The sequence below is a fragment of the Pseudomonas sp. NY15372 genome, from assembly GCF_048068215.1.
GTDB lineage: Bacteria > Pseudomonadota > Gammaproteobacteria > Pseudomonadales > Pseudomonadaceae > Aquipseudomonas > Aquipseudomonas guariconensis_A.
This window is the reverse complement of record NZ_JBLUPY010000027.1, coordinates 1-55,414: the sequence shown is the minus strand read 5'-3', so window position 1 is coordinate 55,414 and position 55,414 is coordinate 1. Positions and strand designations below refer to the sequence as shown.

Genomic DNA, 55,414 nt, shown 5'->3' with positions numbered 1-55,414 from the left:
TGGGCTGTGGCCCACCCCCCGCGCCACACGGCCCACCCACCGGGGGCCGGGGCCCGGCGTGTCGGAGCGGCCTTGTGCCGCGAAAGGGGCCGCACAGCGGCCCCCACAACCTACGAGCGCTTACAGTTCGACGCAGTCGAACTTCACGTCGGTGGCCACGTCTTCGTCATAGTTGACGTCAGCGCGCTCGAAGCCGAACAGGTTGAGGAACTGCTTCTTGTAACCGGCATAGTCGGTCAGCTGGAACAGGTTCTCGGTGGTTACCTGCGGCCACAGGGCCTTGCAGGCGTCCTGCACGTCGTCGCGCAGTTCCCAATCGTCCAGGCGCAGGCGGGCCTTTTCGTCCACCGGCATCGCAGCGCCATCGGCGCGGTACATGCGGTCACGGAACATGCGGTCCAGCTGGTCCTGGGTCCCTTCGTGCACGCCCTTCTCCTGCATGATCTTGAAGACCATCGACAGGTACAGCGGCATGACCGGGATGGCCGAGCTGGCCTGGGTGACGACCGACTTGAGCACCGCCACGTTGGCGCCACCCTTGACCTCGGCGGCCAGCTTCTTGTCCAGGCGCAGGGCGGTTTCGTCCAGGTCCTGCTTGGCCTGGCCCAGAGCACCGTGCCAGTAGATCGGCCAGGTGATTTCCGTGCCGATGTAGCTGAAGGCCACGGTACGCGCACCTTCGGCCAACACGCCGGCGCCCGCCAGGGCGTCGATCCACAACTGCCAGTCCTGGCCGCCCATGACGGTGACGGTGTCCTGGATTTCCTGCTCGGTGGCCGGCTCGATGCTGGCCTCGATGATGGTGTCCTTGTTGGTGTCGATGGCGGTCGACTTGTACGGCTGGCCGATCGGCTTGAGCGCCGAGCGTACCAGTTCGCCGGTCTGCGGCAGCTTGCGCACCGGCGAGGCCAGCGAGTAGACCACCAGGTCGACCTTGCCGCCCATTTCGTTCTTGATCAGCTCGATGACCTTGGCGCGGGCTTCGTCGGAGAAGGCGTCACCATTGATCGACTTGCTGTACAGGCCTTCGGCCTTGGCGAACTTGTCGAAGGCGGCAGCGTTGTACCAACCGGCGGTACCGGCCTTGGTCTCGGTGCCCGGCTTTTCGAAGAACACACCCAGGGTGTCGGCCTTGAAGCCGAAGGCTGCGGTGATGCGCGCCGCCAGGCCGTAGCCGCTGGATGCACCGATCACCAGGACTTTCTTCGGACCATCTTCGCGCACACCCTGCTTGCGGGTGGCTTCGATCTGGTCACGAACGTTGAGCTCGCAGCCCTTCGGGTGAGTCGTGGTGCAGATGAAACCGCGAACCTTGGGATGAATGATGGCCAATGTCTGTACCTCTTCAGGTTTGTGCCGAGGAAGCGCGCCGCAGGGGACGATTCCGTTTGATCAGAGGGTGAGACTACCCCCGCAGGTTATCCGACACATATTACGGAGGTGATTGGCGTGATTCAAAACAACCTGGCTCAACCCTGGTCGTCCGGCAGGCGACGGCGGCCGGTGAGCATCGACAGCGGCAGGTTTTCCCGCAGGCGCACGCTCTCCACCACCGCAGCCAGCAGGTGCACGCAGACCAGCGCCAGCAAGGCGTTGGCCAGGACGCTGTGCACATCCGTGGGCCAGTCGACGCCCCACAGGGCATCCACTTCCTGGGACAGCCAGCCGGTCACGCCCAACCCGACGACGCAGGCAAGCATCAGCAGCATCACCAGCGCGCCGATCGGCGAATGGCCAAGGCGATGATAGGGCGCGCCCTTCACCAGGGCCCTGGCGTGTGCCGCCAGCCGCGACGGCGTGGGCCAGAAGTCCGCCCAGCGCGCGCTGGGCGGCCCCACGAAGCCCCAGACCAGGCGCACGGCCACGCAGGCCAAGGCGTAGTAGCCCAGCCATTGGTGCCAGTCGTCACCCTCTTCGTTGAAGAAGGAATTGGCGAAGAACACCAAGGCCAGGGACCAGTGGCAGCACCTGAGCAACGGGTCCCAGAGCCGCACGCTGGCCATCAGTCATGGATCTCGCTCTTGACCGCCTTGCCGGTCACCGGGTCGTGGTAGATCTCGACCTTGCGGCCGTCCTTGTCGAAGCCGTAGATCTCGTAGCAGTTACCCTTGGTGACCTTGAACTTGTTGATGCGATAGCCCTGCTCCTTGAGTTGGGCCTGGAATTTATCCTGGTCTTGCCAGGTGCTTTTGTCGGCAGTGGTGCATTCGGTGGTGGCGAAGGCGGCGCTGCTTGCGAGCAGCACGCCGACGGCGATCAGGGTCCGCATGGTGATGGCTCCAATGGGAGAAGTGGACAGAACAAGCTTAGCCAGCCGCGGCGCATTTGCCCGAGGGCCCTCTTCACGCCTGCCGGCCATTCATTTACTTTTCGGATCAATCGCAAAGAAAAACAAACTTAACAAATGAACCCAACCCGCCGATGCTGGTGCAATCCGCCGACCCGGCGCCCACCCCTTGCACGGAGAACAACAAGATGAACGACGTGGTCATCGTCGCCGCAACCCGTACCGCCATCGGCAGCTTCCAGGGTGCGCTGGCCAATGTGCCGGCCGTGGACCTCGGCGCCGCAGTCATCAAGCGCCTGCTGGAGCAGACCCAGCTGGCCCCGTCCCAGGTCGACGAAGTGATCCTCGGCCAAGTGCTGACCGCAGGTGCCGGCCAGAACCCGGCGCGCCAGGCCGCGATCAAGGCCGGCCTGCCCTACAGCGTGCCCGCCCTGACCCTGAACAAGGTGTGCGGCTCGGGCCTGAAGGCCCTGCACCTGGCGGCCCAGGCGATCCGCTGCGGCGACGCCGAGGTGGTGATCGCCGGCGGCCAGGAGAACATGAGCCTGGCGCCCTACGTGCTGCCCTCGGCCCGCACCGGCCAGCGCATGGGCCATGGCCAGATGGTCGACACCATGATCAGCGATGGCCTGTGGGACGCCTTCAACGACTACCACATGGGCATCACCGCCGAGAACCTGGTGGAAAAATACGGCCTCACCCGCGAGCAGCAGGATGCCTTCGCCGCCGAATCCCAGCGCAAGGCCGTGGCCGCCATCGAAGCCGGCCGCTTCAAGGATGAAATCACCCCGATCGTGATGCCGCAGAAAAAAGGCGAGCCGCGGGTGTTCGACACCGATGAACAGCCACGCCCCGGCACCACGGCCGAGACCTTGGGCAAGCTGCGCGCGGCCTTCAAGAAAGACGGCAGCGTCACCGCCGGCAACGCCTCGAGCCTGAACGACGGCGCCGCCGCCGTGCTGCTGATGAGCGCCACCAAGGCCAAGGCCCTGGGCCTGCCGGTGCTGGCGAAGATCGCATCCTATGCCAGCGCAGGCGTCGACCCGGCGATCATGGGCATCGGCCCGGTGTCCGCCACCCAGCGCTGCTTGGATAAAGCCGGTTGGCAGCTGGGCGATGTGGACCTGATCGAAGCCAACGAAGCCTTCGCCGCCCAGGCCCTGGCGGTGGGCAAGTCGCTGGAGTGGGACGCTGCGCGCGTCAACGTCAACGGCGGCGCCATCGCCCTTGGCCACCCCATCGGCGCCTCCGGCTGCCGCGTGTTGGTGACCTTGCTGCACGAGATGATCAAGCGCGATGCCAAGAAAGGGCTGGCGACGCTGTGCATTGGTGGCGGGCAGGGTGTAGCGCTGGCGATCGAGCGCTGATCTTAAGGCCCAATCGCGGGACAAGCCCGCTCCCACAGGCCTGCGCTGTTTTCAGAGACACCGCCGTACCTGTGGGAGCTCAAGACAGTTGGCTCCACAGGCCCCGTGTACGCTTGTTGCCATGGGATCCCTGTGGGGGCTTGTCCCGCGATTGGGCCAGTACAGGCAACACCGGCCCCCGCCGCCCTACCCCTTCGAACCCACAACCAAGCCATCACCCCGCAGCTCCCGAGCCGCAGCCACCATGTTCACCAATGCCGCCTCGGTCTCCGGCCAGCCACGGGTCTTCAAGCCACAGTCCGGGTTGACCCACAGCCGCTCGGCCGGAATACGCAGGGCCGCCTTGCGCAACAACTCAACCATCGCCTCCTTGCTCGGCACCCGTGGCGAGTGGATGTCGTACACCCCAGGGCCGATCTCGTTGGGGTAGTTGAAACGCTCGAAGGCCGCCAACAGCTCCATGTCCGAACGCGAAGTCTCGATGGTGATCACATCGGCGTCCATCGCAGCGATCGACTCGATCACATCGTTGAACTCGCTGTAGCACATGTGGGTGTGGATCTGGGTCTCGTCACGCACGCCCGAGGCGCACAGGCGGAAGGCTTCGGTCGCCCAGTCCAGGTAATGCGGCCAGGCATTGCGACGCAGTGGCAGACCCTCGCGGAAGGCGGCTTCGTCGATCTGCACGATGCGGATGCCCGCCGCCTCGAGGTCCAGCACTTCGTCACGAATGGCCAGCGCCAGCTGCCGGGCCTGGGTCTCACGGCTCACGTCCTCACGCGGGAAGGACCACATCAGCATGGTCACCGGGCCTGTCAGCATGCCCTTCATCGGCTTGTCGGTCAGGCCCTGGGCATAGGTACTCCAGCCTACGGTCATGGCTTTCGGGCGGCTCAGGTCGCCGACGATCACCGCCGGCTTCACGCAGCGTGAACCGTAGCTCTGCACCCAACCGAAACGCGTGAAGGCGAAGCCGTCGAGCTGCTCGGCGAAGTACTCGACCATGTCGTTGCGCTCGGCCTCGCCGTGCACCAGCACATCCAGGCCCAGTTGCTCCTGGATCTGCACCGCCTGGCGGATTTCGTTCTGCATCGCCTCGATGTAGTCGGCCTCGGCCAGCTGGCCTTGTTTGTATGCTCGGCGCGCCAGACGGATCGACGCAGTTTGTGGGAAGGAGCCAATCGTTGTGGTCGGAAACGCCGGCAGATCCAATACGGCACGCTGCTTGACGATGCGCTGGGCGAAGACCGACTGGCGCTGACTGTCCGCCGGCTCGATCGCCGCTACCCGAGCCTGCACGACCGGCTTGTGGATACGCGGCGAGGCGGCGCGGCTGGCCTGCACGGCGCGGCTTTGCTCCAGGGCCACGAGCACCTCGGGGGCCTGCGGCGCGTCGATGGCCTTGGCCAGCACGGCCACTTCCTGGCACTTCTGCACGGCGAAGGCCAGCCAGCTTTGCAGCTCGGCATCGAGCTGGTCTTCACGGGCCACATCCACCGGGCTGTGCAGCAACGAGCAGGACGGCGCGACCCACAGCCGCTCGCCCAGGCGCTCGGCGGCGTGGCGCAGCACACCCAGGGCCTTTTCCAGATCGCAGCGCCACACGTTGCGGCCATTGACCACGCCCAGGGACAGGACCTTGTAGGCCGGCAGGCGATCGAGAATGGTCGGGAACTGCTCCGGCGCGCGTACCAGGTCGATGTGCAGGCCATCGACCGGCAGGTTGGCAGCCAGGCCCAGGTTGTCTTCCAGGCCGCCGAAATAGGTGGCGACCAATTTCTTCAGCGGCGCGCGCTGCAGGATGTTGTAGACGCGCTCGTAGGCATTCTTCCAGTCTTGGGGCAGGTCCAGCGCCAGGATCGGCTCGTCGATCTGCACCCATTCCACGCCTTGGCCGGCCAGGCGGTTGAAGATGGTGTCGTAGAGCGGCAGCAGGCGATCGACCAGCTCCAGCTTGTCGAAGTCACCGCCCTTGGCCTTGCCCAGCCACAGGTAGGTCAGCGGGCCGATCACCACCGGCTTGACCGCATGGCCCAGGGCCTTGGCCTCATCCACTTCCTCGAACAGCTGTTCCCAACTCAGGGTGAAGGCTTGGTCGGCGGTGAATTCCGGGACCAGGTAGTGGTAGTTGGTGTCGAACCACTTGGTCATTTCCTGGGCATGAGCGCCACAGCAATTGTCGCTGACGCCCCGGGCCATGGCGAAGAGGGTGTGCAGGGTCGGCTTGGCACCGTCTTGGGCGCCAAAGCGCGCCGGGATCACGCCGAAGGTCAACGAATGGGTGAGTACCTGGTCGTACCAGGCGAAGTCGCCGACCGGCAGCAGCTCGATACCCGCGTCCTTCTGCACTTGCCAGTGCGTGGCACGCAGCTCGCGGCCCACCGCGCGCAGGCCGGCTTCGTCGAGCTCGCCCTTCCAGAAGGCCTCCTGGGCCTTCTTCAGCTCGCGGTCGCGCCCAATACGCGGAAAGCCCAGGTTGTGCGCCAGTGCCATGTCTTGTCCCTCAGAAACGTGAAAATGAATGAGGGGATTTTCCTGGGCACAGCAGCGTGAGACAAACTCATTTAATTTGAGCACAACTCAAGATTTGCTCATGATGCGCCCTCAGCTCGCATCCTCCCTGCGGGAGCGGGCTTGTCCCGCGATCAGGGCCCTCAAGGCCACCCCCCATGTCTCATTCAAAGCAATTCCCTACGCATCCGGACATCCCCCACTTCCCGCCCTGCCCCACAATGCCACTGTGCCCAAACCAGATACCCGACCGCCCATGAGCCAGCTGAAAACGGCGCTGCACGACAACACCTTCGTCTGCGTCATGGAGTTCGTCCCCAAGTCTTCCAGCGAGCGCTTCGCCAGCATCGAAGCTCTCATGGCGCGCAAGCACCTGTGCGGCTGGCCCATGACCGTGGCCATCGCCGACCGCGTCGGCAGCCCGTTCGAAATGTCGCCGCTCGACGCCTATAGCAGCTTCCAGCAGCCCCACCCCACCCTGCTGCACTTTTCCGGCAAGGACCGCGAGCGCCACCACCTGCTCGACCAACTGCAACGGATGGACGCCGCCGGCCTCGACCAGCTCCTGCTGCTGACCGGCGACCGCCTGCCCGGCCACGTGCCCGGCCAGCGCCCGGTGCGCTACCTCGAGTCCGTCGCCGCCCTGCAGATCGTTCGCCAGGCCCGCCCCGACTGGCTGCTGGGCGCTGGCATGCACCCGTTCAAGTACCGCGAGGAAGAAGGCGGTGCCCAGTACTTCAAGGCCGAAAAGAAACTCGCTGCCGGCGCGGATTTTCTCGCCCTGCAACTGGGCTTCGACGCCAGCAAGCACCTCGAAGCCATCCAGTGGATGCACCGCCAGCCTAACCCCAAGCCGCTGATGGCCTGCGTGATGGGCCTGACCCTGGGCCGCGCGAAGATCTTCGAGCACGTCGCCGGCATCGTCGTCACCCCCTCCATGCACGACCTGCTCGCCGCCGAGGTCGCCGTGTCCAAGGCCCACGCCCAGGCCCGCAGCCTCGAGCGCCTGGCCCTGCAGATCATCGGCCTGCGCCTGATGGGCTATGCCGGCATCCACCTCTCCGGCATCCACGACCTGGAACAACTGCAGGCACTGGAAAACACCCTCAACGACTGGCAGGCCCGCATTCATTCGCTCGAACAATGGGCCCCCGCCTGGCGAGCCTGCTGGCAGATGCCCGGCCTACCCGCCGTCACCTTCCACCCACCCGGCGCCAACTGGCGCCTGGGTGAGTCCCAGGTCAGCGCCTCGCCGAAGGAAACAGCGCGTTACCACCTGCTGCACGGCGCGCATTCATTGCTGTTCAGCCGCACCAACTGGCTGAGCCAGGCCTTCGGCTGGGCCGTGCAACGCCCCCTCTGGGCAACGCCCACCGGCGCCCGCGTGCTTCATCGCCTGGAACGCAGCGTGAAAAGGCCATTGCTCGGTTGCGACACCTGCGGCTGCTGCCGACTGGAAGACACGCTCTATATCTGCCCCGAAAGCTGCCCCAAAGGCCTGGCGAACGGCCCCTGCGGCGGGACCACGCTCAACCGCTGCGAGTTTGGCGACCGGGAATGCGTGCACAGCGTGAAATACCGCACCGCCAAGGCCGTGCAGCAAACCGCCGTGCTGACCGAACGGCTCATCCCCTGCATCGAAGAAGACACCCGCCACCGCAGCTCCTGGCCCACCTGGTTCGAAGCCCCGGCCGCAGCGCCCCTGACCATTGCAACGCCCTGTGGGAGCGGGCTTGCCGCGCGATTAGGCCATCAAGCCGAGCCCAAATCGCCAAGCCAGCTACCTACTCCAGAGACCGAACTGGAAAATTAATCCACAACGAGGTTTATCCACAGGCAGGCATGGCGCGTGCATTCGAGGCGAAGCTGCTCGGTGCTATGGAAACAGATCATCCAAACGCTGATAAGCCATCGCCCAGGGCAGCCGACGTGCATTGGCTCTCATCCGCTCGTAAGCCTCACGCGCTTGGTCAAGTGTGATGACCTGCGACAATTCTCCCAGCGACAACCCTCTGCGTAACAAGTGGCCATGCTGGGCTTCAAGCTCTTCGAAAAACAGGATATCGGGCACAGTGAATTGGTAGGGAAGCCTGAAGAGCTCGTCCAGCAGCTCTCCTTCTTCGAGGTCTATCAGGATGTTGGCATCACTGATGAGCAACTGCATCCAATAACTCCAGCTTACGTGCCTGATGGAACTGGAAAACCGTCATGCCCAACAGCTCAGCGGCCTTGGACTCGCTCAAGATGCCCTCGCCCAACGCGCGATAGACCAATTGCTGGAACAAACGCGTGGACTCCTGCCGATAAGGCTGCCCGGGCTCCTGCTTGCGCCATCCTTGCTTGACGAAGACCATGAACAAACGCTCCCGCACATTCTGCGGGATGATGCCCAGGTCCGCGGCACGATAAAGACAACCCTGCATGCTCAGTCCGTATTCAGTCTTGAGCAGATAGAGCTCGCGCATCTCCAGCATGTGCCGCTTTTCACCCAACTGCTGGCGTATCGCGCTGGCAGGCACCAGGAGGGAAGAGGCAAAGCGGTTGCAGGCCTTTTCTTCATCCAGCGTTCCGGCCAAGCGGTCATGCAGCAACAAGTATCCCAACTCATGAGCCAGCGTGAAACGCTGCCGATCACCCGGCCAGTTGGCAGACACCACCACAACCGGCTGCCCTGCTACCGTTGCCTGCAAGCCATCGAATTTTGCCTGAGCATCGACATCCGTGATGATCACCAGGATGCCACGAGACTCCAGCACATCGATAAGGTCCGGAATCGGGCTTAGACCCAAGTCCCACTCGGCACGAACCTGGTCCGCCAATGCGTCGATCTGCTCCAGCGCATCCACCTGTGGCGCCAAGCCTCCAGGTACGGTAAATGCCTGCACCGGGTACTCTGGCCAAAGATTGATCAACTCCTGCCAGCGCTCCGCCTGGTCCAGCACATCGGCCTCGATGCGCTTGAGGGTCGCCTTCGGGGTGCTGGAACGCTTGCGATACTCGATGCCGGAAAGCTCGACCTTCGTGGGGCGGAAGAAATATTCGGCACGTACAGACAGGGCCTTGCTCAGACGGATCAGAACGCCGGAACTGGGCATGCTCTGATCGTGCTCGTATTTCTTGATCATGTTGGAGCTGACGCCAACCTGGTCTCCGAGCGCCTGCATCGACAAGCCAGCAGCAGCGCGGGCACGTTTCAGGCGTTCGCCGATCATTGCTGACCTCCCAACAAGGTTTATGAAATTTATTAAAGATTAAAAAATATAAACCCACAAAGGATTCAGGTCGAGCAGGTTTTTGCTGCGGTCCGGGCAAGCTATCGCTGTGGACGGCGCAGTACAAGGCTCGAACCCGCCTTAAAGCATCGCAAATCTTTGCAGGAGAACGACTGAGCATCTGTGCCCATCTGCGCAGCCCATCGCGAATAACCTCTGGCTAACGCCAACCCTGGACTGCCCCCAAGAAGTTGGACACCAATCCAGCCCTGTGGGAGCGGGCTTGTTCCGCGATGGGCCGCACAGCGGCCCTTGTGCCCGATGTCTACACCTATTCTTACTCTCCCGCCCCAGCCCGCCCCTCACCAAGCAGCTTCCCGCACTGCTCACCAGCCAAACGGCTGATGATCTTGATCGCCTGGTGAATCCCCGCCGTGGCGCGGAAACTCAGCTGCGGCTGGTGATCACATTCCAGTTGCTCGTCATGATGCACCAGAGACTCGCCGAGCAATTCGAGGGTCCAGACATAGCTCTGGAGGCTGGCAATGCGTTCGTGATCAGTCATGGGGCACCTGCCTTTGTGCAGGCGTTGGGTTGCCCTGGGTATGGATGGGGTAGAAACGGTGGGGTTCAGGCGCCGGCGAGGTTAGGCGGCGGAGAGCGGATGCGAGGATCCTTAATGGACTTCCAGTGGTCATGCATGAGTTCCTTTCGTTATGGAACTGCCACCGCTCGCGGCCAAGCAAGTTGAGGTGGCAGCAGTACGCGGGTTGGCCGACCGGGACGAAAGGGGCCCGGCACACCCGAAGGTGTCCCGCGCACCACCGCCATGACGCAACATCGCGGGCACAAAAAAAGCGCCTGCGATGAAGACTGGGCGCTGTTGCGCCTTTCGATTCCGACCGGCCAAGGTCGCATCGCCGATGTGTCGGCGACATGGGCAATTTATCCCTGTGTACTGTCCAGCGCAAGACTCGCAAGCCTTCAATATGGCGCGGCCTTTTGTAGGAAAAGGGCGCGCAGAACGAATCGCCTCTCTTAAGCAGCCATCAAACACATCAAAGCGGCATCCGTTTGCAAAATCATGTACCGGCTTGCTCGGTGAGCCACTTTAGGTCACCGTAAAGACAAATGTCATTACAAAGGACCGATATCATGGCATCCATCAATGTTCGTATCGACGACGATCTCAAAATCCGCGCCTATCGTGAGCTCGAAAAATTGGGCGTCACGCCATCCGAGCTGATGCGCCAAGCGTTGCAATACGTGGCAGAGCGCGGGCAACTGCCTTTCAAACCGGTACTCCTGACGGAAGAGGATGAAGCCCTGCTCGCCACGGTTCGCGAACGCATCGCCTCCCCTCAACGGGTAAAGGTTTCGCTGGATGACCTATAACCTCGAATTCGATGCCCGGGCGCTGCCGATGGCTTGCCTTATCACACAGAAAACATCTGGCTAGCGCCAACCTGTAGGAACACCTTGTGCCGCCGCCCCAATCCTCACCAAGCTCACCACTCCAGCGCCCAACGCATACAGCGAACCTCTACTCCCCCTCCTCAGCCCGCCCCTCACCAAGCAGTTTCCCGCACTGCTCACCCGCCAAACGGCTAATGATCTTGATCGCCTGATGAATCCCCGCCGTGGCGCGGAAACTCAGTTGCGGCTGGTGATCACATTCCAGTTGCTCGTCATGATGCACCAGAGACTCGCCGAGCAATTCGAGGGTCCAGACATAGCGCTGGAGGCTGGCAATGCGTTCGTGATCAGTCATGGGGTACCTGCCTTTGCGCAGGCGTTGGGTTGCCCTGGGTATGGATGGGGTAGAAACGGTGGGGTTTAGGCGCCGACGAGGTTGGACGGCGGAGAACGGATGCGAGGATCCTGAGTGGGCTCAACGTAAGCATGCATGAGACTCCAAGTTAGGTTGGAGCTGCCACGCACCGTCGCCAAACAATGGGTGGCAGCTGTACGCAGGTTGGCGAACCGGGAACTTGGAACCCGGCAGACCCGAGGGTCTCCCACGCACAGCCGCCATAGCACGAGGCCGCAAGCATAAAAAAAGCGCCTGCAGTCGTGTGGGGCGCTGATGCGCCAAGTTTATCCGGGTCGCCAAACCCGGTCGCGGAATTTGCCGCGACTGAGGGCAATTTATCCCTGCAGGTCCGCTAGTGCAAGGTCAAGGCTGCATGAAAAGGCCGTGACTTGCCGTAGGAAAAGGCTTGATATCGCTTAGTTCGGCGGCCATCACCCAAATGACGCCGCGCCTCTTCCGGTAAAAGGTGAACCGCCTATTGCACTTGTATAACAAGGATCAACAGGGTTGGTTGCTGTGTAAGCATTGCCGGTGAGAGTGCCACAGACAGCACCAAGTCGCAGATGAATCCACCAACGATGGCCACCGTCAGGTCATGAAGAAATTTACGCATTTGGGAGAGTCCCGTTTCGTTAAGGGACTCCCATTAAATTGTCACCGCTCGCGTGCCAGAACCACCCTGGCACATTTTTTTTGCCGCTCTGAAAGCCGCTCATGCAGGTGTATTCGCGTGCCACCAGCGGGTTGTTCTAGGAAGCTTGTCACCACTCATGACCAAACAAGTCAGGGTGGCAGCAATACGCGGGTTGGCCGACCGGGACGAAAGGGGCCCGGCACACCCGTCAATCTCACTTTTCCTGACCGCTTTTCCGTGCCCGTGGCGATGCCGGCCTCGACACTGCCTTCTTCGCTTTGGCTGCCGCAGGGCTTTTCCCTCGTTTCGGTCCGGCCACCACGTTGGAACTGGCCAGCGGCGCGGCCACAGCGATTGGCCCACCAGCCTTCAACTGGCCAACATTGTTGCCGACGACCGTTCCAGTGGGCTTATCTTTGGCAGTCATCACCATACCCATCCGCACGCCAAAGAGACGCAGCACGGCCTCCAAAGTGCTGAGCTTCGGATTCGACTTCCCGCTTTCCAGTTCGTACAGGCTTTTCGTGGACATCTTGCACATGACCGCGAAGGTCTCTTGGTCAAGCCCGGTGACTTCGAGCCGCAGACGGCGGATGGATGTCCCAATTGGATCGAGCCCCGCCGCGTTGCGCTTGACGATATCCTCTACGAGCTGAGCGCGCTCTTCAGGCTGTAGTTTTTTCATCGCAGTCCCCACTCCACGAGTCGCTTATCCAGGTTATTCACGGGTAGAGAGGCTGCATTGCGCATCGATTCAGGAGCATCGGTCAACAGATCGGGCAACGCCCGGAATTCCTCAGCCGCATTCATCAACCGTTGCAGCAGAACATCGGGATCAGTGTAACCAACAAGCTCAGCGCAGTTGTCGCTCCAATTAGAAGACCCCTTACGCTCCGCCGCCCACTTCGTCGTCCGTGTGATGCCTTCTTCATCCAGGATCATTGGCGCGAGGTCATAGATTGGCGCTAAACGAAACCTCCCACCCTCACGCATGATGGAGGTGTTGCGGCCGTGGTTATCGGTGTTCCCTAGAATGCGGTTCAGCAGATCGCGCCGCACGTACTCGAACACCAGGTCGTCCACCTCATCCTGCTGGCCGTTCTCGATCCATAGACCTACCAGTCGGTGAACCACTTCGGCGTGTGCCATCGGATGCCCGTAGCCGGTAATGCCGCAGATCGAGTACACCGACTCCAGCGGTATCCGCTCCACCACGCCATCCACTACTCGGCGATCAAATCGTGGCATCCAGAGGCTTGGCTTCACCGCCTCTTCAAGTGCCAAACCATCAGTGGGAACCGTATCAAGGCCGAGGGCAGCAACCGCCTTGTAGTAATGAAACTCTGTTCGCAGGATGTCTTTGTCGCGCTCGCCACCTCGATTACGCGCGAACTTGATCAGCCAGTGACGGCACGCCTGGTCATCGGGGAGCATCGCATCAGCGTACAAAGCACCGTCGCGGGCTTCGGTCATGACCAGCTTGGGGGCTTGCCCGTTGGCACCGGTAGCACCGCCCAACGCCGCACCGGCTTCATAGGCGTACTCAAGAAATTCGTTCGTCCTGTCCACGACCTCAGCGGGCGCGAAAGCCTCGTTCCGATCTGGCTGAAGGCCTTCCACCGACTCCTTGATGCGCACATGCCCAATAGGGGCCGGCGTGAAACGTTCTAGAAGGTACAGCCCCATTTCCACGCCTTCGGGTTTAAGACGCCCGTAGCGGGATTCAAGAGAATCCTTGGCAGCACCAGAGGGAATGATGTCGTAGAGGAATGCTGGATACCCTTTGACGTCATGGTGGTCCCAGTTCAACGGAAGGTTAACGCTTAGGGCTAGTTCGCAACGATCTTCCATGCGGTCAACGTTCGCGATGATGTATTCGTCGTCGTATGCGACAAGACACCTTCCATCAGCAACACGCTCGGGGTTCTCAACCGTGAGTGTTGCTGCATCGCTCCATGCACCATCGGAGAAAGCCTGGATCGTGAGTCTGAGCGGCATCGCAACACCATTAATCAGCATTTGAATGCTGATTATCATAGTGCGCACGGGAGAAACCGGCAATACTTTGCTGATTAGAAGCGTCAGCACGGGTAAAACCGGCACCACACTACCGATTATGCATTCACAGCGCATGGGAGGGTGCTAGAGGTAGTTGCTGCGCCTGGGAAGCAGAACTGCCTGTGATTCGGCTTTTGGGTTATAGGGCCATGTTTATTTGCGTGGTCAGGTGGTGGATGGCTACCAAGAGGCGCAGCATGCCGGCACACCTTCAGAAGAAGTCGAGCAGCTACGGCAGCACGCGGAGTTCCTGTTTCAGTCAGTGACGGATTACCAGCTTCATGCGTTGAGGGGGCAGCCGTTCGATAGTCACTGAACTGACTCGATAAGATCTGCCCTCAGGTTCCGCACCTTGCCAACGCGTTACCACGCGAAAACGGTGATTTTTTGATCTTTGCTGCTACGCCAGCTAACTGCAGGTCGTGGATGCTGCTTTTGCCTGTCAGGCATGCGTGCGACTAGTCGTGTTGAATGCAAACGTATGGTCACACGGGTGCAATTACGCACACAATCGCGCCGGCCCCGCAGAAACACAGGTTGAGATCGATAGATCCGCCGAGCTTTATAGCCTGGCGCATTGGACTCGATGGTCAGTTATAAACCAAAAAAAGGCCCCACTCAGACTATTCTGGCGGGGCCGTTTGCTGGCGTCCTGCTGTCACGAACACTTACGCTGTGACATAAAAATCGCTGGATGCCCTTGTTTTACTGGTGCGGAGACAGGAGTCGAATCAGGCACCAATAGACCCGTATTTATTGACATCTAGCCTCTAGATTCCCAAACCGTATACCTAACCGTATACCTAAAACCCAATTCACCCTCCCCTGCCTTGGCGGCATCGCAAGACACAACCCCCCGAGCAGCACCTCTGCCTGCCTGTCTTCTGACCGCTTAGCTGGCCGACCGGCTGACGGCTGACGGCTGACGGCTGACGGCTGACGGCTGACGGCTGACATGCAGCCGCGCCCTGGCAACAAGCGTCAAGTCAAACTTTCGGGATCGTTGGGGCCTCAGCCGAATGAAACAGAAGACGGACATCCCAAGGAAAATCTCAGCTGCAGGGAAACCGCGAGTCCCCGTACCCGTGTAGGGAGGGGGGGTTGGGGAGGACCCAAAAACTGCAAATGTAGACGCTTAACCCGAGCACCTAAGCCAGTGAACTGACGCTAAAAAGGAGCTGTGCTGTTCTCGGTCCGAACCTCCGCAAAGCGACCAGAGTCCCCAGCCAGTTTGGGCAGTCCAGGGGCCTACAGCGCTGGTGGCTGAGCCGTTTTCGGGGCGTGGGGAGATTCAACGCTTAAAGTCGGTGTTCCTGGTGTTCTTGGTGTTCCAAAACCGCTGAAAGCTACAGACCACCGGACCTGTAGCCGAGGAACACAATTGAGCAAAGCGTGGAACACGAAGGTGCAGGAACACGAAATGTGTTCCGTGAATTGGCCTAGACCAATCAAACATAAACGTTTGCGGAGAGGAGACGATCTGAGCTAACGGAAGCTAAGAAATGGGTACCGCCCAGCGGCTTGAAACTAATCAAGGCAATGTGCCACTCTCGAATGTGCCCTATGGTGGGCTTGGCGTAGACCCTTTCGCAGTGCGCACCACCTGGTTGGCAGCCCTCACTCTCACTATGGTATTTTTCTCATGGATCGAAAAATAGCCGTGGCGCGTTGCCACGAAATCCAGTTGGCGATGAAGGATCGAGAAGCAGCTCGACTTGAGCGTATTCCTGAGATCGGCATGGCGGTTCAGCTAGCCCTCCATATCAGAGGGCTTCCTTTGTTGGATTATGAACTTGTTAAGTTGGTAGCCACGACGCTTATCGGAATCCCTCGGCTTGCGGTAGATAGAATCACAAGACTGTTAGCCGAAATCGAGTTCGTTCGTCTGGGCCAAGAAGGCAAGGCCATCAAGTCAGTGCTTCCCACAGTCCCTTATTTTGAAGAGCTCTACGACGGGCTCGGCGAGTATTTTGAAACTGAGTCTTGTCCCGACGAGTTTGAAACCTTAACCTTGCAAATTGTCGATCGGCTCGCTGGATCCCCTCATAACATCGACTCTCTAGCATCATCACTGGGCGCAGACCGTAAAGCATTCGACCATAGTGTAGAGATAGGAACAAAAAGTAGCTTCCTCATCCTTCAACGGCACCGCAGCCGCGATATTCTTATGAATCCAACTTACTTCACGGAGAACGCTGATATTTTCGCGGACCAGGTAGCTAAGGTTGGCGCAAAAACAGTTCAACGGACACTTGACCTCCTCAAACGCGCCCAAGGGTGGCCGCTTTCTCTCATAGAAAAAACTCAAGAGATTGGGGGCAAAAAAGTCAGCCCAGATGAAGTTGCATTACTTAAGCGTCTCGCACAAGACGGCATGGTTAAGCCTCCCTCCATCCTCACCTCTCATGCTGGTCAGGCGATATTCATGTTTACGCCCACGCCAGGACAAGTGAAAGTTAGCCCGCTTAAACGAGAGCAATATGAAAGAGCGCTTGCCATTGTTTCGGCGGTCAGACAGGGCGAATTGCTCCCTAACAAATACAGCATCCGGAACCCAGGTGCCCTGCTGTATAGATTGATGACTGACCTCCAGCTCAAACCAACAAGCGACTATGCAGAGCAATATAAAAATCTCGTAGTGTTACGCATCGCCAAACTTGAGAAGTTAAGTAACGGATGGCATCAACTTAAAATAATCGATACGCCGGAAAACAGAGAATCTCTAAAAATTGCGTACAAACTTGTCCAAGGTGAAAAAATCGCTGACCTAGACATCGACAAGGATGCGGTAGCAGCGATGACAGGGAACCAAGAATATGTGGAGTCGCTGGTAAGCTCCAAGTTGTTACGAGAGCGGGAAAAGATCACCCTTTCTGAAGAAACCCAGAATGAGGTGACTCAGCTACTCTTGGAGGGAATTTAAATGCTAAAAGACAGGGCTCAGAAGGCCACAGCACTAAAATTTTGTGTCTCTAAGCGTTGGCTCCCTCAACTTGAAGTTGAGATCGAATCGAACAATCGCCTGGGACAATCTAGATACTTACTGACGGATCTAGATGTCTTATCGATAAGCTCATCACCAGTTGGAATGCATAGCAAAATTGTCTTTGACTGTAAAAGTGGTATGCGCGAATCTGCCATTGGTAGAGCTTTTTGGCTAAAGGGTGTTATGACTAAAGTCGGCGCAGATCACGGATTCGTCGTTCTGAACTCAAAGTTGAAGCTGAGTCGTGACCATCGAATCAGTGCTTCTGAGCTTGGTGTATCTCTTTTGCATGACTCTGAGTTTGGAGATTTAGCCCAAGGTCTGGAAGGCTCCATTGATCTCCCCTATGACTATTCACTTATGGCAGATATCGAGGCGTGGGAGGAGTTTTTAGCGCTACGCTCCAGATCACCTGCTTTTGCTGAATACATGGGATATGCAACCAGCACCTTTTGGACGATCAAGGATTATGGTGAACAGTGCCGCAAAACCGTGGCCAGATTACGAAAATTACGACCCGAGTTAGATCCCTCCAAGAAAGAGCATTTAGCCATATTTGGCGACGCACTCTGTTTGTTCCTGATCTCCTTATCGAGCCTCGCAAATAGGTTATTCCTACTATTAATGCGACCGTCAGCGGCAGACGAGTTCTCTTCTGCGTTACTCGCGTCCGTGTACGGCGGCTATGAGAATCTGCAATCCGCAAAGAAAATTAGACAGCTAGCAACTGGGCAGTCTGACGATGCTGTAAGCATATTCCCTGATGTAGAGCGGTTCGAACAACTAGTGAGAGAAGTAGTTCAGGCTCCGCAGCAAGCCCTACCTGCGGCTCTCTTGGCTAGAGAGCTGGCTTTCAACTTCTTAAAAGACGTGCCAGAAACCGGTCTCCAAGTCGACATCTCTAACGAGTCACCTTATGCATCGAAATTTGTTCTCTTGGCAGCAGAATATCTTCAAAGAGCAACAAAGTTGCCGCCAGAATTTGCGAGCGCATATGTAGAGCGCTCGTTCTCCTTAATGAATAGGGCAATTATCAAAACTTCGCCGTGAAAATTGAACCAGCATATTGACTCAGACTTGCCGCTTATAGTAGGGCGAACAAGATCAAATAGCCATAACACTGGTTCAACTAGACACCGCTAGGGGGAAATTAGCCTCATCCCCCTAGGTTTCCCACGTTCACCACTCATAACGGTACCGATCGTGCCTAACAGCGGGCCATCCGGCTATGAAACTTATTAAGCAGATGAATTTTCACGCAACACCAGAATAAAGCTTTATCGACACCAACAATGACATCGCAAACTAAAAGCACTATAACTATCCAAGGGCGTTGCTGCATTACAACTTCATAAGCAGGCGAAAGCCACAATGCAACAGCTGGAGTTTTAATCCAAAAAACATAAATTGTAACCAACGTCAACACTGTCGACAAAGCAATCAGCGACCTTGCCATATTCAAGTTCAAATTACAATCAGAAGTTAGACTACTGAATATCAACCTAACCTCCTCGAATAACTTAGGCAACTCAAGCCGGAAGCGTCTTTCTTTCTGATTAACCTCTAATTTAATCGAGTTGATAGCAATCATTTGACTTCTAATCAACCAAATTATAATAACGAAAAATATCAAAGAAGAAGCCAGAACCGCTAAGTTAATAGTAACATAGCTTGGATCACTCGAGTCTTTCAGCTGCGTAGTTGCCAAAATGGTCGACACTGGAATAGCAAGGAGCTTTCCTTGAATCCCAATCAATAGCCCATTTAACTTAACACTGAACTCTCTCTTCTGCTCGTGTAGCTTATCCAAATCATTATTAAAAGAGAAATTCGATATAAACAACTCATAATTGTGTTGAGCATTTTCGAAAATCTCATCGCAATGACTGAGTAGGTGAGACAGACGATTAGCTTCATCGCAAGACTTTAGACTTGCGATTATTGCATTACGAATAATTCGCTTTTTCTCAGCAGTATGTATTGTATCAGCAAGTATCTGATTCAATATATTCAGACCACGGCGAACGACCTGCGCGCTGCGCTCCACAGTCTCCGAATGGACGCCATGCGTTATGTAAATTTTCTGATCATACGTTAAAAGTGCGAAGCGATTGCCAGCTGTCTCTATGATCGCTTCACCTTCCAGCCTTTTAAGAAGATCTGATGCCTCCACCACAGCTGGTACTACAACGTCGCCAGAGGGCGCCCAGGTCCGGAATCCAGAGTCCATAAGCGCGTAGTTTTCTGGCAGACAATGCAGTCGAAAGAGCGCTAGCAAGTCATTCTGGTCCCTTGCCAAGCAGACGGCAGCGCCCCGCGGAGGGACAATTCTGACCTCAATATTCTGACCTATAGCTACAGACGCTAAAGTGGTCAACTTACCGCCTTGGCGAACTTCCACTTCAGTGGTGTCGCTATTATTTAAGCGACACAGAATATCAAGTTGAGGTGTTTGTGCTAGGAAGCTCGTGCATAGCGCATAACCCGACCAGACCAGATCGCAGATATGGCTTAAACCTAGAAGCTCTTCCACCTCATCGATCGCAGTCACAGTCTGCCCCTACGCTTTGGGAATATTAGGCTTAATACTATCTGGCACACGTGTAATTACCAAATGATCATCCGCATTTAGATAGATAGTTTTATTCTCCAAAGCGACCTGCTCAAAAGACAAAGTATATTCTTTGTTTGGACCCGAAACTCGATACTTAAGTAAAGCCTTTAGAAATTTTGGAACTGCCTCAAATTCAGCAGGAATTTCAACCTTACTTTTTGCGACAAAGTCTATAAAGTTATCCGGATCCCCCGGCTCCAACTGATTTGCAACCTCACGTAGGGTTATAGGCTCGCCCTTTTCCGCCTTGCCATCCGCCCACTCTTGAATCGCACGACGACAATTCAGAGCTTCATCTTCTGTTTTAAACTCTTCACAATAATTCTTAATCAAAGCAACGAGCTGCTGGGTGTGTTTTGACGGATCGAGATACGCTTCTTCATCGATACCCAGCAGAGATTTGAAATAGCCCACCACGGTGTCTTTACGATTTTTTCCTTTTAGAAAAGACACATGAGGTGCTTGAGGGTCAAGATCTGCTTCCTTCCAACGCTGAATATCGACATTAGCTGCGAAGTGGAGTTTGTCGATATCAAGCGTATCAATCTCCTCCAAGTCCATCTGTTCATTAATGCCGATACCTTTTGCGTTTTTAATCAGAACAATCATAAGATTAGGCTGACCATCCAATAGATAATCTATGATAGTTAAGAAACCGCCTGTTGCAAGCGGTGCCTTTTCAAGTTCTATCTTAAGCTGGGAAAGAGCATCACGAGAAAACTGATAAAAACTCAGTTCATTACTGAAGTAGCGCTTCGTTTTCGTGTCAAACCAACTATCATTAAGAATTCGAGCATACGCCATGTTTCCCTCACCACGATAACTTGTGAGGATGGTTTTAACTAGGCTATCTGCTTTGGGGTCAGGTAGATCGATCTGTCGCTCCCTAGGCATCAACTCAACCAATTTATCGCGTTGATTCGTCACAACCTTGTGAAATACAAAACCTTGCAGCTGGAATTCCATGGTTATCCCTTTCTAAGACAAAGCGCCCGGCCGAGCGAGGCGGTAGCAAGCTATAGTGGCATGAAGCCACATATCTCTCCTAGGGTCCAGCTGCAAGGAAACCTGGACCTGTGCGCCTCTCAATTCTGTATATGCATACAGTACATTGCTAGCAGAGACGTCGCAAGCCCAGCTAAGACCTTGCTCGCAGGGCGGGGAAATGCCTTAGAGCACCGGCCTATCCTTGATCCTCCAGCCGAATAGCTTGCTTCGTATGGGGCGATGCCAGCCAAGCACAGGCTGACCGATAAAATCTAGGCCTTGGATTTACTAACCCCAAGACGTGAACAGCCACATTCACGTCATTCGGGCCTCTGCTATGCTGTGTGTAAAAAATAAGTACGGATCAAAACACCACAACAAATTAATTCTGAAGTGGTGTTTTAAGCCGTTGTGAGTATGACACTACAGATATCAAAGTCAGATGTTAATTAGCTGATCAAACTTAATTTTGCTACGTTGCTCCATGATTCGTCGGTGGGATATGAAATTAGACTTCGTTGGAGAAACGGTCGGAATATAGAAATCGGCCAAACCATCACTACGCCCCAGCAATTTCTCAACTGCTGAAAGATGAGCAGCTAGAGTTCCCAACTCAAGTGCGGCCCTCTCAAACCTATCAGCCCAATAGAACCGAGCAGCTTGAAGGAGCTGCGAATCCAGAGAGTCAATTTCGGACTGTTTCTCTTCAATTGCATTATCCAATTCCGAGAGTTGAGTAATGAGTGCAGACGAAACCGTACTAGCACCTTGAACCGCCTGCCTCATCACTGCCAGTGCATGGGAGGCTTTGTGCAGCAACCCTTCTGCTTTACGCTCAGTCGAGCCATCACTTTCCACCATCGCCCGAGCGTATGCTTGCGCGGCTTCATGCTCGCCGTCCTCAGCAGCTTTTAACTCGTGATCATGCTTTTTAATGACAGCTTCTCTTTTCAACTCAAGCGTCTCACGCTTGTCACGCAAAATTCTCATTTCGCTCTGAGCTTTGGCTATGCTCTTCTTTGCACGCCGCACATCATCAGAGGCGGACTGCACACCTTCATCCCAATTTACCAATCCTTGGAGCCGTGCAATTTCTCGGACAAGCTCGTCTATTCTGACTTTGGCATTCGAATAAGGGCTTATCTGATCCCGAGGATAGACAGGTCTTCCCTGACGGCTGTTGGCGAATATATTTTCTGCCTCGTCAGCGACGGCCTTTAATCTAGGAAGATCTTTCTTCAAGCTTGCTAGTTCAGCTTGATATTCTTTCAGCATGGACGAATTTGTGCTCATTATGAACTCCAATAATTAAATTTAGGTAAGCGCAGGCGTAGGCAGGCCGAGCCTATAAGTGGCCACGAATCTCCCCAATAGCTGAATGCTATTATTTAATCGCTAAGCAATGCGTTTGAATTTACAACATAAACCCGTCCTTTCGGCATACCGGGTAGTGTCACGGATTGGGCTGCTTTTCCGTCTCCGCTCGGCTCAAGTATTCCGCGCGCGACCAGCTCTCTATTTACATTTCGCAAGTTCATTCCTTTAAAAACCTCATCACGCCAAGTTGTGCCGAGGAAGTAATAGGTCACCGGCGTATATAGAGAGTCACCGATGCCATGATCCATAGTCCTGCGAAAGCCAAGCCGGTCTGCTGTACGTGGCGCATGGTCATCGGTCTTTGCCGCGATAGAATCCCATCGCGTAAAGCGACTTTCTCCGTAGCGCTCCACCATGCCGCGCAGTCTGGCCACGATAGCGTCACCTTCCAGGTTTCCAGCACCGCCACGTTCAGCCAACCAAGCATCCAAGCACACGCGCGCGGATTGCAGCGCTAGACCGTCTGGCCATCCTGTAACGCCCAAGGCTGTGGCCAACTCACCCGCCGCCGCTGCCAGTCCGAAGCGAGTTGCGGCACGCTGTGCCTGGCCGCTGGCGCTGGCAGGTAATGCCTCAGTGGTAAACCGCTCCAGAGTGCTGCGCACCATGGCCGCATATGCCCGCAACTTACCGGGCTCACAGAGGGCCGACAGGAAAGCCAGGGCAGGCGTGCCATAGCATCGGCTAACCCGGGCCTTGAGCGCATCCGACAGCGCGGCGGCATCGTCGAAGCCATGCAGCTCTTCGAAAAGCCCTAGCCCTTTGCTCGCGTCAGCCGGTACAGCAAGCAGTCGCACCTCCATAAAGGGCAAAGCCAATTCCGTATGTGTCGAAGAAGGGACCCGTAAAGGGCGTACGAGCGGGTCTCATGCAGTGATCCCCCGCGCTTCAATACGTGCACGCGCCCAGCGCTGCACCTCTGCAAGAACGAAACCCACTGGCGCTCCCCGTGACGTGCTGTTGCTCAACGGCACGGGGCGAGGAAAGGTCGGATCGTCCTTGAGCCGCTTGTAAATAGTTGCGCGAGCTAAGCCGGTCATAGCCACCACATCGGGGAAGCGAATAAGCGTGGCAGCAGGGTCAAAGCCTGGAGCTTGATCGATACTCTGGCGCAGATTGCGCCCCGATATGCCGTCGCCAAGCAATCGGGCAGTGCTCGAGCGGGCGGGATTTTTGCCCATGGTTTGATGCGCGGACATTAGATTTCCCCCCGAGGCGCGGAGGGGGTGTGGTGCCGGTCTGCTAGCCAGGCGAACAGCTCGGTGCGCTGATAACGGATACGCGCGCCGCAGCGGATGAAGGGGAGAGAGTGGCGACCAGTGCTGCGCCAGGTGGCCAGGGTCTTGACCGATAGGCCCAACAATTGGGCCGCCTGGTCAGGCGTGAGAAGGTCAGCAGGTGAGACAGTTGTTACAGTTCGATTGAGTTGCATGGGATGCCCCGGAGATGATGAAATCAACGGAGGCGAAGATAAGAAGGTGGCGGGAAGTGAACTAGGTTCACTTCCCTGTAATTTAGGCAGGAGGCAAAACACCCCCCTGGCGTAGCACTGACCGTATGCTCTTTGAACCAAGGGTTTCCGCAACGGCCATGCCCGAGATGATCCCTGTGATTTCACCGGGCGACCTACCAGACGCGAGTAGCTCCCGGCCTGCATCACAAATGGCCCTGTCGCGCTCGGCATTCTTCTCCTGCCTGGCTGCCCCGCTTCGCTCTCCAGCTTTTCTGCCTACAGCTGCGCGTGAAGTCTTTAAAGCTCGCTCGCTAATCCGTTTCAGTGCAGCAGGTGGGATACTTGAGTCCCGATAAAGCTCAGCGATGACAATGGAATTGCGTGCGCGTCCCAGCAGATCGGCAGCCGATTCCCGTGCCTCGATCTCGGCGATCGAATCTTTAATGCGGTAATCATTAACAATGGTGGCGTAAACCTCAGGGTAATTAATTCTTGTATCGTCAATAAGCGCACGCCCACTCGCTTCGAACATATCGTCAGCCAGTTGCGCTTGCCATTCGCGAAGAACATTTATCGCCCGACAGCCATAAGCCATAGCGAGGGCTGCCGCAAGTTGGGAGTCAGTTATGCGGCTATCGGACGAAGCGACAAGGCGCGCAGCAGAAGGTACATCTAGCGATAGCGATGCAACAAAACCCCACTCCGTCCGCTGCTCAATGGTATACAGCCTTCGACTTATCTCTGCAGCCGCCTCAATCGCCCATTCTTCGCGCTCATGAGGGCGCCACATTTCGACACCAGTCGCCACTAGATCAAGCGCTTCATTGAAGCGCTCGGCGAATTCGCCATAAAGCGGCAACCACTCCAACTCCAACTCAAGCTCGTCGAGGTCGAGGTTCAGAGGACTCATTAATTTGCCAAGAGTCATAGCAATGAGCCGTTAGCTATTTGACGATCCCCACGCCCCAATTGGCGCAGACAAAGCCGCGCCGGGCCGTGCTTGAATGCGTGGGCGCATCGGAAGAGCGGCCAGCAGGACGGGGAGGAAGCTTGCGTTGGCGTAGACGGGCGCACGGGCCGAGCCGCCTCGTTCAGAGAACACCTTGGGTGCTCCGGCGTCTTCGTGTTCCGCCGTTCAGGCAAAGGTGTTCCTTGGCTACAGACCTCGTGTTTTTTGGCTTCCAGCGTTCTTGGAACACCAAGAACACCAAGAACACCTGCTTTTAATCGAATACTTGTTTTCATTGCCGTCCATTCATGCCAAATGCCCCACGCACCACATTGCTTACTCCCTCCCCGATGCGAGCAAAGTCATAAGGCGTGATGTGCTTCTCTCGATTGGCATCCAGATAGTCGGCCCACCACTGAACCATGAGCCGGCGTTCTTCAATGTACTCAGCTTTGTGAATGTATGCCGCCCGCACGCTGTTACGCTCTTGGTGGCTCATCTGACGCTCTACTGCGTCCTTGCTCCACAGTCCCGACTCGACGAGCGCGGAACAGGCCATCGCCCGGAACCCATGGCCACACACCTCAGTTTTGGTGTCGTAGCCCATGCGTCGAAGCGCCTTGTTCACCGTGTTTTCACTCATGGGCTTCCAGTGGTTGCTGTCACCAGCGAACACCAGGTCGAAGCGTCCGGTGAGCTGCCGCACCTGCTCGAGCGTGGCCAAGGCCTGGTGACTGAGAGGTACCAGGTGGGGCGTGCTCATCTTGGAGCCGCGATGCGAGTTCTTCACACCCTCGATCTCCTGGCGCTCCCCGGGGATCTCCCACATGGAGCGACCGGCGTCGATCTCTGGCCAGCGCGCAAACCGCAACTCGCTGGATCGAATAAAAACCAGCAGGGTGAGCTGGGTGGCCAGCCGTGTCAGCGGCCGACCAGTGTCGCTGTCGATTCGTTGCAGCAGCTCAGGCAGCCGATCCAGCGCCAGCGCAGGTCGGTGGATGGTCTTGCGTGTAGCAGTTGCGCCCTGTAGGTCGACTGCAGGGTTCGTGTCGATGTGCCCGTGCTGGACAGCCATGCGCATGATCCCAGTCATGTACTGCCGTAGCCGACCGGCAGTGTCCAGAACTTCACGCTTCTCCACAGCCTTGAGCGGCGCCAGCAGGTCGCGGGTCTTGAGGCCGGCCACCGGTCGCCGGCCCAGGGCCGGGAGTAGGTAAGTTTCGATCCGCCGCCACACCGTCGCGGCATGACCTGGGGACCACTTCTTAGAGCAGGCGTCGTGCCAGTCCTTGGCCAGCACGCCGAAGGTGTTGGCCCTCGCGTTCGCCGCTTCGACCCTCCCCTGCCTGGCGCTCTCAATCGGGTCTTTACCATGCGCCAACAACTCCAGCGCTTCGGCTCGGCGCGCACGAGCGGCTTTGAGTGTTAGCGCTGGATAGTTGCCGAAGGTGGCCAGCCCCTCTCTGCCATCCGGCCGCTTGAACTTCATGCGCCAGATCTTGCTGCCGTTCTTCTTGACCAGCAGGAACAGGCCCTGACCGTCAAACAGGGTGTAATCCTTGTCCCGCGGCTTCGCGGCCTCGCATTTTGGGTCTGAGAGGGGCGTAACGGTGCGTGCCATAGGTATACGTTTTCTCGTCGAACCGATGTATACCCTAACGTATACCTAAAATCGGTATATGCCTAGAGACAGAACGAGACAGCCAGAGACAAGAAAGCCCGCATTTGGCGGGCTTTTCAGGGGGTTCCGTGTACAAGAAGAGACGTATCGGAACAGTTGACTGGTGCCGGAGACAGGAATCGAACCTGCGACCTTCGCGTTACGAGTGCGCTGCTCTACCGACTGAGCTACACCGGCGTGAGCGCAACGCTACCACTGCCGCGGGCGTTACGCAAACCTCTGTTTCCCTTCGCTTATTCCCGCGCCCCTGGCGCCCGCATCAGGCGCCCTTGCAGCCATTCGGGGCGAGGTCTTCTTCCACCGTGGTGGTGCAGCGCCAGCCAGTGGTGGTGCGGGTCAAGGTGAGGGTCTTGCCGAGCACGTTGGCCGGTGCATCGGCGAGGGTGCAGGTGATTGCCGCGGTGCCGTCGGCTGCGGTACCACGGGCGGTGATGGCGCAGTGGGCGGTGGTGGGCTGGCCGCCGAGGGCGTTGACGTCGGCAACGTCCTTGCCTTCGTTCAGGCGCAGTTCCATCGCGGTCTTGAGTGCGGAGATTTCCGCAAGGCCAGCGCTGGCTTTGGCGCGGGCTTGCTGGTTGGTGTACATGGGAATGGCGATGGTCGCCACGATGCCGATGATCGCCACGACGATCATCAGCTCGATCAGGGTGATGCCCCGTTGCCCTTTCATGAACGCTTTTCCTTGTTGATACGGCTATGCCTTGGATCCAATCTCGGACACCTAGGACAGACAGGCGCGCAGTAGAGCCGAACCGACACCTTTTGTCACCCCTGCCCGCCTGGATGCCGGGCTCGCTGGACTACTCTAGTGACCAACAGGGAAACCCGCCCGGCCATGGGCACGGCAAGCTGTTACGGGGCTTGTCGGCATTGCAACATAGGACGTTTGCATGAGCCATTCGACACGCTTGTACGCCTGGGAAGGCACCACCATCAACGGCAACAGAATCAACGGCCGCACCGAGGGGCGCAGCTTGGCGTTCGTGCGGGCCGACCTGCAGCGCCAGGGCATTCGCGTGGGGCGGGTGCGGCCGGCGGGCCGCCTGCAATGGCGCTGGCCAGCTGGCCGTGGCAAGGCAGATGCGGCGGGGTTCAGCCGGCAGTTGGCGACCTTGCTCAAGGCCGGCGTGCCGCTGCTGCAGGCGTTCGAGGTGATGGGGCGCAGCGGGGGCGACGAACACTTGGGGCGGTTGCTGGCGCAATTGCAACAGGATGTTGGCGCGGGGCTGGGGCTGGCCGAGGCGCTGCAACGTCACCCGGCGTGGTTCGACCGGCTGTACTGCAACCTGGTGCGCATGGGTGAGCAGTCCGGCACGCTGGACGGGCAGCTCGAGCAGTTGGCGGGCATGCTGGAACAGCGCCAGGCGCTGCAGCGTCGGGTGCGCAAGGCGATGCTCTACCCGTTGCTGCTGTTGCTGACCGGGCTGGGGGTGTCGGCGCTGTTGCTGCTGGAGGTGGTGCCGCGGTTCCAGGGGTTGTTCGCCAGCTTCGATTCATCGCTGCCGGCGTTTACGCAATGGGTGATCGACTTATCAACAGGGCTTGGGCGGTATGCGCCCTGGGTAGCGGCGACGGTTGTGTTGTTGGCAGCGGGCGTGCGCGAGCTTCATCGGCGTCATGCGCCGGCACGCTTGTGGATAGCACGCCAGGCGTTGCGGGTGCCGGTGCTGGGCAAGCTGCTGGGGCAAGCGGCGTTGGCGCGCTTTGCGCGGGGCCTGGCCACGGCCTATGGGGCTGGGGTGCCATTGCTCGATGCACTGGGCACGGTGGCGACGGTGTGTGGTGGGCCGGTGCATGAGCAGGCGGTCTTGCGCTTGCGGCTGGCCATGGGCAATGGCCAGGGGTTGCATCAGGCGATGGCGGCGGACCCGCTGTTCCCGCCCTTGCTGGTGCAGCTGGCGGCGATCGGTGAATCCAGCGGCACGCTCGACCAGATGCTGAAAAAAGCCGCCACACATTACGAAGAACAGGTCAGCCAGGCCCTCGACCAGTTGACCAGCCTGCTGGAGCCCGCCATCGTGCTGGTCCTCGGCGTGGTGGTGGGTGGCCTGGTGGTCGCCATGTACTTGCCGATCTTCCAGTTGGGTAACTTGGTCTGACATGAATCTCTGGACTTTTTTCGCCGGGCAGCCGGCACTGTTTCTGGCCTTCGCAGGCTTGTTGGGGTTGCTGGTCGGGAGCTTCATCAATGTGGTGGCGTATCGGCTGCCGATCATGCTCGAGCGCCAATGGCAGCGGGAGGCGCAGGAGGTGCTTGGCCTGCCCGTGCAGGAACACGAGCGCTTCGACCTGTGCCTGCCGGCGTCGCGCTGTTCCCATTGCGGGCATCGTATTCGTGCCTGGGAGAATATCCCGGTGCTCAGTTACCTCGCCCTGCGTGGGCGTTGCTCGGCGTGCAAGGCCGCCATCGGCATCCGCTACCCGCTGGTGGAACTGGGGTGCGCGGTGCTTTCGGTGGTGGTGGCGTGGCAGTTCGGGCCGACGCTCCAGACGCTGCTTGGGTTGGTGCTGACCTGGAGCCTGTTGAGCCTGAGCCTGATCGACAGCGATCACCAGTTATTGCCCGATGCGCTGGTCAAGCCGGTGCTGTGGCTGGGGCTGGCCTGCAACGCCTTTGGCTTGTTCGTGCCTCTGTCAGCGGCCGTGTGGGGGGCAATAATCGGCTACCTGAGCCTTTGGGCAGTGTATTGGCTGTTCAAGCTGGTCACTGGCAAGGAGGGGCTGGGCTATGGCGATTTCAAACTGCTGGCATTGATCGGTGCCTGGGGTGGCTGGCATGTGCTGCCGCTGACGCTGTTGTTGTCGTCGGTGGTGGGGGCGGTGATCGGCGTGTGCTTGCTGCGCCTGCGCAAGGCGTCGATGGGCTCGACCATGCCTTTTGGGCCGTATCTGGCCATTGCGGGCTGGATCGCGATGCTCTGGGGTGATGAAATATACATCTCTTACATGCAACTGCTTGGAAACTGATGACCACTGCGGCATTTACCCCTTGGATTCTCGGGCTCACCGGCGGCATCGGCAGCGGCAAGAGCGCCGCGGCAGCGCGTTTCGTGGAGCTGGGTGTGCACCTGGTCGATGCCGACCAGGCGGCGCGTTGGGTCGTGGAGCCTGGCCGGCCGGCATTGGCGAGCATCGTCGAGCGCTTCGGGCCCGGCGTGCTGCAGGGCGATGGGCAACTTGACCGCGCGGCGTTGCGCCAGCTGATCTTTGCCGACCCCACTCAGCGCCGCTGGCTGGAGGAACTGCTGCACCCATTGATCGGGCAGGAGATCTTCAGCTACTTGGCCAAAGCCGAGTCGCCCTATGCGATCTATGTCTCGCCGCTGTTGGTGGAGTCTGGCCAGATCGAGAAAACCCAGCGGGTGTTGGTGATCGATGCGCCGCAAGAGCTGCAGGTCCAGCGCACCCTGGCGCGAGACAACACCAGCCCCGAGCAGGTGCAGGCGATCCTCAAGGCCCAGGCGGCCCGCGAGGAGCGGTTGCGCCATGCCGATGACGTGGTGGTCAATGACCGGGACCTTGGCTGGTTGCATGAGCAGATCGACCGTCTGCACCACTTTTACCTGACGTTACGAGGAGGCCAGCCATGAGCCAGCCGATGACTGTGGACTGCCCGACCTGCGGTGCACCTGTGGAATGGAGCGAGAAGAGCCCGTTCCGGCCGTTTTGTTCCGATCGTTGCAAGTTGATCGACCTAGGGGCCTGGGCGGCTGAGGAGCATAAGATTCCGGGAGCGGATGAGTCGGAGGATGAGCTTTATTCTGGGGATCTTGAGCCTCGGCATTGAGGAAGTCCCGATCATTCGTGTAGTTGGGGCCGCTACGCGGCCCATCGCGGGCTCGCGGTTGTGGGTGCTTGGCGTCAGCGATCTTCGTCGTTCCAGGGCGCCTGCAAATATCGAGTGCGGTTGAATGTTTCCAGCCATTCCGGGCAGAACACTACCAGTGCGCTGATCACCGTGCCGTTGATGAAAGCCTCGGGGAAAATGATCAGCCATAGATAACCGATGAAGTCCGCCAGCCACTCCGGCATGGCGAAACGCCCATCGAGCCACAGCAGGCCAAGCGCGGCGAGCAGGCAGAGCAAAGCCGACAGCGCTGCGGCGAAGAACCCCGAGAAGATATAGACGAACAGGTTTCGTGGCTGCGCGCGTTCGACCAAGATGGCGCACACCTCCGTTACCAACACCGGCAGGCCGATGATCAACAGGCCGTTGACGCCCAGCGCGGCCAGATCCAGGCGCCCGAGGGCCAGCAGGCCGAGCTGGGCCAGGGCGCCGCCGACAATTGCCAATGGCCAGTCGAGCAAAAGGGTCACGGCGGTCATGCCGATGAAATGGTAAGACACGCCTGTGTCGAAATCGCGCCGCACCAACCACAGAATGAACAAGCCGAACACGGTGCCGAACAATAGGTGCTGGCGGCGGCTATCGCTGAACAGTTCCACCCAGCGTGTGCGGCCCAGGGCCCAGATGAGCAGAGGCACGTAGCCGAGCCAACCCAGAGTGAGGCTGGTGGTGGACAGGACCTGCGCACTGATCACCGGTTCGCTCCTTCTGCCGTGCCGAATAGGCCGAGTCTACACCCTATCGTCGCCAGCGCCGGCCGGGTCGGCTGGCCGAAGGGCGATTCTTGCGCACAAACAGCATCTTACCGTCATGGATAGCGACTAAGCTTGTTCCCATGGATGACTCAGACTACCTGCGCCTGCTCACCATCCAGGCCGAACAAGCGAATGCGTTTCTGTCCAATGCCCGCAAATGGGAACGCGAGCGTTGGGTGTGCCAACGCCTGCTGCAAGGGCTGAACATTCCTTACCGCAGCGAAGATTTCACCCCGGCCGGCCAGGAGCCGCCAGACGTACTGTTTCGCGATGCGGCGTTCGAGGTGTTCTTCGTGCTCGATGAAGGGCGCCGGCTCAATGATGAGTGGCGCGAGGAGCTGCAGCGCCGGCGCAGCGCGTTTTCCCTGAGCCAGCTGGTGCGCCGCGAGGCCCGGCCACGGCGGATCAGCGCCCAGGAACTGCTTGGGCGCCTGGCGCCGACGCTGCGCAAGAAGGCGCACAACTACCAGGAGCGCGGGCTGGATTTGGGCGAGCTGGACATCATCGCCTTCGCCAGCCTCAAGCGCGAGGTGCTGGACCTCAACAGCCATTTCCCACCGCCCACCGAATACCTGCGCCAAGGTTGGCGGTCGTTGTCGCTGGTGGGGCCGACGTTCGCCAGGGTGCTGTTCGCCCACCCCGATGCGCCGGATTTCCTACGCGGCAACCTGGGGCGCAGCATCGTCTTCGACGTGGGCATCAGTCTTTGATCCAGTGCCGAGAGTCTTTGCGATGACGTACACTCGGCGCCAGGGATAGAACGCATTATCATTTGTTTCAAGCGCTTGCGTGAACGCTGTGGCGTACGCGCAGTCACAAACGTCTATCTGACGAGGCCCACCATGACCAGCCGCCTGAATCCTGAAGATCAGCGTCGCGTCGATGAGTATCTGCGTGCCCCCCAGCATCGAGTCGAGCGCAGGCCCTTCCGGCCTTTGCTGCTCCTTGTGCTGGTGGTCGCGGTGACCATCGGTCTGGGCCTGTTGAGCCGCCTGCTGAGTGGACTGGTGCTATGAGCTGCCTTGCGCTCGCCCTCCTCTCCCGCATGCCGCGGCCGGCCGACACGGCCACGAATTCCGTAAAACTTGTGAGATATCCCAATGACTCATCGCATCGTGATTGTCGGCGGCGGCGCCGGCGGCCTGGAACTGGCGACCCGCCTGGGTAAAAGCCTGGGCAAGCGCAAGCAGGCCGAGATTACCCTGGTCGACGCCAACCTGACGCACATCTGGAAACCTTTGCTGCACGAAGTGGCTGCAGGCTCGCTGAACTCCTCGGAAGATGAACTGAACTACGTGGCCCAGGCCAAGTGGAACCACTTCAACTTCCAGCTGGGGCGCATGAGCGGGCTCGACCGGGAAACCAAGCAGATCCAGCTGGCCGCGACCCTCGACGAAGAGGGCCGCGAGCTACTGCCTGCGCGCACCCTGGGCTATGACACGCTGGTGATCGCCGTCGGCAGCAACACCAACGACTTCGGTACCTTGGGCGCGGCGCAGCATTGCCTGTTCCTCGACACCCGCAAGCAAGCCGAGCGTTTCCACCAGCAGTTGCTCAACCATTATCTGCGTGCCCACGCCGGTGATGTGGCCAGCGAGAAGATCAGCGTGGCCATCGTCGGCGCAGGCGCCACGGGCGTGGAACTGGCAGCCGAGCTGCACCACGCGGCCCATGAACTGGCGGCCTATGGCCTGGACCGCATCCAGCCGAAGGACATGCACATCACCCTGATCGAGGCCGGCCCACGCGTATTGCCCGCCCTGCCGGAGCGCATCAGCGTGCCGGTGCACAAGACCCTGGAAAAGCTCGGGGTGACGGTGATGACCAATGCGGCGGTCAGCGAAGTGACCGAGGATGGACTCAAGACGGCCTCCGGCGAAGTGATTCAGGCCAGCCTGAAGGTGTGGGCGGCCGGTATCCGTGCGCCGGGCTTCCTCAAGGACATCGATGGGCTGGAAACCAACCGTATCAACCAGTTGGTGGTGCGCCCTACCCTGCAGACGACCCGCGACGATGACATCTTCGCCTTCGGCGACTGCGCCGCCTGCCCGCAACCGGGTAGCGACCGCAACGTGCCGCCACGGGCACAGGCGGCGCACCAGCAGGCTTCGATGCTGGCCAAGAGCCTGAAGGCGCGCCTGGAGAACAAGCCGCTGCCGAGCTATGAGTACAAGGACTATGGCTCGCTGGTGTCACTGTCGCGGTTCTCGGCGGTGGGCAACCTGATGGGTAACCTGATGGGCAGCGTTAAGCTGGAGGGCTGGCTGGCGCGGATGTTCTATGTGTCGCTGTACCGGATGCACCAGATGGCGCTGTACGGGTTCTTCCGCACGGCGATGATGATGCTCGGAAGCAAGATTGGCCGGGGCACCGAGCCGCGCTTGAAGTTGCACTGAAGATCGCCGGGGGCGCTTTGCGCCCCTTTCGCGGCGCAAGGCCGCTCCTACAACGGGGGCGACTGCAGCGTGGGCGTATTAATTCGAGGCAAAAGAAAAAGGGCATCTCATTCGAGATGCCCTTTTTACATGGTGGGTCGTGTAGGATTCGAACCTACGACCAATTGGTTAAAAGCCAACTGCTCTACCAACTGAGCTAACGACCCGGAAAATGGTCGGGGTGAGGGGATTCGAACTCCTGACATCCTGCTCCCAAAGCAGGCGCGCTACCGGACTGCGCTACACCCCGAAATTGGCTCCGCGACCTGGACTCGAACCAGGGACCCAATGATTAACAGTCATTTGCTCTACCGACTGAGCTATCGCGGAACTGAACTTCGTACAACTTCGAAGTCTGTGTTAGCTTCGAACTCTTCAGCGTTGTCGCTGCTGAGGCCGGCTATTCTACATTCTTCGTTTTGCTTGTCAACCCCCAATTTGCTTTCAAGTTACTGATTTGCAAATTGTTTTCAGATCCCTTGTACCGCCGGTGATCTGTGTAGTGCCTGACAGCGGGGCGTATATTAGGTGCACTCGATTCAGGATGCAAGCAAAAAATTCAACTTTCTCAAATAGTTATCCCAGAGGGCCTGCAACGGCCCCTCCTGCCTGGGCTTGCCTTTGTGGTAGCAGGTTCGTTACGCGAATGTGTGGGCAGGATGCATGGCGTTTGCTGGGCTGACGCAATCGCGGGGCAAGCCCGCTCCCACAGCGGACGCCCACAAAAAAGCCCCGCAGATGCGGGGCTTTCGGTAGAGCGGATCAGGCGAAGACGATTTCGTCGCCTTCGACCTTGGCGGTGATCGCCGCGCCTGGCAGGAACTGCCCGCTGAGGATCAACTGTGCCAGCGGGTTTTCGATCCAGCGCTGGATCGCACGCTTGAGCGGACGCGCGCCATACACCGGGTCGTAGCCGACGGCGATCAGCTTGTCCAGGGCCTCCGGGCTCAGGCTCAGCGACAGCTCGCGCTCGGCCAGGCGGCTGCGCAGGCGGCCGAGCTGGATCTCGGTGATACCAGCGATCTGCTCGCGGCCCAGCGGCTCGAACACCACCACTTCGTCGATCCGGTTGATGAACTCTGGACGGAAGTGCGAGCTCACCGCATCCATCACCGCCGCACGCTGGGCCTCGCGGTCACCGGCCAGTTCCTGGATCTGCGCCGAGCCCAGGTTGGAGGTCATCACGATCACCGTGTTGCGGAAGTCCACCGTACGGCCATGGCTGTCGGTCAGGCGGCCATCCTCGAGCACCTGCAGCAGTACGTTGAATACATCCGGGTGCGCCTTCTCCACTTCGTCGAGCAGCACCACCGAATAGGGTTTGCGCCGCACGGCCTCAGTCAGGTAGCCGCCCTCCTCGTAGCCCACGTACCCGGGCGGGGCACCGATCAGGCGAGCCACGGAGTGCTTCTCCATGAACTCGGACATGTCGATGCGCACCATGGCCTCTTCGGTATCGAACAGGAATTCGGCCAGGGCCTTGCACAGCTCGGTCTTGCCCACGCCGGTAGGGCCGAGGAACAGGAACGAGCCGCTCGGCCGGTTCGGGTCGGCAAGGCCGGCACGGGAGCGACGCACGGCGTTGGCCACGGCGGTGACGGCTTCGTTCTGGCCGATGACGCGCTGGTGCAGCAGCGCCTCCATCTTCAGCAGCTTCTCGCGCTCGCCTTCGAGCATCTTGGCCACCGGGATGCCTGTCCACTTGGACACCACTTCGGCAATTTCTTCCTCGGTGACCTTGTTGCGCAGCAGTTGGTTCTCGCTCTTGCCGTGCTGGTCGACCATCTGCAGGCTGCGCTCCAGATCCGGGATCACCCCGTACTGCAGCTCGGCCATGCGGCTCAGGTCACCCTTGCGGCGGGCGGCCTCGAGTTCCTGACGCGCCTGCTCGATCTTCTGCTGGATCTGCGCCGAACCTTGCACCTCGGCTTTTTCCGACGCCCAGATTTCCTCGAGGTCGGAATATTCGCGCTCAAGGCGCTGGATTTCCTCGGTGAGTTTCTCCAGGCGCTTCTTGGCCGCTTCGTCCTCTTCCTTTTTCAGGGCCTGGGACTCAACCTTCAGCTGGATCAGGCGACGGTCGAGGCGATCGAGCACTTCCGGCTTGGAGTCGATCTCCATGCGGATGCGGCTGGCCGCTTCGTCGATCAGGTCGATGGCCTTGTCCGGCAGCTGGCGGTCGGTGATGTAGCGGTGGCTGAGCTTGGCCGCGGCGATGATCGCACCGTCGGTGATGGCCACCTTGTGGTGCACTTCATAGCGCTCTTTCAGGCCGCGCAGGATGGCGATGGTGTCTTCCTCGCTCGGCTCGTCGACCAGCACCTTCTGGAAGCGACGCTCCAGGGCGGCATCCTTCTCGATGAACTGGCGGTATTCGTTCAGCGTGGTGGCACCGACGCAGTGCAGTTCGCCCCGAGCCAAGGCCGGCTTGAGCATGTTGCCGGCGTCCATGGCACCTTCGCCCTTGCCGGCGCCGACCATGGTGTGCAGTTCGTCGATGAACAGGATGATCTGGCCTTCCTGCTTGGACAGCTCATTGAGCAGCGCCTTCAGGCGCTCTTCGAACTCGCCGCGGTACTTGGCGCCAGCGATCAGCGCGCCCATGTCCAGCGCCAGCAGGCGCTTGCCCTTGAGGCCGTCGGGCACTTCGCCGTTGATGATGCGCTGGGCCAGGCCTTCGGCGATGGCGGTCTTGCCGACGCCAGGCTCGCCGATCAGCACGGGGTTGTTCTTGGTGCGGCGCTGCAGCACCTGCACAGTGCGGCGGATTTCGTCGTCACGGCCGATGACCGGGTCGAGCTTGCCTTCCTCGGCACGCTTGGTCAGGTCGACGGTGTACTTGTCCAGGGCCTGGCGCGACTCCTCGGCATTGGGGTCGTTGACTGCCGCGCCGCCACGCAGGTTGTTGATGGCGTTCTCCAGGGCCTTCTTGCTCACGCCCTGGCTGAGCAGCAGCTTGCCGAGCTTGCTGTTCTCGTCCATGGCGGCCAGCAACACCAGCTCGCTGGAGATGAACTGGTCGCCCTTCTGCTGGGCCAGGCGGTCGGCCTGGTTGAGCAGGCGCGCCAGGTCCTGGGACATGTTCACATCGCCGGTAGGGTTCTGGATCTTCGGCAGATGGTCCATTTCCTTCACCAAGGCCTGACGCAGGCCATTGACGTCGAAACCGACCTGCATCAGCAGTGGTTTGATGGAGCCGCCCTGCTGATCGATAAGCGCCTGCATCAGGTGCACGGGCTCGATGGCCGGGTGGTCCATGCCTACGGCCAGGGATTGGGAATCGGATAACGCCAGTTGCAGCTTGCTGGTCAAACGGTCTATTCGCATGGGGGATACCTTCCTATAAGGGCAGGCGGAGCGATGGATAGCACCTGAATGAAGAAACCTGCCTGAGATGACCAATAGATAAGGGTGATTCTGGAAGATTCAAGCGTAGCGGGGTTGACACGGGTCAGCGGATGGAAGAGTGGTTAGGGCTGCCTTGCAGCCCAATCGCCGGCAAACCGGCTCCTACAAGGGAATGTGATTCAGGCTTGCAGCCAGACCAGGGAGGCGAAACGCCCGCCCTGCGGGGTGCGGCGATAGGAGAAGAAGCGCGGGTCGTTGACCGTGCACAGGCCCCCGCCATAAACGGCGGTGACACCACGGGCAGCCAGGCGGATGCGGGCGAGCTGGTAGATGTCGGCCATCAGTTTGCCTGGGCGTTCGCCCGGCACAAAGGCCTGGGCCGCTTGCGGATGCAGGGCGGTGAACGCATCGCGCACTTCCAGGCCGACTTCGAAAGCCTGGGGGCCGATGGCCGGGCCCAGCCAGACCAACACGTCTTCGGCGGGCACGCCAAGGCGGTCCAGGGTGGCTTCGAGCACGCCGCCTGCCAGCCCGCGCCAGCCGGCATGGGCCGCGGCCACGCGGGTGCCGGTGCGGTCGCAGAACAGTGCGGGCAGGCAGTCGGCGGTCATCACGGTGCAGGCGATGCCGGGCTGGTCGGTGAAGCTGGCGTCGGCCTCGGCCACACGGGCCGGGTTGGCATCGGCCACCACCACGCCATGGACCTGCTTGAGCCAAGCAGGGCGAATACCGAATTCGGCGCTCAGGCGGCGACGGTTCTCGGCAACCGCAGCCGGGTCGTCGCCGACGTGGTCACCGAGGTTGAACGTGTCGTAGGGCGGCAGGCTGATACCGCCCTGGCGGGTCGTGACGCAGGCGCGTACCGAGGCCGGGGCCGGCCAGTCGGGGAACAGCAGCGACTGCGTTAGGCCACTCATCCGATGAAGCTCTCGCGGTCCTGGTTGAGCAGCGACAGCAGCCAGACGAAATCATCCGGCAGCGGCGAGGCCCATTCCATACGCTCGCCGGTGGTCGGGTGGTCCAATGCCAGGAAGCGCGCGTGCAGGGCCTGGCGCGGGAAGTTCTTGACCGCCTCGACCATGGCCACGCTGGCAGCCGGCGGGATGCGGAAACGGCCGCCGTACGTCTGGTCGCCGACCAACGGGAAGCCCACATGCGCCATGTGCACGCGAATCTGGTGGGTACGGCCGGTTTCAAGCTTGACCCGCACATGGGTGTGCGAGCGGAAGCGCTTGAGCACACGGTAATGGCTGACCGCCGGCTTGCCGCCGTCGGTCACCGCCATGCGCTGGCGCATGCCGCCATGGCGACCGATGGGCGCGTCGATCTTGCCACCGGCAGTCACCACGCCCACCACGATGCATTCATAGATGCGGCTGACCGAGCGCTTTTGCAGCTGGTCGACCAGGTTGGTCTGGGCCTGCAGGGTCTTGGCGACCACCATCAGGCCGGTGGTGTCCTTGTCCAGGCGGTGAACGATACCGGCACGGGGCACGTTGACGATGTCCGGCACGTGGTGCAGCAGGGCATTGAGCAGGGTGCCGTCGGCATGGCCCGCCGCCGGGTGCACAACCAGCCCGGCAGGCTTGTTGATCACCAGGATCTGGTCGTCTTCGTAGACGATGTCCAGCTCGATGTCCTGGGCCACCCATTCGCCCTGGGCCTCCTGCTCGGCCTCCAAGGCCAGGATGGAGCCACTGTGGACGGTGTCGCGCGGGCGCAGCACCGCGCCGTCGACCGTCAGGCGACCGTCCTTGATCCACGAGGCCAGGCGCGAACGCGAGTACTCGGAGAAGAGTTGGGCGGCGACCTGGTCGAGGCGTTGACCGCCCAGTTCGGACGGGACCTCTGCGCTAAGTTGAATGATCTCGGACATGCTCGATTCGGCGGGCGCACAGCCTTTGGTTTCGGCTGCGCGCTTGTGGTTAAATACGACTTCTTTTGCCCCGGGTTCGGCCGGGGGCGCTCATCATAACAGGACGGCACCGCCCAAGACAGCGGCCGTCAAAGGGACGCAAGCCGCCATGCAAGTGAAACACCTGCTGCTGATCGCCATCCTCGGGCTCACCGCTGCCTGTTCCTCCAACAAGGAAGTCGTCGACGAGAACCTCAGCGAGGCCGAGCTGTACCAGCAGGCGCAGGCCGACCTGGACAACCACAGCTACACCAGCGCCGTGAGCAAGCTCAAGGCCCTGGAGTCGCGCTACCCGTTCGGTCGCTACGCCGATCAGGCCCAGTTGGAACTGATCTACGCCAACTACAAGAACGCCGAGCCGGAAGCCGCCAAGTCCGCCGCCGAGCGCTTCATCCGCCTGCACCCGCAGCACCCGAACGTCGACTACGCCTATTACCTCAAGGGCCTGACCTCGTTCGACCAGGACCGTGGCCTGGTGGCGCGCTTCCTGCCGCTGGACATGACCAAGCGTGACCCGGGCGCCGCCCGCGACTCCTACAACGAGTTCGCCCAGCTCACCAGCCGCTTCCCCAACAGCCGCTACGCGCCGGACGCCAAGCAGCGCATGATCTACCTGCGCAACCTGCTGGCGGCCTACGAGATCCACGTGGCCGACTACTACCTGAGCCGCCAGGCCTACGTGGCCGCGGCCAACCGTGGCCGCTACGTGGTCGAGAACTTCCAGGAAACTCCATCGGTCGGCGATGGCCTGGCCGTGATGGTCGAGGCCTACCAGCGCCTGCACCTGGACGACCTGGCCGCCACCAGCCTGGAAACCCTCAAGCTCAACTACCCGGACCACCCAAGCCTGGTCGACGGCCAGTTCGAGCCCAAGCAGGACGAAGCCGACAACCGCTCGTGGCTGTCCAAGGCGACCCTGGGCCTGATCGAAACCGACACCCCGCTGCCGCCGGGCGAAACCCGCGCCAACCAGGATGTGGTCAAGCAGTTCCAGGATGCCCGCGCAGAAATGCCTGAAGAGCTGCTGCCAAAGGACGAAGACGGTGATGCGATCCGCCCTGAAGGCCCGAAGGAGGCCGAGAAGGACCGTTCGTGGTTCAGCTACATGACCTTCGGTCTGTTCGACTGATCGACCGCAGCCTGAGAAAGGGAGGCCCGAGGCCCAATGCCGGCCAGTTAAGCAATTAGGGCCCCATCACGGCACAAGGCCGCTCCTACAGGAACCCGCCATTGGCAAGGTTTGCGTGATCCTGTAGGAGCGGGCTTGTCCCGCGATGGGCTGCATAGCAGCCCCAATTACTTAACTGAGCAGCATTAGGCCCAAGGCCTCCCTTTTTTGTTGGCGCCGCCCTAGACTGTCGCTCTTCATTCTCGACAAGCTGGACACCATGGTTCGTCTACTTTTCTGGATCGCCCTGATCGCCGCTGCGTTTTGGCTGTGGCGCAAGTTCAAGGCCAGCCAACATTCCCCTGCCGAGCCGAAGCTCGACGACCCGCTGAAAATGGTGCGCTGCGCCCATTGCGGCGTACACCTGCCCAATGACCGCGCCCTGCGGCTGGGTAGCGACTGGTATTGCAGCCAGGCGCACCTGGAACAAGGGCCTGGCTCGCAGCGTTGATGCTTGGCGGGATGGTCCAATCGCGGGGTAAGCCCGCTCCCACAGGTTGTTGTGTGGAGGCAGGTTTACCCGCTCTGCCATCAAGGAACCAGACGCGAACCTGGCGCATACGGCGCCGGGTCGATGATCGGCTCGCTGCCGGTCAGCAGGTCGGCGAACAGCTGGCATGATGCCGGTGCCAGCACCAGCCCGTTGCGGTAATGACCGCAGTTCAACCACAGCCCGTCATGCCCTGGCACGCGCCCGATATAGGGAATGCCCTCAGGCGACCCTGGGCGCAGGCCTGCCCAGTGCGTCACCACGGTGGCATCGGCCAGCGCGGGCAACAGCTCCACTGCGGACGCCTTGAGACTCTCCAGCGCCTCGCCGGTGGGCGTCTTGTCGTAGCCGGCATGCTCCAGGGTACTGCCGACCAGGATATGCCCATCGCGACGCGGAATGGCGTAGCGTCCCTTGGCCAGCACCATGCTCGGCAGGAAGTCTTCGGCGCACTTGAACAGGATCATCTGGCCCTTGACCGGCTCGACCGGCAACGCAAGCCCCAGGGTCTTGAGCAGGTCGCCGCTCCAGGCACCTGCGCTGAGCACCACATCATCAGCCTCCAGCACACCTTGGGCGGTCTGGACACCGGTTACCCGCCCCTTCTCCTGCCGGAACCCAGTGACCGCGCAGTGCTCGCGCAGGGTCACGTTGGGCAGGGCCTGCAAGGCAGCCTTGAGCGATTTGACCAGCCGCGGATTACGCACGTTGGCCACGCCTGCCATGTAGATGGCGCGCTTGAAGCCGGGGCCGAGTACCGGCACGGCGTCGTAGGCCGCCGAGATGTCCACGGCGCTCAGCGGCCGCTGCTCGCGCTGGGCCCAGGCCAGTGCCTGGGCTTCGTCGTCCAGGTCCAGCCAGTACAGGCCTGTGGTGTGCACTTCAGGGTCGATTCCGGTCGTGGCGAACAGCCGCTCGCCCAATTGCGGGTAGAAGTCCTGAGACCAGTGCGCCAGAGCGGTCACCGCCGGGCTGTAGCGCCATGGGTAGAGCGGCGAGACGATACCGCCACCGGCCCAGGACGACTCGCGCCCGACTTCGCCTTGATCACAGACCACCACCCGGTCGACCTTCGGCGCCAGGTTGAACGCAGTCAACAGGCCGATCACACCGCCACCGACAATCACTACTTGCTTGCTCATCTGTCGATCCACTACCTGAAATAAAAACCTGGCCTTCAATACCCCCAACAACCTTCCGCCGTCGCGCCAGCGCCTGGGTTGTCACGCACGCCGGCATGGTCGAGCTGGTAGTCGCCGCAGCGGTCGTCGGCCATCAGCCCATCGGGCTGGCGCCTGGCGAGCAGACGGAAGCTGTCGTCGTCGCGCTGCACCTGCACGCTGTAGTAGCGGCTGCCGGCAGGCAATGGCGGTAGCTGAGGGTCGGAACCTGCGTAGCGGCCCGTGCGCGCACGATGGCGCTCCAGGCGCAGGGCTGCGTCCTGCAGCAGGCCGACCACTTCACTTCGCGCGGCACGCCTGAGCTGGTCGCTGTAACTGGGGTAGGCAATGGCTGCCAGAATGCCGCTGACGGCCACTACAATCAACAACTCGATCAGGCTCAGGCCTCGCTGCATGTCACGGCTCCCTCAAGCGTTGGCGCCACAGGACGCGCTGAAGTGAGGCATTGGGGCCCGGTTGCAGGGCATAGACTGCCTCCAGCACGAGCCGCGCCTGCTGTTGGCGGCTGACGGCGGTCACTCGATACAGGCGCGCCCGGGCATCATCGGGCAGGTGCGCGACCAAGGTACTTTCGCCCAAGTTCTGCAGCAGGAAGAAGCCTTGCTCTGCGGGTTGCCAGCCAGGCTCCCCGCCTCGCACGTCGTGGGCATCGGCAGGTGGTCGACAGGGCTGGCACGGCACGGGTGGCGCCAGCAGCAGCCGTGCCCTGCCCTCCAGCAAGACTGCCTCGGCCTGCTCCAAGGCCTGGGCGTTGGCCCGTAACTGCCCGGTCATGCGGGCCTGCACCAGGGCATCGCGCAGGGCCGAGGCGGCCAGCAAACCGGCCAACAGGCTAAGCACCAGGCCCGCCAGTAGGGCAATGCCACGTTGGCGCTTCATGCGTCGGGCACCCCGTTACGCAGGGCAATGCTCATCTCGTGCCGCAGCTCGACCTGGTATTGCGGGTCGAACAATGTGAGCTGCAGGTCGACCCGACCACCCTGACGGGTCGGCACCAGGGCCACCCGCAGGTCTCGCACCCGGTCGATCAAGGCTTGCGCCTGGCCCGCGCGCCCAAGCCTCAAAGTGTCGCCATGCAATTGATAGGTGACGCGCTGGATGGGAATCACCAATGCCGCCCCGCTGTCCGGCGGGCGTCGATGCCTGACCTGGGCCCAGCTCTGGCAGTCCGTGAGCAATACCCAGTCGGGCTGGCGCCCGGAACCTGGCAACTGTTCCCCCACCAGGCCCAGGGTCTCGAGGCGCCCATCTGCGGCCTGGGTGATCTGCAACGGCTGGGCGAACGCCTCGGCAGCGGCCTGGCTTTGGAAATCGATGGCATCTTGGCGCAAACAGCCGAACATGCCGGCCATGCGGATGTCCTGGGCCATTCGTTGCAATGCGAGGCGGGCATCGTCCTGCAATCGGGCAGCTACCGATTGCACTTGCCAAGCCTGGTAGGCCGAGACGAATACCTGACTCGCTGCCCCCAGCAACATCAACCCGATCGCCAACGCCAGCAGCGCTTCGAGCAAACCGAAGCCGGCCTGGGGGCGGCTCATGGCCTGGCCTTGCCTTGCAGGCTGACGAGCAGCCGGCCTGCGTGATGGACCTCGACCACCAGGCCCTGGCCCACTCCCGTTACGCGCCCTTGCGCTGAAGCCCCCAGCAGTTGGACGAGCCTCGCCTGCCAGGCGTCTTGCTCGCCCGGCGCCAGGGTGCCCGCTGCCCTACTCCGCTCCAACACCCCCTGTGCCAAGAACACCGCCTGGGCCTCGCGCCGCGCCTCATCGAGGGCCTGTAATCCGCGCATTTGCTGGGCTGCCGCGGCAAACAAGCCGAGCGCCAGAACCACTATCGTCAGCAACACTTCCAGCAGCGTCATCCCGCGCTCCCTCGCCTCCACTCATCCCTCCTGGGAAATTTCCTGCCTCTGCACTTCGCCCTGGCCGACTGGACGCCCCGCCCATCGACCTTGAAGCTACAGCGAAGCACTTCCAGGGAGGAATGCACGGTGAAGCAACGTGGTGTAACACTGATACAAATGATGTGCGCGCTGGCGTTGGCCAGCCTTCTGGCAAACGTGGGTTTACCTGCCTACAACCAGCTCAGCGACGACCTACACCGAGCCGCTGCAGCACGGGACCTGGCACAAGCCCTGCGCAACGCACGCAGCCACGCTTTGCTGCAGCAGCAAACAGTGTTGGTTGAACCCTTGGAGGGTGATTGGGGCAAGGGATGGCGAACACGCTTGGCGCACAACACCCAATCACTGCGCGAGCAACGCCTGGCGCACAAGCTGAGTATCGCCAGCAACCTGGGCAAGGAAGTGAAGTTCAGTGGCTTGGGCGTACCGCTGCGAGGCAACGGTGGGTTCCTGGGCGGAACATTGGAAGTCTGCCCCAGCTCAGCGCAGGCGAGCCGTTACTGGATAGTGCTGGCCCCCAGCGGCAGGGTCGACCTGCGCACCGTGTCGAACGAGCCGTCACGGTGCGCAGGCGCCTGATCAGATCAGCGAGCGGACCCGCAGTTCCTTGGGCATGGAGAACGTGATGTTCTCCTCACGGCCATCGAGCTCTTCAGCTCCGGTGGCGCCCCAGGCGCGCAGCTGTTCGATGACGCCACGCACCAGCACCTCAGGGGCCGAAGCGCCAGCGGTGATGCCGATACGAACGATACCGTCGAACCAGCCTTGCTGCATGTCCTCGGCACCGTCGATCAGGTAGGCCGGGGTGCCCATGCGCTCGGCCAGCTCACGCAGGCGGTTGGAGTTGGAGCTGTTGGGGCTGCCGACCACCAGTACCACGTCGCATTCGTCGGCCAGTTGCTTGACGGCATCCTGGCGGTTCTGGGTGGCATAGCAGATGTCGTCCTTGCGCGGGCCACCGATATGCGGGAAGCGTTCGCGCAGGGCATCGATGACGCGGCTGGTGTCGTCCATCGACAGCGTGGTCTGGGTGACGAAGGCCAGGTGCTCCGGGTCGCGGACCTGAAGCTTGGCGACATCATCCTCGTCCTCCACCAGGTAGATGGCGCCGCCATTGCTGGCATCGTACTGGCCCATGGTGCCTTCGACTTCCGGGTGCCCGGCATGGCCGATGAGGATGCACTCCTTGCCGTCGCGGCTGTACTTGGCCACTTCGATGTGCACCTTGGTCACCAGCGGGCAGGTGGCGTCGAATACCTTCAGGCCACGGCCGGCAGCTTCCTGGCGCACGGCCTGGGAAACGCCGTGGGCGCTGAAGATGACGATCACGTCGTCGGGCACCTGATCGAGCTCTTCGACGAAGATGGCGCCACGATTGCGCAGGTCTTCGACCACGAACTTGTTGTGCACCACTTCATGGCGCACATAGATCGGCGGGCCGAAGACTTCCAAGGCACGATTGACGATCTCGATCGCCCGGTCCACCCCCGCACAGAAGCCGCGAGGGTTGGCGAGTTTGATTTGCATGCTCGGCTCCAGGCTCACAGGGCCTTGACCTCGAGGATATCCACCTCGAAGGTCAGGGTCTTGCCGGCCAGTGGGTGATTGAAGTCGATGGTGACCTGATCGTCATTGAACGCCTTGACCACACCTGGCAGTTCGGCGTTGGCGGCATCGTTGAAGATCACCAGCAAGCCTTCGGAAAGCTCCATGTCAGTGAACTGCGAACGTGGCATGACCTGCACGTTCTGCGGGTTCGGCTGGCCGAAGGCGTTCTCCGGGGCGATGGTCAGGGTACGCTTGTCGCCGGCCTTGAAGCCGAACAGCGCATTCTCGAAGCCAGGCAACAGGTTGCCGTCGCCGACCTTGAACGTGGCTGGCGCCTTGTCGAAGGTGCTGTCGACGGTGTCGCCGTTTTCCAGATGCAGCGCGAAGTGCAGGGTGACTTCGGTGTTCTGGCCGATACGGGTCTCAGTCATGGACAGGCTCTCCGGACTTCTTGCTCTTGAACATATCCAGCGCCAGCATCACCGCACCAACGGTGATTGCGCTGTCGGCCAGGTTGAAGGCCGGGAAATACCAACGGTTCTGCCAGTGCACCAGGATGAAGTCGACCACGTGGCCCAGCACGATACGGTCGTACAGATTGCCCAGCGCACCGCCAAGCACCAAGGCCAGGGCAACGGCCAGCCAGGTCTCGCCTCGCCCCAGGCGCTTGAGCCAGACCACCAGCACGGCGCTGACCACCAAGGCGATCAGAGCGAACAACCAGCGCTGCCAGCCGGAGCTGTCGGCGAGGAAGCTGAACGCAGCGCCGGTGTTGTAGGCCAGGGTCCAGCTGAAGTAGTCGGGAATGACCACGATCTGCTGGTACAGGCTCAAGGCCCCTTCGAAGTAGACCTTGGTGGCCTGGTCCAGGACCAGCACCACCAGGCTCAGCCAGAGCCAGGCAAGGCGCCCGAAGCGCCCCGCTGCAGGGTTAGGCATAGTGGCGCACCTCACCGGAACCGCTGAGGTTGTCTACGCAACGGCTGCAGATTTCCGGATGCTCCGGATGGCTGCCGACGTCGGCGCGGAAGTGCCAGCAACGGCCGCACTTGGCATGGCCGGACTTGACGACCTTCAGCTTGAGGCCTTCGACCTCGGTTGTCACGGCATCGGCCGGCGCCTGGACGAACGGCACCACGCTGGCGGCTGAGGTGATCAGCACGAAGCGCAGCTCGTCGCCCAACTTGGCCAGGTCGGCACTCAGGCCTTCCTCGGCGAACAGAGTGACTTCGGCCTGCAGGTTGCCACCGATGGCCTTGGCCGCACGCTGGTTCTCCAGTTCCTTGTTGACCGCTGCCTTGACGGCCATGACGCGGTCCCAGTAGGCGCGATCCAGCTCGAAGCCTTCAGGCAGCTCGGACAAGCCCTGGTACCAGGTGTTGAGCATGACCGATTCGTTGCGCTCGCCCGGCAGGTACTGCCAGATTTCGTCGGCGGTGAACGCTAGGATCGGTGCGATCCAGCGCACCAGCGCCTCGCTGATGTGGTACAGCGCGGTCTGGCAGGAACGGCGGGCGACGCTGTTGGCGCCGGTGGTGTACTGGCGGTCCTTGATGATGTCGAGGTAGAAGCCACCCAGCTCCTGGACGCAGAAGTTGTGCACCTTGGAGTAGACGTTCCAGAAACGGTACTCGCTGTAGTGCTCTTCCAGCTCGCGTTGCAGCAGCAGGGTGCGGTCGACGGCCCAACGGTCCAGGGCCAGCATGTCGTCGGCCGGCAGCAGGTCGCGGGCCGGATCGAAGCCGGACAGGTTCGACAGCAGGAAGCGTGCGGTGTTGCGGATACGACGGTAGGCGTCGGCACTGCGCTGCAGGATCTGCTCGGAAACCGCCATCTCGCCGGAATAGTCGGTGGCCGAGCCCCACAGGCGCAGGATGTCGGCACCCAAGGTGTCGTTGACCTTCTGCGGCTCGATGGTGTTGCCCAGCGACTTGGACATCTTGCGGCCGCTCTCGTCCACGGTGAAGCCGTGGGTCAGCAGCTCGCGGTATGGCGCGTGGTTGTCGATGGCGCAACCGGTCAACAGGGAAGAGTGGAACCAGCCACGGTGCTGGTCGGAGCCCTCCAGGTACAGGTCGGCGCGCGGGCCAGTGGCATGGCCGATGTCGTGGGAGCCACGCAGCACGTGCCAATGGGTGGTGCCGGAGTCGAACCACACGTCCAGGGTGTCGCTGATCTTGTCGTACTGGCCGGCTTCGTCACCGAGCAGTTCGGCGGCGTCGAGCTTGAACCAGGCCTCGATGCCTTCTTTCTCGACGCGCTTGGCCACGGCTTCCATCAGTTCGACGGTGCGCGGGTGCAGCTCACCGGTCTGCTTGTGCAGGAAGAACGGGATCGGCACGCCCCAGTTGCGCTGGCGCGAGATGCACCAGTCAGGGCGATTGGCAATCATCGCGTGCAGGCGCGCCTGGCCCCAGGACGGGACGAACTTGGTCTGCTCGATGGCCTTGAGGGCACGCTCGCGCAGCGGCTCGCCGGTGTTTGGCTGCTTGTCCATGCCGACGAACCACTGGGCGGTGGCGCGGTAGATCAGCGGGGTCTTGTGGCGCCAGCAGTGCATGTAGCTGTGGCTGATGGTCTCGGTGTGCATCAGCGCGCCGACTTCGCTCAGCTTGTCGACGATGGCCGGGTTGGCCTTCCAGATGAACTGGCCGCCGAAGAACGGCAGCGACTCGACGTACACACCGTTGCTCTGCACCGGGGTGAGGATGTCGTCGTTGACCATGCCGTAGCGCTTGCAGGTGACGAAGTCGTCTTCACCGTAGGCAGGCGACGAGTGGACCACGCCGGTACCGGCGCCCAGCTCGACGTAGTCGGCGAGGTAGATGGGCGACAGGCGATCATAGAACGGGTGGCGGAAATTGATCAGTTCCAGCGCGGAGCCCGGGGCGGTGGCCAGCACCGAGCCTTCCAGGTTGTAGCGCTTGAGGCACGACTCGACCAGCTCTTCGGCCAGCACCAGCAGGCGCTCACCGGTGTCGACCAGGGCATAGCTGAACTCCGGGTGGATGTTCAGGGCCTGGTTGGCCGGAATGGTCCAGGGGGTGGTGGTCCAGATCACGATGGCGGCCGGCTTGGCCAGCGAGGCCAGGCCGAAGGCCGCGGCCAGCTTGGCATCGTCGGCGACCGGGAAGGCCACGTCGATGGTCTGGGACTTCTTGTCGGCGTACTCGACCTCGGCCTCGGCCAGGGCCGAACCGCAATCGAAGCACCAGTTCACAGGCTTGAGGCCCTTGAACACGAAACCTTGCTTGACCATTTCGGCCAGGGCGCGGATTTCACCGGCCTCGTTGGCGAAATCCATGGTCTTGTAGGGGTTGTTCCAGTCACCCAGCACACCCAGGCGGATGAACTCGGTCTTCTGCCCTTCGATCTGCTCGGCGGCATACTCGCGGCACAGCTCACGGGTGCGGTCGGCGGCCAGGTGCTTGCCGTGGGTGACCTCGACCTTGTGCTCGATCGGCAGGCCGTGGCAGTCCCAGCCCGGTACGTAGGGCGCGTCGAAGCCCGACAGGGTCTTGGAGCGGACGATCATGTCCTTGAGGATCTTGTTCAGCGCATGACCGATGTGGATCTTGCCGTTGGCATAGGGCGGGCCGTCGTGCAGGACGAACTTCGGACGATCCTTGCCAATTTCGCGCAGCTTCTGGTACAGGCCAATGCTGTCCCAGCGCTGCAGGATCTGCGGTTCGCGCTGAGGCAGGCCGGCCTTCATCGGGAAGGCGGTGTCCGGAAGGTTTAGCGTGGCTTTGTAGTCGGTCATTTCAGGCTCTTCGTTAGCGGTTGAGCGTGCCAGTGGGCACGTGCGGCGGCGATGTCCGCGTCGATCGCCGACTTCAGCGCCTCCAGGGAGGCGAAACGCTGCTCCTCGCGCAGCTTGTGGTGGAACTCCACCGTCAGGCGCCGGCCATAGAGATCGCCGGCATAATCCAGTAGATGAATCTCGAGGTGCGGCCGGCCGTCGCCAGCGACGGTGGGGCGCACCCCGATATTGCCGACACCCGGCCAGGCCTTGCCATCGATCTCGATGCTGGCCAGGTAGACCCCGGACAGCGGCACGCGGCGGCGCTTGAGCTGGATGTTGGCGGTCGGCGTGCCGAGTTGGCGGGCCAGCTTCTGCCCGTGCAGCACACGACCGGTAATACGGTACGGGCGGCCCAGCAGGTGCTCGGCCAGCTCGAAGTTGCCATCGGCTAGCGCCTTGCGCACCTCGGTGCTGCTAACGCGCAGGCCGTCCTGGATCACTGTGTTGGCGGCTTCGACGGTGAAGCCGTAGTGCTTGCCGGCCTCGACCAGGAAGGCGAAGTCGCCGGCGCGGTCGCAGCCGAAGCGGAAGTCGTCGCCCACCTCGAGGTGGCGCACGCCCAGGCCGTCGACCAAGATCGCCTTGACGAACTCGTCGGCACTGAGCTTGCTCAGGCGCTGGTTGAAGGCCAGGCACAGGACCCGGTCGATGCCTTCGGCGGCCAGCAGCTCGATTTTGTCACGCAGGCGAGCCAGGCGTGCCGGTGCGGTGTCGGGGGCGAAGTATTCGCGTGGTTGCGGCTCGAAGATCACCACGCACGTGGGCAGGCCAAGCGCCTGCCCACGCTCACGCAGGCGCGCCAGGATTGCCTGGTGGCCACGGTGAACCCCGTCGAAGTTGCCAATGGTGGCGACACAGCCCCGATGCTCGGGGCGCAGGTTGTGAAGACCTCGAACCAGCTGCATAACGCGCTTCTTGCTCATAAAGTGGCCGATTATAACCACACCCGGGCGCCGGTGACAGGCAGCAGCGCCACAGGGCGGCGTGGAATTCGAAAAACCGACGCCTGGCCCGCCATCGGCCTCAGTGCAAGGCCTTGCGAGCGAAATGCCGGGGCCGGAAACCGCACAGGTACAGGCAACCGAAATAAGTCACCACGCCCGCCAGGATCAACGCCCCCAGGCGCAGGAACCGCTCGGGCATGCCGCCCTGCTCCCAGGCCGGCAGGTAATGCATGCCGGCCAGCAGCACACCGGACATCAGTGCAACTGCCAGCACCAGCTTGAACAGGAACATCGCCCAGCCCGGCTGCGGCTGGAACAGCTGCTGGCTGCGCAGCTTCCAGTACAACAGGCCGGCATTGAGACAGGCACCGAGGCTGATGGCCAAGGCAAGCCCGGCATGCTGCAGCGGGCCGATAAGCGCCAGGTTGAGCAGCTGCGTGCAGACCAGGGTGAAGATCGCGATCTTCACCGGCGTGCGGATATTCTGCTGCGCATAGAAGCCCGGTGCCAGTACCTTGACCAGGATGATCGCCAGCAGGCCGACCGAATAGGCGATCAGCGCGCGCTGGGTCATGGCCGCGTCGAACGCGGTGAACTTGCCGTACTGGAACAGCGCCACGGTCAGCGGCTCGGCGAGGATCGCCAGGGCCAAGGTGCAGGGCAGCACCAGCAGGAAGCATAGGCGCAGCCCCCAGTCGAGGATCCGCGAGTACTCATGGCGGTCGCGGTTGGCGTAGGTCTTGGCCAGGGTGGGCAGCAGGATGGTGCCCAGAGCCACCCCCAGCACGCCCGAGGGCAGTTCCATGAGCCGGTCGGCGTAGTACATCCACGATACCGAGCCTGCCACCAGAAACGACGCGAAGATGGTGTTGATGATCAGCGAGATCTGGCTGACGGAAACGCCGAGGATGGCCGGCAACATCTGCTTGAGCACCCGCCAGACGCCGGTATCGCGCAGGCTCACCCGTGGCAGCACGAGCATGCCGATCTTCTTCAGCGCCGGCAGCTGGTACAGCAACTGCGCCAGTCCCCCGGCCAACACGCCCCAGGCCAGGGCCATGATCGGCGGGTCGAAGTACGGCGTGAGCAACACGGCGAAGGCGATCATCGCCACGTTCAGCAAGGTCGGCGTGAACGCGGGGACGGAAAAGCGGTTCCAGGTGTTGAGGATCGCCCCCACCAGCGAGGACAGCGAGATCAGCAATATATAAGGAAAGGTCACCCGCAACAGGGCCGTGGTCAGTTCGTAGCGCTCGGCGCTGTCGACGAAGCCAGGTGCCGTCACCCAGACGATCCAGGGCGCGGCGAGGATGCCCAGGGCCGTGACCACGGCCAGGACCAGGGTCAGCAGGCCGCTGATGTAGGCGATGAAGGTCCGGGTGGCCTCCTCGCCCTGCTGGGTCTTGTACTCGGCCAGGATCGGCACGAACGCCTGGGAGAAGGCCCCTTCGGCGAAGATCCGCCGCAGCAGGTTGGGCAGCTTGAACGCGATGAAGAAGGCATCGGTGGCGATGCCGGCGCCGAATACACGGGCCAGGATGGTATCGCGTATGAACCCGAGCACCCGGGAAATCATGGTGATGGAACTGACGGCGGCCAGGGATTTGAGCAGGTTCATGGAAAAAATTCGCGCCTGAGACGGAGGGCGCTGCCAGAAAGCGCCCGAATATGCGATACTTCCGCGCCTTTTGACGGGGAAGCCAAAACTCCCGAGTTTACAGGTCGCTGCGCAGAAAGAAATCCTTCCTTCTCGCTTGCGCACCGCTCGGCGGAACCCTCAAGGTGGCCTTGACAACCGTTCGACTGATCGGCATGATTCGCGGCCTATTTTGTTTGCTATTTACCTAAAGTCTTTCGAGGAGCTCGACGGTGGCCAACACACCTTCCGCCAAGAAACGTGCAAAACAGGCTGAGAAGCGTCGCAGCCACAACGCCAGCCTGCGTTCCATGGTCCGCACCTACATCAAGAATGTAGTCAAGGCCATCGACGCAAAAGACGCCGAAAAAGCGCAAGCCGCCTATATCCTGGCTGTGCCTGTAATCGACCGTATGGCCGACAAGGGCATCATCCACAAGAACAAGGCTGCTCGCCACAAAGGCCGTCTGAATGGCCACATCAAGGCACTGAAAGAAGCTGCAGCTGCCTAAGCGACGCGCTTGTCGAAAAACCGACCCTAGGGTCGGTTTTTTATTGCCCGCAATTCAGTGTCGCCCCCCCTGTGTAGGAGCGGCCCTCTCGTCTTACTTGCCGACCTGGATCTTCGGCGCCCACTTCAGCCACTCATCCTCGGGCTTGTCGAACAAGGCGAAGGTCTGCTGCGGCCGGGCCGGGTTGCCCATCTGCTCGCCTTCCGGCGTGGCGAAGGCGATGCCACCATCGATCAACGTCTCCAGCGACTCGGTACGCACCGTTGCCCCCTTGAACAGGCCCCAGTCGAAGCCGAAGCCACTGCTGTTCCAGAAGCGGCTGCCACCGCGCACCAGGGCCGCATAGCGCGGCTCGATAAGGATGTGGATCAGTACGCGGTCTGCCATCTGCCCCAATTCGAAGCCAGTGACCTTGCCGACAGTAACTTCGCGATAGGTCACCGGTACGCCTGGCTTGATCGAGCCACGCCGGGGCGCACTGAGGGTCAGCGGCAGCCCGACCACCGGGCCGGCCACCTCGGGGGCTTCAGGCAACGCGATGAAGTCATGTTGGGGGCCCTTGTCCTTGATAGCCGGCAACACCTCCAAGTACTGCCCTCCCACTAGGGTGTCGAGGTTTTCGGTGCGCACCAGGCCGAAGGCGGGCTTGACCACCCAGAACTGAGTGCCGGCACGGGCGATGCGCGCCTGCGCCTGGGTGATGCGCGCACGCAGCAGCACGGCTTGCAGGTCAGCGGTGAGGTCGACGCTTTCGACGCTCCCCACGTCCAGGCCGCGGAAGCGAATCGCCGTACCGGGCTTGAGACCATCGGCGCGATCGACGCGAATGGTGATCAGGGTGCCAGCGCGGTCTGCGGCTTCCTGGTTCTCGTGCAGGCGGAAGCGCGGAATATGACGCTTGAGTGGCACGTCCGGCTTCGGTGTATCGAAGGCGATGCCTCCGGCCATGAGCGTCTGCAACGACTCACTCTTGACCTTGATCCCAGACAAGCCCCCAGACAGAGTGATGCCACTGGCGTTCCAGAAGCGCGAGGAGCCATTGACCAGGTTGGCGTACTCTTTCTCGATATGTACGCCGATCAGGATCCGCTTGCTGTTACGGGCGAACTGGTAGCTCTGCACGCTACCGACCTTGACCTGGCGATACATGACCGGGCTGCCGATTTCGAGCGAGCCCAGGTTCTCGGCGAACAACACCATGTGCAGGCCCGGCGCCTTGAGGTCCAGCGGCGGCGCCTTGGCGCGCGCCTCGAATTCACGCAGGGGCTTGGCGCCCTTCTCGCCGGGGCGGATGGCAATGTAGTTACCTTTGACCAAGGCTTCCAGGCCGGTGATACCCGCCAGCGAAATGGACGGCTTGACCACCCAGAACTGCGTGCCTTCGACCAGGTAGTCTTCGGCCAATGGGTCCAGGGTCAATTCGGCAGTGGCGCTGCTCAGGTCATCGGCGATCTTCATGGTCTTGAGCGAACCGACCTGGATACCTTTGTACATGACCGGCGTGCGACCGGCCTGCAGGCCCTCGTAGTCCGTCAGCTTGACCTTGATGCGAATACCGGCCTGGGCCGCGTCGAAGTCTTCGTACAGGCGGAACGGCAGGGTCGGATCGGTGGGCGGGCTGTCCCGGCGATGCTCGGGAGTCGCGAAGGCGATGCCACCGGCCACGATGCTGGCCAGAGACTCGCTGCGCAGCTTCACGCCCGACAGGTCCGCATCGATGCTGATGCCGCTGGCGTTCCAGAAACGCGTGTGCTTACGCACCAGGTTGGCGTAGGCAGGCTCGATGAAGACTTTGATCTCGACGGTGTCCTGGTCTTCGGAGAGGCGATAGCTCTTCACCCGGCCGACCTTGATCTGCTTGTAGAAGACGGGGCTGTCGCGGTTGAGCGAGCCCAGGCGGTCCGCCTTGAGGGTCAGGTGCAGGCCTGGCTCGGTGTCGGACAGCGGCGGCGCCTCCGACAAGGCAGTGAAGCGCTTGGTCTTCTCGCCCTCACCAGGGCTGACCGCGATGTAGTTGCCCGATACCAAGGTTTCCAGGCCGGAGATCCCCGCCAGGCTGACGCTGGGTTTGACCAGCCAGAAGCGCGTGCCGGTGGTCAGGTGCGGCTCGGCGGCCTTGTTCATCTCGATGGTGGCGATGACACCGGTGTTGCTGCCCTCCGCATCGAGCACCAGGGTCTTCACCTTGCCGACCGACATGCCTTTGTAGATAACTTCGGTCTTGTTGGCGACGATGCCTTCACCGGACAGGAAACGCACTTGGATATCCACCCCGGAATCACGGTAGGCCTGCCAGGCCAGCCAGCCACCGATCACCAAGGCAATCAGCGGCAGGATCCAGATGGCCGACCAGTTCGAGGCTGGGCGGGTTTTAGCCGTAGGCATGTCACTCATGGTCGTCATCCGACTCCGTGTTATCCCAGATCAGTCGGGGATCGAAAGTTAAAGCAGCGAGCATCGTCAGAATCACCACAGAGGCGAAAGCGACGGCGCCCAGGTTGGCTTCGACGCTGGCGATGCGACCGAAATTCACCACCGCCACCAGGATGGCAATGACGAAAATATCCAGCATGGACCAGCGCCCGATGAATTCGATGAAGCGGTACATCAATATCCTCTGCCTTGCCGACAGGGGCTGATGTCGCTGCACCGAGTAAAGCAGCAGCCCGATCCCTACCAGCTTGAAGGTGGGCACCAGGATACTGGCGATGAACACCACGGCAGCAATGGGCAGCATGCCGTGCTTGAGCAGGGTGATGACGCCGGACATGATCGTGTCTGGGCTGCCCTGCCCCAGCGCGCTCACCGTCATGATCGGCAAGACGTTGGCAGGTATGTAGAGGATGGTCGCCGTGATGAGTAACGCCCAGGTGCGCACGATACTGTTGGGCCGGCGCGCATGCACGATCGCCCCGCAACGGGTGCAGGTCTGCGATTCACCTCCAGGCGCCTGCCGGTTGAGCTCATGGCATTCATTGCAGACCAGGATGCCTGCATCAATCGCCCGCATGCTCATCCTCCCCCGACAATGCACTCCAGATCTGGTGCGGCGACATGACGACTTCCAGCCACACCTGGACCAGCAACAGGCTGATGAAACAGAACAGGCCAAGCCCTATGGTCAGCTCAGCCAGATCGACCAGTTTGACGATCGCAACCAGCACCCCCATGAAATACACCTCGAGCATGCCCCAATCACGTAGGTGGTGATAGACACGATAGAAAAGCAGGCCATGACTGCGCCCGACGTCCAGGCGGATGCTCAGCAATACCAGCAACTGGCAGAGCAGCTTGAGCAATGGGATCGCCATGCTGCACAGGAACACCACCACGGAAACACCGCGCATCTGCGAGTTATACAGGCCAACCACACCGCTCCAGACAGTGTCGTCGGACGTCTGGCCGAGCAGGTGCAACTGCATGATGGGCAGGAAGTTGGCGGGCACATAGAGCAGGAGCGCGGTGATCACCAGGGCCAGGCTGCGGTTGACCACGTTATGACGGTGGGCATATAGCTCGTAACCGCAACGCGGGCAATGCGCCTTTTCGTCATTCTGCAACGTTGGCTTGCGCATCAGCAGGTCGCACTCATGGCAGGCGACGAGCTTTTCCAGCGGCAATTGAGCCAGCGTTTCGGAGTCGGCAGGGTTGGGCATATCAGACATCTGGATGGAGGAATGGGCTCTATTCTAGTGTTCTGACTCGAATTGTGGGAGATAGCCATAACGGTAACCCACTTTTATGTAGCGGGCTTGTGCCGCGAAGGGGGCGTAGACCCCGGGCGCGGTGTACCCGGGTGATCGAGGATGCAGGTTTTGCGGCCGCTTCGCGGCCGATCGCGGCGCAAGGCCGCTCCTACAGGAGGGGGGCGCGGCTGCCAGACGCCGGAAAGACAAAACCCCTACCTGCTCGCGCAGATAGGGGTTTTGCGAAATGAATCTTGACGATGACCTACTCTCACATGGGGAAGCCCCACACTACCATCGGCGATGCAT

The 55,414-nt window shown here is 60.7% G+C and carries 52 protein-coding genes, 4 tRNA genes and 1 pseudogene; 16 read left to right on the top strand and 41 right to left on the bottom strand.

Annotation, left to right across the window (positions count from 1 at the left end):
* Positions 1-120: 120 nt before the first annotated feature.
* The 3 genes from fabV to ACNFG0_RS17205 all read right to left on the bottom strand — a co-directional run bounded on the left by fabV (position 121) and on the right by ACNFG0_RS17205 (position 2,269).
* On the bottom strand, positions 121-1,332 hold the full coding sequence (fabV, locus tag ACNFG0_RS17215; protein ID WP_196144433.1) for an enoyl-ACP reductase FabV: 1,212 nt from the start codon (positions 1,330-1,332) through the stop codon (positions 121-123).
* Between the two features lie 137 nt (positions 1,333-1,469).
* Positions 1,470-2,003, bottom strand: a complete 534-nt coding sequence (locus ACNFG0_RS17210) for a cytochrome b/b6 domain-containing protein (RefSeq protein WP_196155841.1) — start codon at positions 2,001-2,003, stop codon at positions 1,470-1,472.
* On the bottom strand, positions 2,003-2,269 hold the full coding sequence (locus tag ACNFG0_RS17205; protein ID WP_416765751.1) for a PepSY domain-containing protein: 267 nt from the start codon (positions 2,267-2,269) through the stop codon (positions 2,003-2,005). The genes ACNFG0_RS17210 and ACNFG0_RS17205 overlap by 1 nt, the downstream gene beginning before the upstream one ends.
* Positions 2,270-2,475: 206 nt before the next feature.
* Between ACNFG0_RS17205 and ACNFG0_RS17200 the strand changes: the two genes are divergently transcribed.
* A complete protein-coding gene (locus ACNFG0_RS17200; RefSeq protein ID WP_416765755.1) occupies positions 2,476-3,654 on the top strand; it encodes an acetyl-CoA C-acetyltransferase in 1,179 nt (392 codons plus the stop codon).
* Positions 3,655-3,840: 186 nt separating this feature from the next.
* Here the strand turns inward: ACNFG0_RS17200 and metE are convergent, their stop codons facing one another.
* Complete coding sequence (gene metE, locus ACNFG0_RS17195; protein ID WP_416765750.1) at positions 3,841-6,147, bottom strand: 5-methyltetrahydropteroyltriglutamate--homocysteine S-methyltransferase; 2,307 nt, start codon at positions 6,145-6,147, stop codon at positions 3,841-3,843.
* A 274-nt stretch (positions 6,148-6,421) separates the two neighbouring features.
* Between metE and ACNFG0_RS17190 the strand changes: the two genes are divergently transcribed.
* Positions 6,422-7,978 carry a methylenetetrahydrofolate reductase C-terminal domain-containing protein gene (locus tag ACNFG0_RS17190; protein ID WP_416765748.1) on the top strand — a complete coding sequence of 519 codons (1,557 nt, stop codon included), beginning with the start codon at positions 6,422-6,424 and terminating at the stop codon, positions 7,976-7,978.
* A gap of 63 nt (positions 7,979-8,041) precedes the next feature.
* On the opposite strand, the gene ACNFG0_RS17185 is transcribed toward ACNFG0_RS17190, so the two are convergent.
* From ACNFG0_RS17185 to ACNFG0_RS17175, 3 genes are all read right to left on the bottom strand, one after another.
* Positions 8,042-8,329: a hypothetical protein gene (locus tag ACNFG0_RS17185; RefSeq protein ID WP_416765747.1), complete on the bottom strand. Its 288-nt coding sequence runs from the start codon at positions 8,327-8,329 to the stop codon at positions 8,042-8,044.
* Complete coding sequence (locus ACNFG0_RS17180) at positions 8,310-9,377, bottom strand: helix-turn-helix domain-containing protein (RefSeq protein WP_416765746.1); 1,068 nt, start codon at positions 9,375-9,377, stop codon at positions 8,310-8,312. The genes ACNFG0_RS17185 and ACNFG0_RS17180 overlap by 20 nt, the downstream gene beginning before the upstream one ends.
* Before the next feature lie 337 nt (positions 9,378-9,714).
* Entirely contained in the window at positions 9,715-9,942 is a 228-nt protein-coding gene (locus ACNFG0_RS17175) for a hypothetical protein (RefSeq protein WP_416765744.1), read from the bottom strand.
* A 590-nt stretch (positions 9,943-10,532) separates the two neighbouring features.
* Between ACNFG0_RS17175 and ACNFG0_RS17170 the strand changes: the two genes are divergently transcribed.
* Positions 10,533-10,772 (top strand): type II toxin-antitoxin system RelB/DinJ family antitoxin, encoded by a 240-nt coding sequence (locus tag ACNFG0_RS17170; RefSeq protein ID WP_196144438.1) that lies wholly within the window; start codon positions 10,533-10,535, stop codon positions 10,770-10,772.
* Positions 10,773-10,920: 148 nt separating this feature from the next.
* On the opposite strand, the gene ACNFG0_RS17165 is transcribed toward ACNFG0_RS17170, so the two are convergent.
* The 3 genes from ACNFG0_RS17165 to ACNFG0_RS17155 form a co-directional block, all read right to left on the bottom strand.
* Positions 10,921-11,148 (bottom strand): hypothetical protein, encoded by a 228-nt coding sequence (locus ACNFG0_RS17165; RefSeq protein WP_416765743.1) that lies wholly within the window; start codon positions 11,146-11,148, stop codon positions 10,921-10,923.
* An 890-nt stretch (positions 11,149-12,038) separates the two neighbouring features.
* The gene (locus ACNFG0_RS17160) at positions 12,039-12,509 is read right to left on the bottom strand and encodes a helix-turn-helix domain-containing protein (protein WP_416765742.1); all 471 of its coding nucleotides are present in this window, start codon (positions 12,507-12,509) and stop codon (positions 12,039-12,041) included.
* Positions 12,506-13,861: a type II toxin-antitoxin system HipA family toxin gene (locus tag ACNFG0_RS17155; protein WP_416765753.1), complete on the bottom strand. Its 1,356-nt coding sequence runs from the start codon at positions 13,859-13,861 to the stop codon at positions 12,506-12,508. Before ACNFG0_RS17155 ends, ACNFG0_RS17160 begins: the two co-directional genes overlap by 4 nt.
* A gap of 1,663 nt (positions 13,862-15,524) precedes the next feature.
* Between ACNFG0_RS17155 and ACNFG0_RS17150 the strand changes: the two genes are divergently transcribed.
* Together ACNFG0_RS17150 and ACNFG0_RS17145 are read left to right on the top strand one after the other, a co-directional pair.
* Positions 15,525-16,805, top strand: a complete 1,281-nt coding sequence (locus ACNFG0_RS17150) for a hypothetical protein (RefSeq protein ID WP_416765740.1) — start codon at positions 15,525-15,527, stop codon at positions 16,803-16,805.
* Positions 16,806-17,918 (top strand): hypothetical protein, encoded by a 1,113-nt coding sequence (locus ACNFG0_RS17145; protein WP_416765739.1) that lies wholly within the window; start codon positions 16,806-16,808, stop codon positions 17,916-17,918.
* A gap of 157 nt (positions 17,919-18,075) precedes the next feature.
* On the opposite strand, the gene ACNFG0_RS17140 is transcribed toward ACNFG0_RS17145, so the two are convergent.
* The 10 genes and pseudogenes from ACNFG0_RS17140 to ACNFG0_RS17095 form a co-directional block, all read right to left on the bottom strand.
* Entirely contained in the window at positions 18,076-19,419 is a 1,344-nt protein-coding gene (locus ACNFG0_RS17140) for a hypothetical protein (RefSeq protein ID WP_416765737.1), read from the bottom strand.
* 9 nt (positions 19,420-19,428) lie between these two features.
* Entirely contained in the window at positions 19,429-20,448 is a 1,020-nt protein-coding gene (locus tag ACNFG0_RS17135) for a nucleoid-associated protein (RefSeq protein ID WP_416765736.1), read from the bottom strand.
* Between the two features lie 459 nt (positions 20,449-20,907).
* Positions 20,908-21,762 carry a hypothetical protein gene (locus tag ACNFG0_RS17130; protein ID WP_416765734.1) on the bottom strand — a complete coding sequence of 285 codons (855 nt, stop codon included), beginning with the start codon at positions 21,760-21,762 and terminating at the stop codon, positions 20,908-20,910.
* 95 nt (positions 21,763-21,857) lie between these two features.
* Positions 21,858-22,649 (bottom strand): annotated as a pseudogene (locus ACNFG0_RS17125) (DNA/RNA helicase, superfamily II protein); the annotation flags it as partial.
* A gap of 63 nt (positions 22,650-22,712) precedes the next feature.
* The gene (locus tag ACNFG0_RS17120; protein WP_416309153.1) at positions 22,713-23,045 is read right to left on the bottom strand and encodes a helix-turn-helix transcriptional regulator; all 333 of its coding nucleotides are present in this window, start codon (positions 23,043-23,045) and stop codon (positions 22,713-22,715) included.
* Positions 23,045-23,278, bottom strand: coding sequence for a helix-turn-helix domain-containing protein (locus ACNFG0_RS17115; RefSeq protein WP_266023741.1), 234 nt, complete (start codon positions 23,276-23,278; stop codon positions 23,045-23,047). The genes ACNFG0_RS17120 and ACNFG0_RS17115 overlap by 1 nt, the downstream gene beginning before the upstream one ends.
* Positions 23,279-23,360: 82 nt before the next feature.
* Positions 23,361-24,209 carry a hypothetical protein gene (locus ACNFG0_RS17110; RefSeq protein WP_266023740.1) on the bottom strand — a complete coding sequence of 283 codons (849 nt, stop codon included), beginning with the start codon at positions 24,207-24,209 and terminating at the stop codon, positions 23,361-23,363.
* 331 nt (positions 24,210-24,540) lie between these two features.
* Positions 24,541-25,869, bottom strand: a complete 1,329-nt coding sequence (locus ACNFG0_RS17105) for a tyrosine-type recombinase/integrase (RefSeq protein ID WP_416765731.1) — start codon at positions 25,867-25,869, stop codon at positions 24,541-24,543.
* Positions 25,870-26,030: 161 nt separating this feature from the next.
* Positions 26,031-26,106, bottom strand: a tRNA-Thr gene (locus tag ACNFG0_RS17100).
* Positions 26,107-26,188: 82 nt separating this feature from the next.
* Complete coding sequence (locus tag ACNFG0_RS17095; RefSeq protein WP_196144446.1) at positions 26,189-26,599, bottom strand: pilin; 411 nt, start codon at positions 26,597-26,599, stop codon at positions 26,189-26,191.
* Between the two features lie 220 nt (positions 26,600-26,819).
* Here ACNFG0_RS17095 and ACNFG0_RS17090 point away from each other — a divergent pair, with 220 nt between their 5' ends.
* Genes ACNFG0_RS17090 through yacG form a run of 4 tightly spaced genes read left to right on the top strand, consistent with a single transcriptional unit; the run spans position 26,820 to position 29,716 of the window.
* Positions 26,820-28,028 (top strand): type II secretion system F family protein, encoded by a 1,209-nt coding sequence (locus ACNFG0_RS17090; protein WP_416765729.1) that lies wholly within the window; start codon positions 26,820-26,822, stop codon positions 28,026-28,028.
* 1 nt (position 28,029) lies between these two features.
* Positions 28,030-28,896 carry a prepilin peptidase gene (locus ACNFG0_RS17085; RefSeq protein WP_416765727.1) on the top strand — a complete coding sequence of 289 codons (867 nt, stop codon included), beginning with the start codon at positions 28,030-28,032 and terminating at the stop codon, positions 28,894-28,896.
* Positions 28,896-29,519: a dephospho-CoA kinase gene (coaE, locus tag ACNFG0_RS17080; RefSeq protein ID WP_196144449.1), complete on the top strand. Its 624-nt coding sequence runs from the start codon at positions 28,896-28,898 to the stop codon at positions 29,517-29,519. The genes ACNFG0_RS17085 and coaE overlap by 1 nt, the downstream gene beginning before the upstream one ends.
* Complete coding sequence (gene yacG / locus ACNFG0_RS17075; RefSeq protein ID WP_084857049.1) at positions 29,516-29,716, top strand: DNA gyrase inhibitor YacG; 201 nt, start codon at positions 29,516-29,518, stop codon at positions 29,714-29,716. Before coaE ends, yacG begins: the two co-directional genes overlap by 4 nt.
* A gap of 74 nt (positions 29,717-29,790) precedes the next feature.
* Here yacG and ACNFG0_RS17070 read toward each other — a convergent pair whose 3' ends face one another.
* On the bottom strand, positions 29,791-30,471 hold the full coding sequence (locus ACNFG0_RS17070) for an energy-coupling factor ABC transporter permease (protein WP_196144450.1): 681 nt from the start codon (positions 30,469-30,471) through the stop codon (positions 29,791-29,793).
* 140 nt (positions 30,472-30,611) lie between these two features.
* Between ACNFG0_RS17070 and ACNFG0_RS17065 the strand changes: the two genes are divergently transcribed.
* The 3 genes from ACNFG0_RS17065 (at position 30,612) to ACNFG0_RS17055 (ending at position 32,927) form a co-directional block, all read left to right on the top strand.
* On the top strand, positions 30,612-31,241 hold the full coding sequence (locus ACNFG0_RS17065) for a DUF1780 domain-containing protein (RefSeq protein ID WP_084857037.1): 630 nt from the start codon (positions 30,612-30,614) through the stop codon (positions 31,239-31,241).
* 132 nt (positions 31,242-31,373) lie between these two features.
* Complete coding sequence (locus tag ACNFG0_RS17060) at positions 31,374-31,547, top strand: DUF3094 family protein (protein WP_084857035.1); 174 nt, start codon at positions 31,374-31,376, stop codon at positions 31,545-31,547.
* 84 nt (positions 31,548-31,631) lie between these two features.
* Complete coding sequence (locus tag ACNFG0_RS17055; RefSeq protein ID WP_084857033.1) at positions 31,632-32,927, top strand: NAD(P)/FAD-dependent oxidoreductase; 1,296 nt, start codon at positions 31,632-31,634, stop codon at positions 32,925-32,927.
* Positions 32,928-33,057: 130 nt separating this feature from the next.
* Here ACNFG0_RS17055 and ACNFG0_RS17050 read toward each other — a convergent pair.
* From ACNFG0_RS17050 to rluD, 6 genes are all read right to left on the bottom strand, one after another.
* Positions 33,058-33,133, bottom strand: a tRNA-Lys gene (locus ACNFG0_RS17050).
* A gap of 6 nt (positions 33,134-33,139) precedes the next feature.
* Positions 33,140-33,216: transfer RNA gene (locus ACNFG0_RS17045), tRNA-Pro, on the bottom strand.
* Between the two features lie 4 nt (positions 33,217-33,220).
* Positions 33,221-33,296, bottom strand: a tRNA-Asn gene (locus tag ACNFG0_RS17040).
* A 432-nt stretch (positions 33,297-33,728) separates the two neighbouring features.
* Positions 33,729-36,293 (bottom strand): ATP-dependent chaperone ClpB, encoded by a 2,565-nt coding sequence (clpB, locus tag ACNFG0_RS17035; RefSeq protein ID WP_196144452.1) that lies wholly within the window; start codon positions 36,291-36,293, stop codon positions 33,729-33,731.
* A 200-nt stretch (positions 36,294-36,493) separates the two neighbouring features.
* Positions 36,494-37,231, bottom strand: coding sequence for a peptidoglycan editing factor PgeF (gene pgeF, locus ACNFG0_RS17030; protein ID WP_196144453.1), 738 nt, complete (start codon positions 37,229-37,231; stop codon positions 36,494-36,496).
* The gene (rluD, locus tag ACNFG0_RS17025) at positions 37,228-38,190 is read right to left on the bottom strand and encodes a 23S rRNA pseudouridine(1911/1915/1917) synthase RluD (protein WP_196144454.1); all 963 of its coding nucleotides are present in this window, start codon (positions 38,188-38,190) and stop codon (positions 37,228-37,230) included. Before rluD ends, pgeF begins: the two co-directional genes overlap by 4 nt.
* Positions 38,191-38,338: 148 nt before the next feature.
* Between rluD and ACNFG0_RS17020 the strand changes: the two genes are divergently transcribed.
* Together ACNFG0_RS17020 and ACNFG0_RS17015 are read left to right on the top strand one after the other, a co-directional pair.
* Positions 38,339-39,358: an outer membrane protein assembly factor BamD gene (locus ACNFG0_RS17020; RefSeq protein WP_196144455.1), complete on the top strand. Its 1,020-nt coding sequence runs from the start codon at positions 38,339-38,341 to the stop codon at positions 39,356-39,358.
* Between the two features lie 259 nt (positions 39,359-39,617).
* Positions 39,618-39,848 carry a PP0621 family protein gene (locus ACNFG0_RS17015; RefSeq protein ID WP_196144456.1) on the top strand — a complete coding sequence of 77 codons (231 nt, stop codon included), beginning with the start codon at positions 39,618-39,620 and terminating at the stop codon, positions 39,846-39,848.
* Between the two features lie 80 nt (positions 39,849-39,928).
* On the opposite strand, the gene thiO is transcribed toward ACNFG0_RS17015, so the two are convergent.
* Genes thiO through ACNFG0_RS16990 form a run of 5 tightly spaced genes read right to left on the bottom strand, consistent with a single transcriptional unit; the run spans position 39,929 to position 42,953 of the window.
* The gene (gene thiO / locus ACNFG0_RS17010; RefSeq protein ID WP_416765723.1) at positions 39,929-41,029 is read right to left on the bottom strand and encodes a glycine oxidase ThiO; all 1,101 of its coding nucleotides are present in this window, start codon (positions 41,027-41,029) and stop codon (positions 39,929-39,931) included.
* A gap of 35 nt (positions 41,030-41,064) precedes the next feature.
* Entirely contained in the window at positions 41,065-41,463 is a 399-nt protein-coding gene (locus tag ACNFG0_RS17005) for a type IV pilin protein (protein ID WP_196144458.1), read from the bottom strand.
* Position 41,464: 1 nt separating this feature from the next.
* On the bottom strand, positions 41,465-41,947 hold the full coding sequence (locus ACNFG0_RS17000; RefSeq protein ID WP_416765722.1) for a hypothetical protein: 483 nt from the start codon (positions 41,945-41,947) through the stop codon (positions 41,465-41,467).
* Positions 41,944-42,609, bottom strand: a complete 666-nt coding sequence (locus tag ACNFG0_RS16995) for a PilW family protein (protein WP_196155811.1) — start codon at positions 42,607-42,609, stop codon at positions 41,944-41,946. The genes ACNFG0_RS17000 and ACNFG0_RS16995 overlap by 4 nt, the downstream gene beginning before the upstream one ends.
* Positions 42,606-42,953, bottom strand: a complete 348-nt coding sequence (locus ACNFG0_RS16990) for a prepilin-type N-terminal cleavage/methylation domain-containing protein (RefSeq protein WP_196144461.1) — start codon at positions 42,951-42,953, stop codon at positions 42,606-42,608. Before ACNFG0_RS16990 ends, ACNFG0_RS16995 begins: the two co-directional genes overlap by 4 nt.
* A gap of 108 nt (positions 42,954-43,061) precedes the next feature.
* Here ACNFG0_RS16990 and ACNFG0_RS16985 point away from each other — a divergent pair, with 108 nt between their 5' ends.
* A complete protein-coding gene (locus ACNFG0_RS16985) occupies positions 43,062-43,553 on the top strand; it encodes a GspH/FimT family protein (protein WP_416765720.1) in 492 nt (163 codons plus the stop codon).
* Here ACNFG0_RS16985 and ispH read toward each other — a convergent pair whose 3' ends face one another.
* The 6 genes from ispH to murJ all read right to left on the bottom strand — a co-directional run bounded on the left by ispH (position 43,554) and on the right by murJ (position 50,889).
* Complete coding sequence (ispH, locus tag ACNFG0_RS16980) at positions 43,554-44,501, bottom strand: 4-hydroxy-3-methylbut-2-enyl diphosphate reductase (RefSeq protein ID WP_416765718.1); 948 nt, start codon at positions 44,499-44,501, stop codon at positions 43,554-43,556. It lies immediately after the preceding gene.
* A 14-nt stretch (positions 44,502-44,515) separates the two neighbouring features.
* The gene (gene fkpB / locus ACNFG0_RS16975) at positions 44,516-44,953 is read right to left on the bottom strand and encodes an FKBP-type peptidyl-prolyl cis-trans isomerase (protein WP_416765717.1); all 438 of its coding nucleotides are present in this window, start codon (positions 44,951-44,953) and stop codon (positions 44,516-44,518) included.
* Positions 44,946-45,461 (bottom strand): signal peptidase II, encoded by a 516-nt coding sequence (gene lspA, locus ACNFG0_RS16970; protein WP_196144465.1) that lies wholly within the window; start codon positions 45,459-45,461, stop codon positions 44,946-44,948. Before lspA ends, fkpB begins: the two co-directional genes overlap by 8 nt.
* Positions 45,454-48,285, bottom strand: coding sequence for an isoleucine--tRNA ligase (ileS, locus tag ACNFG0_RS16965; RefSeq protein ID WP_416765715.1), 2,832 nt, complete (start codon positions 48,283-48,285; stop codon positions 45,454-45,456). The genes lspA and ileS overlap by 8 nt, the downstream gene beginning before the upstream one ends.
* Positions 48,282-49,232, bottom strand: coding sequence for a bifunctional riboflavin kinase/FAD synthetase (gene ribF / locus ACNFG0_RS16960; protein WP_416765714.1), 951 nt, complete (start codon positions 49,230-49,232; stop codon positions 48,282-48,284). The genes ileS and ribF overlap by 4 nt, the downstream gene beginning before the upstream one ends.
* Positions 49,233-49,350: 118 nt before the next feature.
* Positions 49,351-50,889, bottom strand: coding sequence for a murein biosynthesis integral membrane protein MurJ (murJ, locus tag ACNFG0_RS16955; RefSeq protein ID WP_196144468.1), 1,539 nt, complete (start codon positions 50,887-50,889; stop codon positions 49,351-49,353).
* A gap of 251 nt (positions 50,890-51,140) precedes the next feature.
* Here murJ and rpsT point away from each other — a divergent pair, with 251 nt between their 5' ends.
* Positions 51,141-51,419 (top strand): 30S ribosomal protein S20, encoded by a 279-nt coding sequence (gene rpsT, locus ACNFG0_RS16950; protein ID WP_023382471.1) that lies wholly within the window; start codon positions 51,141-51,143, stop codon positions 51,417-51,419.
* Between the two features lie 93 nt (positions 51,420-51,512).
* Here the strand turns inward: rpsT and ACNFG0_RS16945 are convergent, their stop codons facing one another.
* The 3 genes from ACNFG0_RS16945 to ACNFG0_RS16935 are packed head-to-tail and all read right to left on the bottom strand — an operon-like array spanning position 51,513 to position 55,075.
* Positions 51,513-53,813: an MlaD family protein gene (locus tag ACNFG0_RS16945; RefSeq protein WP_416765712.1), complete on the bottom strand. Its 2,301-nt coding sequence runs from the start codon at positions 53,811-53,813 to the stop codon at positions 51,513-51,515.
* Positions 53,806-54,429, bottom strand: coding sequence for a paraquat-inducible protein A (locus ACNFG0_RS16940; RefSeq protein WP_196155803.1), 624 nt, complete (start codon positions 54,427-54,429; stop codon positions 53,806-53,808). Before ACNFG0_RS16940 ends, ACNFG0_RS16945 begins: the two co-directional genes overlap by 8 nt.
* Positions 54,416-55,075 (bottom strand): paraquat-inducible protein A, encoded by a 660-nt coding sequence (locus ACNFG0_RS16935; protein WP_196144471.1) that lies wholly within the window; start codon positions 55,073-55,075, stop codon positions 54,416-54,418. The genes ACNFG0_RS16940 and ACNFG0_RS16935 overlap by 14 nt, the downstream gene beginning before the upstream one ends.
* Between the last annotated feature and the right edge of the window lie 339 nt (positions 55,076-55,414).

What these genes read in the sequence shown, in the direction of transcription:
- clpB (WP_196144452.1), bottom strand. Translation starts at nt 36,293, where the DNA reads ATGCGAATAGACCGTTTGACCAGCAAGCTGCAACTGGCGTTATCCGAT.
- ACNFG0_RS17185 (WP_416765747.1), bottom strand. Translation starts at nt 8,329, where the DNA reads ATGCAGTTGCTCATCAGTGATGCCAACATCCTGATAGACCTCGAAGAA.
- ACNFG0_RS17160 (WP_416765742.1), bottom strand. Translation starts at nt 12,509, where the DNA reads ATGAAAAAACTACAGCCTGAAGAGCGCGCTCAGCTCGTAGAGGATATC.
- ACNFG0_RS17055 (WP_084857033.1), top strand. Translation starts at nt 31,632, where the DNA reads ATGACTCATCGCATCGTGATTGTCGGCGGCGGCGCCGGCGGCCTGGAA.
- ACNFG0_RS17110 (WP_266023740.1), bottom strand. Translation starts at nt 24,209, where the DNA reads ATGAGTCCTCTGAACCTCGACCTCGACGAGCTTGAGTTGGAGTTGGAG.
- ACNFG0_RS17145 (WP_416765739.1), top strand. Translation starts at nt 16,806, where the DNA reads ATGCTAAAAGACAGGGCTCAGAAGGCCACAGCACTAAAATTTTGTGTC.
- ACNFG0_RS17210 (WP_196155841.1), bottom strand. Translation starts at nt 2,003, where the DNA reads ATGGCCAGCGTGCGGCTCTGGGACCCGTTGCTCAGGTGCTGCCACTGG.
- ACNFG0_RS17015 (WP_196144456.1), top strand. Translation starts at nt 39,618, where the DNA reads ATGGTTCGTCTACTTTTCTGGATCGCCCTGATCGCCGCTGCGTTTTGG.
- ACNFG0_RS17095 (WP_196144446.1), bottom strand. Translation starts at nt 26,599, where the DNA reads ATGAAAGGGCAACGGGGCATCACCCTGATCGAGCTGATGATCGTCGTG.
- ileS (WP_416765715.1), bottom strand. Translation starts at nt 48,285, where the DNA reads ATGACCGACTACAAAGCCACGCTAAACCTTCCGGACACCGCCTTCCCG.
- rluD (WP_196144454.1), bottom strand. Translation starts at nt 38,190, where the DNA reads ATGTCCGAGATCATTCAACTTAGCGCAGAGGTCCCGTCCGAACTGGGC.
- coaE (WP_196144449.1), top strand. Translation starts at nt 28,896, where the DNA reads ATGACCACTGCGGCATTTACCCCTTGGATTCTCGGGCTCACCGGCGGC.
- ACNFG0_RS17175 (WP_416765744.1), bottom strand. Translation starts at nt 9,942, where the DNA reads ATGACTGATCACGAACGCATTGCCAGCCTCCAGAGCTATGTCTGGACC.
- ACNFG0_RS17155 (WP_416765753.1), bottom strand. Translation starts at nt 13,861, where the DNA reads ATGATAATCAGCATTCAAATGCTGATTAATGGTGTTGCGATGCCGCTC.
- ACNFG0_RS17130 (WP_416765734.1), bottom strand. Translation starts at nt 21,762, where the DNA reads ATGAGCACAAATTCGTCCATGCTGAAAGAATATCAAGCTGAACTAGCA.
- ACNFG0_RS17165 (WP_416765743.1), bottom strand. Translation starts at nt 11,148, where the DNA reads ATGACTGATCACGAACGCATTGCCAGCCTCCAGCGCTATGTCTGGACC.
- ACNFG0_RS17135 (WP_416765736.1), bottom strand. Translation starts at nt 20,448, where the DNA reads ATGGAATTCCAGCTGCAAGGTTTTGTATTTCACAAGGTTGTGACGAAT.
- lspA (WP_196144465.1), bottom strand. Translation starts at nt 45,461, where the DNA reads ATGCCTAACCCTGCAGCGGGGCGCTTCGGGCGCCTTGCCTGGCTCTGG.
- fkpB (WP_416765717.1), bottom strand. Translation starts at nt 44,953, where the DNA reads ATGACTGAGACCCGTATCGGCCAGAACACCGAAGTCACCCTGCACTTC.
- ACNFG0_RS17120 (WP_416309153.1), bottom strand. Translation starts at nt 23,045, where the DNA reads ATGTCCGCGCATCAAACCATGGGCAAAAATCCCGCCCGCTCGAGCACT.
- ACNFG0_RS16940 (WP_196155803.1), bottom strand. Translation starts at nt 54,429, where the DNA reads ATGCGGGCGATTGATGCAGGCATCCTGGTCTGCAATGAATGCCATGAG.
- ACNFG0_RS17105 (WP_416765731.1), bottom strand. Translation starts at nt 25,869, where the DNA reads ATGGCACGCACCGTTACGCCCCTCTCAGACCCAAAATGCGAGGCCGCG.
- ACNFG0_RS17170 (WP_196144438.1), top strand. Translation starts at nt 10,533, where the DNA reads ATGGCATCCATCAATGTTCGTATCGACGACGATCTCAAAATCCGCGCC.
- ACNFG0_RS17190 (WP_416765748.1), top strand. Translation starts at nt 6,422, where the DNA reads ATGAGCCAGCTGAAAACGGCGCTGCACGACAACACCTTCGTCTGCGTC.
- ACNFG0_RS17115 (WP_266023741.1), bottom strand. Translation starts at nt 23,278, where the DNA reads ATGCAACTCAATCGAACTGTAACAACTGTCTCACCTGCTGACCTTCTC.
- ACNFG0_RS16995 (WP_196155811.1), bottom strand. Translation starts at nt 42,609, where the DNA reads ATGAGCCGCCCCCAGGCCGGCTTCGGTTTGCTCGAAGCGCTGCTGGCG.
- ACNFG0_RS17020 (WP_196144455.1), top strand. Translation starts at nt 38,339, where the DNA reads ATGCAAGTGAAACACCTGCTGCTGATCGCCATCCTCGGGCTCACCGCT.
- ACNFG0_RS17065 (WP_084857037.1), top strand. Translation starts at nt 30,612, where the DNA reads ATGGATGACTCAGACTACCTGCGCCTGCTCACCATCCAGGCCGAACAA.
- pgeF (WP_196144453.1), bottom strand. Translation starts at nt 37,231, where the DNA reads ATGAGTGGCCTAACGCAGTCGCTGCTGTTCCCCGACTGGCCGGCCCCG.
- yacG (WP_084857049.1), top strand. Translation starts at nt 29,516, where the DNA reads ATGAGCCAGCCGATGACTGTGGACTGCCCGACCTGCGGTGCACCTGTG.
- ACNFG0_RS17200 (WP_416765755.1), top strand. Translation starts at nt 2,476, where the DNA reads ATGAACGACGTGGTCATCGTCGCCGCAACCCGTACCGCCATCGGCAGC.
- ACNFG0_RS16945 (WP_416765712.1), bottom strand. Translation starts at nt 53,813, where the DNA reads ATGAGTGACATGCCTACGGCTAAAACCCGCCCAGCCTCGAACTGGTCG.
- ACNFG0_RS17085 (WP_416765727.1), top strand. Translation starts at nt 28,030, where the DNA reads ATGAATCTCTGGACTTTTTTCGCCGGGCAGCCGGCACTGTTTCTGGCC.
- ACNFG0_RS17180 (WP_416765746.1), bottom strand. Translation starts at nt 9,377, where the DNA reads ATGATCGGCGAACGCCTGAAACGTGCCCGCGCTGCTGCTGGCTTGTCG.
- ACNFG0_RS17060 (WP_084857035.1), top strand. Translation starts at nt 31,374, where the DNA reads ATGACCAGCCGCCTGAATCCTGAAGATCAGCGTCGCGTCGATGAGTAT.
- ACNFG0_RS17150 (WP_416765740.1), top strand. Translation starts at nt 15,525, where the DNA reads ATGGATCGAAAAATAGCCGTGGCGCGTTGCCACGAAATCCAGTTGGCG.
- ACNFG0_RS17005 (WP_196144458.1), bottom strand. Translation starts at nt 41,463, where the DNA reads ATGCAGCGAGGCCTGAGCCTGATCGAGTTGTTGATTGTAGTGGCCGTC.
- metE (WP_416765750.1), bottom strand. Translation starts at nt 6,147, where the DNA reads ATGGCACTGGCGCACAACCTGGGCTTTCCGCGTATTGGGCGCGACCGC.
- thiO (WP_416765723.1), bottom strand. Translation starts at nt 41,029, where the DNA reads ATGAGCAAGCAAGTAGTGATTGTCGGTGGCGGTGTGATCGGCCTGTTG.
- ACNFG0_RS16935 (WP_196144471.1), bottom strand. Translation starts at nt 55,075, where the DNA reads ATGCCCAACCCTGCCGACTCCGAAACGCTGGCTCAATTGCCGCTGGAA.
- murJ (WP_196144468.1), bottom strand. Translation starts at nt 50,889, where the DNA reads ATGAACCTGCTCAAATCCCTGGCCGCCGTCAGTTCCATCACCATGATT.
- ribF (WP_416765714.1), bottom strand. Translation starts at nt 49,232, where the DNA reads ATGCAGCTGGTTCGAGGTCTTCACAACCTGCGCCCCGAGCATCGGGGC.
- ispH (WP_416765718.1), bottom strand. Translation starts at nt 44,501, where the DNA reads ATGCAAATCAAACTCGCCAACCCTCGCGGCTTCTGTGCGGGGGTGGAC.
- ACNFG0_RS17205 (WP_416765751.1), bottom strand. Translation starts at nt 2,269, where the DNA reads ATGCGGACCCTGATCGCCGTCGGCGTGCTGCTCGCAAGCAGCGCCGCC.
- ACNFG0_RS17000 (WP_416765722.1), bottom strand. Translation starts at nt 41,947, where the DNA reads ATGAAGCGCCAACGTGGCATTGCCCTACTGGCGGGCCTGGTGCTTAGC.
- ACNFG0_RS17090 (WP_416765729.1), top strand. Translation starts at nt 26,820, where the DNA reads ATGAGCCATTCGACACGCTTGTACGCCTGGGAAGGCACCACCATCAAC.